We start from the raw sequence: 57,671 nt of genomic DNA, 5'->3' as shown, positions 1-57,671 counted from the left end.
CCGGCGAAAAACTCTTCAACCAGGTATCGCAACAGTTTTCGGTGGCGCTCGGTGCCGTGAAAGCGCGGATCGCTTAGCATGCGATCGAGTTCGGCTCTGGCCGGGCGTTCGGCAACAGGGCAATAAACCGCTCGGTCCGCGTCTTCTCCTGCTTTCATACCGCGCCCCCATCTACCTACAACCCGAAAGAGAGTGCCAATGCGAGGTGAACTCTAGATCACACACCGGGCAGCGGGAAGAGAAATATTGACCCGTCACAAAACATTTTCAAAGAAACGCCGCAGGTTCAAAATGAAACAATGGACAGACTTGAAAACCACTGAGTTTGCAGGGGCAAACCGATAGAAAAGGGCGATGCCGTACGAATGAATAACTAATCACATGGGATTAGATTTGTTATCTGCATTGGCAAGACAGATCGAAATCACTTCCTCTTCGATCTCCAGACAGATCAGTTCGTACTCCGACACCATCGACGCATCCTGCGGATCACGCCGGCGCTGGCGATCGAGCATGGAAGCCGCCTCGTCATAGGCTTCGCAAAGACTGACGAGCGGCATGTTCTTGCCGCTCAGAAGCTGCAACTGGCCGCGCAACGCCGGAAGCTTCAGCATCAGCTTCAAAAGTCCCCGTTGTTTGGCTTCGTTGGGCATTGTGCTCTACCCGATTGAACGATGATCGATGCTTCATGCCACGCCTGCGCGCGAAGACGTCTTTCGCGCGCATCTTGCACAGATCCAGAGGTGCCACCGCCACTCTGACTGCCAGCGTCTCGTTGAGATTTGCCTGTCTGACGGATACACTCTCGGGCAGGCAGATGACCAACTTCCGCCTGCACCTCTCTCCTGCGCTGCAAATTTGCAGGAACCCGGTCCGTGCGGAAGTACGTAACAGTTACATTGGTGCCTACCGCTTGACGGGGGCTGCATGCAGGCGCGGAAATGCACCGCTGGCACACATCGGATCAGGCGTCGCTGACCGGGACAAAGGATTTTCGCCGCGGCCGCGTTTTCATGAACCGCCAGCGCGCGACTGACCGCAACCGGTGCGGCTTGCCCGGCTTGGGCAGTGCGCTACAGTTGGCGCTGCCAGGTGTTACGCTTGGGCTGCGGCGTTCCTCGGCCTTCCGTCGCCGCCGATTGTAACTGTTACGTACTTCAATGCGGAAGGCTGCGGCGGCTAGAATACCCGCTGCGACAGCCGTATTTCGCGCTGAGTACAACGGAGAGAGTTCCATGCGATCCTTGGACAAGATTTCTCGTGACCGACGTGTTGTGGCGTTCCTTTCCGCCGGGATCGCTGCGACCGTTCTGACGCTGCTGAGCACCGAGCTTGCGGCAAGCGACGACAAATTGAGCGGCCTGCCTTCCCTCGTCCTTGGCGGACAGACGGCGACAGCGCAGACGTTCCAGTTCGAAACGCCGTTCAACAACCTCATCAATGCCGGCTCGCTTGCGATAACGCTCGAAAAGACGACACTCGACGAGGTCAAGGCAACGTTCGGCGGCAACATCCGCAGCCGGACGGTGGAGGGCTTGTCAGTCGGCTGGCTGTGCTACGAACTTTCCACCGGCGATCTGCCGCGACGGATATGGTTCGTTGCAAACGGCAGATCAGACGCAACGACGCCCGCCCAGAAGCCGGTGACGTTCATCTCGACCGAGGAAGTGTCCGGCGATGCCGACAAATGCGACACGCCAACCGTGGCGCTTGCGCCGCTGCTGCTCCCGGTTCCGACCTTGAAGGACAGCGCGGCCGATCTGGAGAAGCGCTTCGGCGCGGCACCGATGCAAGAAATGGTGCGCTATGCCCACCAGCAGCAAGGCGAACAGAATATGATGGTCTTGCAATCGCTCGTCTACCGTCTGAAAAACGGTCACATCGACGGCATCGCCTTCACACAGGTTACAACGAAATAGTTGGCAGATAGACGTTGCTCGCCACCGCTCCGGCAGCGAGCAATCTGCCCGTGACGCATTCTACTTATCGAAAGCGTAGACCTTGTTCCAATCTGCCTTCATGTCGACAAGCAGCCACTTTCGCTGCTCTGCCTCGTTCATCGCCTTGTCCAACTTTCCGACATGCGACTGGCGGTCATAGGCCCATTCCCGCTCGCCGTCGGTGTGATGCACGATCATCCCGAAGCTCGGCCCTGAACCGGAAGTAACCCAGCGCAGCATTTCGTAGTCGCCATCGGAGTTTCCGGCGGCAAAGATCGGGCGGCGACCGATGAACTTGTTGATACCCACGGGCTTGCCGGGACCATCGTCAATGAAATCCACCTTCGGCTCGCGCATGAGCACCGGCGTGTCGCCCTGAAGCTCATACTTGGTTGTTATGGTGCTGCCGACCACCTGCTCCGGAGGAATTCCGTACATCTGCTCGGTCATCGGCCGCATGAACTCGATGCCGCCACCCGAAACGATGTAGGTCTTGAAACCGTTTTCCCGGAGATAGTCCAAAACCTCCCTCATCGGTTGAAAGGTAATCTCGTTGTAGGGCCGGTCGAAACGGGGGTGCTTCGCGCTTGCGAACCAATCCTTGACGATCTTCGTGAAATCCTCCGTCGTCATGCCTGCGTGGGTCGCCATGGCAAGCTCGACAAGGCCCTTTTCACCCGCCGCGGCAACGCCGGCCATATCGCCCTTCAGCAGCGATGCAAACGGCTCCTTGTCCTTCCATTCCGGATGGTCTGGGGCCATGGCCTTGATGCGGTCATTGATGAACATGCCCTGGAAATACATCGGCTGCTCTGTCCAGAGCGTACCGTCGTTGTCGAACACGGCGATGCGGTCGACCTCAGCGACATAATCAGGGCCGCCCTCCGTTGTCACCCGCGTCACGAAATCGATGATCGCCGATTTCGCCGCGCCGTCATTCCAGGAGGGAAGGCCGATTGGAGGCGCATCGGCGGCCACCGCAAGCGTGGGAGCCGCCAGCATCATTGCAAGCGATGCTGCCGCCGCCATAAAGGTCCGCCGCCGCCAGCCTTTACCTGGGGATTTCATCTCAGTTGACGCGGATCGTCCTGCCATCGAAATCATCGTTTTTTCTCCTTAGCTGAAACAAGACTGTTCTCGCGAAAACGCTTAAGCCCGCCGGATGCAGCGGAAGCCGATATGGGTCGTTGCCGCATTCTCCTCGTGTGCATGGCGAGCTGCCGGTCGATAGCGACGGCAATAGTTTGGCGCGCAGAGGTGGGACCCACCCTTTACGACCCGCCGCGCTATCAGGATTTCCGGTTGTCTCGGATCGAAGCTCGCCTCAAGCCCGCCGCCGCGCGGGTTGGAGGGGATGCAACAGCTTTTTTGCGCGGGCTCGGGATGATTGCTCGACCAGTAGTCGCTCGTCCATTCCCAGACATTGCCGATCATGTCGTAGAGGCCATAGCCATTGGCAGGAAAGCTGGCGACCGGAGAGGTCCGCTCGAAGCCGTCAGGTCGCAAATTTTCCGTCGGGAAAGCGCCGTGCCAGGTGTTGGCCATGAAGCGGCCATCCGGCACGAGTTCATCGCCCCAGGCAAATTCCGCGCCCTCCAGGCCTCCCTTGGCGGCAAATTCCCACTCCGCCTCCGTCGGCAGGTCCTTGCCGGCCCACTTGGCATAGGCCATGGCATCGACATAGGAGATGTGCACGACGGGATGGTCGAGCTTGCCGCGGATATTGCTTTGCCGGCCATAGGGGCGTCGCCAATCGGCGCCGAACTTGAAGTCCCACCATTGCGAAGAATCCCGGCTGACGACCCGTTTGGGAGGATCGAAAATGACCGAACCCGCCCGCATCATTTCTGGCTTTGCACCTGGATAGTCCTTGGGGTCGGGAGCCTTCTCGGCGACGGTGACATAACCGGTCGCGTCCACGAAAGCGGCGAACTGTCTGTTCGTGACCGGCGTGACATCGATCCAGAAACCGTCGACCTTGACCGGATGGGCCGGCGCCTCTTCGGGGTAATGATTGTTAGACCCCATGACGAAGGTGCCGCCCTCGATCCAGATCGGCTCGTGCGCGCTGATAGCCATCGGCGTTTCGTCAGGGACCTGTCTTGTCGATAAGACTTGCATCAGGCATCAATCTCCCTTTGGGACGTCCCGGTCATCCTAGTCGACTGAAGCCTAAATGCAATTCTGCGGCGTCCAAAGTACGTAACGGTTACGAAGACGGACGATTTTCACGATTGCGGAATTTCTCCTCGCCGGCGCCCGGGGCAACGCAGCAATCGTTGCCTTCGTTACTGTTACGTTCTTTCCTTCTGACCACATGTAACCTTAATCTCTGTCGCGAGTTCACAAGGGCTGGCGCCGCCGGGCCGGCGGGAAGGGCTAAATCTCATGGGTACACGTGACGACATCGAGCAGCTCGGCAAGCGCATCGGCCAAGCCATTGTCGGCCAGGAGGGCATGATCGAGCGCCTGTTGCTCGGCCTCCTGAGCAACGGCCATCTGCTGGTCGAAGGCCTGCCCGGGCTCGCCAAGACGCGAGCGATCAAGAGCATGGCGAAAAACCTCGATGCCGAACTGTCGCGCATCCAGTTCACTCCTGACCTTTTGCCATCTGATATCACCGGCTCCGAAGTCTATTTTACCGAAAGCGGCAAAGGCGAGTTCCGCTTTCAGCAAGGCCCGATCTTCGCCAACCTCATCCTTGCCGACGAAGTGAACCGCGCTCCGGCGAAAGTGCAGTCGGCACTGCTCGAGGCGATGGAGGAGCGACAGGTCACGGTCGGTGGTGACAGTCACGAACTGCCTGACCTCTTCATGGTCATGGCGACGCAAAACCCGATCGAGCAGGAAGGCACCTACCCGCTGCCCGAGGCGCAACTCGACCGTTTCCTCATGCATATCCAGGTCGATTATCCCGACGCCAAGTCGGAGGCCGAGATCATGCGTTTGGTGCGATCGGAAGAAACGGCGACGACATCAAAGGCCAAGTCCGACGAAAAGCTGGCGCAGGACGCCGTGTTTACCGCGCGCAAGGAGATCTCGGCAGTAACCGTATCGAGCGCGATCGAGGACTACATCGTCGCCCTCGTCATGGCGACGCGCTATCCGGACAAGCTCGACAAGGATCTCTCCAAGTGGATCCAGGTGGGCATCAGCCCGCGCGGCGTCATCGGCCTCGACAAGGTTTCTCGCGCCCATGCATGGCTGAAGGGCCGAGATTTCGTGACGCCCGATGACGTGCAGGCCACCGTGCACGATGTCTTCCGCCACCGGCTCGTCCTTTCCTATGAAGCCCATGCCGGCGGCACGACAGCCAGCCAGGTCATCGACAGGATCGTGCAGCAGGTTGCTGTCGCCTGAGAGATGGAGGAGGTCCGATGGCAATATCCCTGTCCGCGTTCGCAAGGTCGAAGGGCATCTCCCGTCCTGGGAAGACGGAGATATCAGGTGCCTACACCTCCGTCGACGAACTGGTCGCCCTCGAGGCGATAGCCTGCGACCTGACCTTCCTGCGCAAGGCGCCGGTCCGGCGATTGATGGCCGGACGTCATGAATCACGCATGCGTGGCCGCGGGCTTTCGTTCGAGGAACTGCGGGAATACCTGCCCGGCGATGACATCCGCACCATCGACTGGAGGGTGACGGCGCGAACCGGCAAGCCGGTCGTGCGGGTCTATGACGAGGAGAAGGATCGACCGGCACTGGTGATCGTCGACCAGCGCATCAACATGTTCTTCGGTAGCCGGCGTGCGATGAAGGCGGTGGCGGCGGCGGAAGTGGCGGCTCTCTGCGCCTGGCGCATCACCGCGCTCGGCGACCGGGTCGGCGGCTTCGTGTTCAGTGACGAGACCGTCGACGAGATCAGGCCCCATCGCAGCCGCGAGGCCGTCATCCGTTTTGCCGACGTCATCGTTCGCCATAACACCGCGCTTACCGCCACCTCTCAGGTTGCAAGGGGCGACGAGCAACTGGATTTGGTGCTTTCGACCGTCGCCAATATTGCCAAGCACGATCATCTGATTATCGTCATCAGCGATTTCGACGGGCACGGCCTGGAGACGCGCGACATGCTGCTCAAGCTGTCTGCCCATAACGATGTGATCGCCATCCTGATCTACGATCCTTTCATGCTGGATCTGCCGCGCAAGGGTGACATCGTCGTCAGCGGCGGTGCTGAGCAGGCCGAACTTCAGTTCGGCCATGGAAATGTTCGCGAAGCGATCGACAGGTTCGCCCGCAAGCGCGGGCGTGCGCTGAAGGCCTGGCAGGAGGACTTGGGCCTGCCGATGCTGCCCATTTCCTCGGCAGAAGAGATAGCACCGCAATTGCGCACCATGCTCGGCCAACTGGCCTGGCGTCAGCGGAGACGGTAGCGATGGAAGGCACCACGCCAGCGGTCGATCCCGGGCTTGCTGCAGCACTCCGCGGCCTCGCCGACATCGCCTTGCCGCCGCACGTCTCGATGCTGCCGCAGACCTGGGCCTGGGCTGTTCTCGGCGCTCTTCTTACGCTGGCACTCGCCTTTGCGCTCTGGCGCTGGTATCGCTACCGTCAGCTCAATCGTTACCGTCGCGAGGCGCTTGGCGAGCTGCGCGAGATCGAAGGGCGCATCGGCGCGGCGCAAACACGTGGCCATGCGCTCGCTGCACTGCCCGCCCTTCTCAAGCGCACCGCGCTCGCCGTCTGGCCGCGTGAGGCAGTTGCCAATCTGAGCGGCAGCGGCTGGATCGACTTCCTCAACGCCCATTCCGGTGGCCCGGTCTTTCCGGCAGCGGCGGCACATTTCTTCGAGGAAGCGGAGTACCGCGGGCCGGCGGCACTGGCCTCCGTGCCGGAAGCCGAGGCGAAGGCCCACCTCGCGGCGGCACGCCATTGGATCGAGGCGCATCATGTACGTCCTTGATCATTCCTGGCTGCTCGTCCTTCTGCCGCTTCCTGTCATCATCTGGTGGCTGTTGCCGGCCTATCGCGAACAATCGGCGGCGGTCCGCATCCCATTCTTCAAGGACATCACCGCGGCGGCAGGCATCGGGGCAACCGAAGGGTCGGTGGTGCCGAAGACCAATCTCGGGCAAAAGCTGATTGCGCCGATCTGCTGGATCCTGATCGTTCTGGCACTGGCACGGCCGCAATATATCGAGCCGCCGATCGAAAAGACGGAACCGCAGCGCGACCTGATGCTGGCAATCGACCTGTCGCAATCGATGGACACGCGCGACTTTCACGATCCGGCCGGCAATCTTCAGGCCCGTGTCGACGCCGTGCACGCGGTCGTCGCCGATTTCATCGACAAGCGTCCGGAAGATCGCCTCGGCCTTATCGCCTTTGGCGACGCGCCCTATCCCCTCGTGCCGTTCACGCTCGACCACAAGACGGTCCAGGCGATGCTTGCCGATAGCCTGCCGGGCATGGCCGGCCCGCGAACGGCGATCGGCGACGCGGTCGGCCTTGCGATCAAGATGTTCGACCAGAGCACGGCGCCGGACAAGGTCCTGATCCTGCTAACCGATGGCAATGACACCGCAAGCAAGATGCCGCCAGACAAGGCCGCTGGCATTGCCGCCGAAAAACATATCGTCATCCACACGGTCGGCATCGGCGACCCCAATGCACAAGGCGAGCAGAAGCTCGACACGGCGGTGCTGCAGGGGATCGCGACCACGACGCACGGACGATATTTCTTCGGCCAGGACCAGGCCTCGTTGCAGAACATCTACGAGCTTCTCGACCAGTTGACGCCGGCCAACCAGAAGACGCTCTCCTGGCGGCCGCGCATCGAACTCTTCCACTATCCGCTCGGCGCCGCGTTGATCCTCGTGCTGGTCTATCACGCGATCATGTGGCTGCTATCGGCGCGCGCCGACCGCAGGCGCGAACAGGAGGCCGGAGCATGATTGCCGACTTCCATTTCCTCAGACCCCTCTGGCTTCTGGCGCTGCTTGCGGCGCCCTTGCTTGTGATGTTGATCGGCCGGCGCACCGACGTGCGCTCGCAATGGCAGGGCATGATCGCGCCGCATCTTCTCGATCACCTTCTGATCGAGAAGGGCGGAGCGCGCCGGTTCCATCCCGTTCATCTGACGGCTGCCCTGATCGCAATCGCCGCGATCGCCGCAGCCGGCCCCACATGGCAGCGCGAAAAGCCGCCCTTTGTCGAGGACACCGCTCCGCTGGCGATCGCCATCGACCTGACAGCGACGATGAATGCCACCGATATCTCGCCCACGCGGCTTGAGCGGACCAAACTGAAGGTGCAGGACATCCTCTCGCTGCGAAAGGGTGCCCGCACGGCGCTCTTTGCCTATGCCGGCACCGCCCACATGGTCCTGCCGCTCACCGACGATGCAAACCTGATCAAAACCTATCTGGCGGCACTTTCGCCAGGCATCATGCCGGTTGAGGGCAGAAATACCGGCAAGGCGCTGCAGCTGGTGGAAGACGCCCTTTCCGGCGAGACCGTGCCGGGCACGATCCTGTTCATGACCGATGGCGTCGAGCGCACAGCGTTCGACGCCTTTGCGCAGTACAAGGGCCGCAACGACCTCATGGTGCTCGGCATCGGCACTGCCGACGGCGGCCCGGTGAAGACGGCAGACGGTCAGTTCCTGACGGATGCAACGGGCGCGCGGGTCCGCGCCAAACTCGACGTCGATGCGCTGAAGGCATTGCAGTCAGCGTCGAAGGCCCAGGTCGCGACGGTCACGCCCGACGACACAGATGTGCGCTGGATCGTCAGGCGAATCCAGACGAGCTTCGCGCAGAAGACGGCGGAAGGTCTGACACGCTGGTACGATGCCGGCTGGTGGCTGACCATCCCGATCGCGATCCTGGCCGCGCTCTGGTTCCGTCGTGGTTGGTCGGTGCGCTGGGCGGTCTATCTGGTTGCCATCGGGACGGTGTTGCCGGGCGCAAAGGCCGAAGCAGCCGATCGAAGCTTTGCCGATCTCTGGTTCACCCCGGATCAGCAGGGACAACGCGCCATCGAGCGCGGTGATTTCCAGGGTGCCGCCGGCGATTTCACCGATCCGGCCTGGCAGGGCGTGGCGCTCTATCGCATCGGTCGTTACCAGGATGCGATTGATGCCTTCGCCCAAGGCGATACCGCCGAAAGCTACTACAATCAGGGCAACGCCCTGATGCACCTCGACAAGGCCGAGGAGGCGATTGCCGCCTACCAGCAGGCGCTCAAGCGGCGACCGGACTGGCCCGAAGCCAAACAGAATCTGGCGGCCGCCGAAAAACGCAAGGCAGACAAGGACAAGCAGGATCAGGACGCCCAGCAGGAAGCCGCCGGGCTCGACCCGGACAAGGTCCAGTTCGACGACAAGGGCAAGAAGGGCGAGCAAGGGACGGTCCAGGGAGCGGCACAGACCGCCGAGATGTGGATGCGCAACATCCAGGTCTCGCCCGCCGACCTGCTGGCGCGCAAATTTGCGATCGAAGCGGAGGATGCGAAGCCATGAACGTTCGCATTTCGCTTATTCTCCTTGCATTGGCCGCCCTCTGGCTGTCGATGACTACCACCGCGCGCGCGGCCGATCCCTTCGCTCGAGCGACGCTCGCCACCAAGGGAACGATCTATGCCGGGCAGCAAGTAGAAATCGACGTCGACGTCTTCGCCCCCAACTACTTTCTGTCGCCGCCGCAGTTTCCGCTGTTCGATCTGCCCGGCACCGTCGTGACGATGCCCGACGATCGCGGCCTGAACCTCAACGAAACCATCGACGGCGTTGACTTTTCCGGGATCCGCAAGACCTACGTCATCACCCCGCAGTCAGCCGGCGACTACACATTGCCGTCGGTCGATATCCCATTCGGCTATGCCGCCGTTCCGGGCGAGACCACGCAGGGCCAAGTGAAAATGCCGTCGCTGCGGCTGACCGTCACGGCGGTGCCCGGCGGCGCTGATGGCAACCCAGGCGTCACCGCGGCGAAAGTGACGATCACCCAGACCTTCGATCGCGATCTGGTGAGCCTCAGCGCCGGCGATGCCCTGGTTCGCACCGTCACCGTCAACGCGCGCGGGCTGGCCGCGATGATGATCCCGGAGCCATCCTTCGATGCGCCCGAAGGCGTGCAAGTCTATGTTCACGACCCCGTTCTCTCCGAGGACAGATCGGACCGGGGCGAGTTCCGCGGTGGTGTTCGCAAGGACACCGCCACCTATGTCTTCGCGAAGGCCGGGGACTTCACGATCCCTGCAATCCCCTTGCAGTGGTTCGATCCGGCACTCGGCAGAACCCAAACGGCCGAGGCGCCAGGCGCCAAGGTGTCGGTTGCCGCAGCGCCTGCCCATGCGACAGATCTTGCTCCACCATCCTCACCGCCAGAGAAAGCCCCGTTCGACTGGCTATGGTGGGTCGCGGCCGCGCTGGCCGTCGCAGCGCTTGCGCTTCTGATCCGGATTGCGGCCGATGTGGCAGGCCGTATCCAGATCTGGTTTGACGAAACGCAGGCGCGCCGCGCGCAATCCGAGCCCTCGGCTTTCCGTCGCGTCGACGAGGGATGTCGCAGCGGCGACGCCCAACGTTTTGAAACGGCGATCGACGCATGGTCGCGTAAGACGGGGAATGTGCCATTGACGCAATGGCTCGATCGCTTCGCCGACCCCGATACGAAGACAGCCTTCGCCGAGCACCAGCAGTCGCTTTACCGGCTTGCCGAAGCGATGCCGACGCCAGATCTCGTGGCGCTAAGGGCCGGCCTCAACACGGCAAGGCGGCGCTGGCTCGAACAGACCTCCGACATCGATATGCCTTCGGGCAACGAACTGCCCGATCTCAATCCGGCCTTTTAAGCTGACGCGCCGAACAATCGCTAGCGCTTGGCCGCCGGGACTTTGCGACGCGATACAGCCCTTCGTAACTGTTACGTACTTGCCGCTAACACCGGCTTCAACTCACAGTTCACCGGTACGATCCAGGACTTTGCCTGCCCGTCCGAAAGCAATCCATCGTGCCTCAGGGAGACATGAGATGCCCATTGATATGAAGAGTGCCTTCGGCCTGCTGGCTGCTTCAGCAGTCCACAGGTCCATCAAGCCGAAAGCGCTTGCGCTTGCCGGCACCGTGCTGATGTCGACGATCTCTGCGTCGGCCTTGCCAGCATTGGCCCAGGATGCGGCCAAGCCCAACATCCTCGTCATCTTCGGCGACGATATCGGCCAGACCAATATCAGCGCCTATTCCTTCGGCGTGATGGGTTACAAAACACCCAATATCGATCGGCTTGCCTCTGAAGGCATGATGTTCACGGACTACTACGCAGAAAACAGCTGCACGGCCGGCCGCTCCACCTTCATTACCGGCCAGTCGGTGCTTCGCACCGGCATGTCCAAGGTCGGGGTTCCCGGAGCGCCCGTCGGCCTGCAGGATCGCGACGTCACGATTGCCCAGGCGCTGAAGCCGCTCGGCTATGCAACAGGCCAGTTCGGCAAGAACCATCTGGGCGACCAGGACCGATTCCTGCCGACAGCCCATGGTTTCGACGAATTCTTTGGAAACCTCTACCATCTCAATGCCGAGGAAGAACCGGAACGGCCCTACTGGCCGAAGGATCCCAACGATCCCTTCGTCAAGGCGGCCACGCCGCGCGGCGTGCTGCATTCGTTTGCCGATGGCAAGATCGAGGATACCGGCGCGCTCAACACCAAGCGCATGGAGACGATCGACGACGAGACGACGGCGGCAGCCATAGGTTTCATGGAAAAGCAGGTCAAGGAAGGCAAGCCCTTCTTCACCTGGATGAACACGACGCGCATGCATCTGTTCACCCACATCCGGCCCGAATACAAGGGCCAGAGCGGCATGCCGGGCAACGATTATGCCGACGGTATGGTCGAACACGACAACGACGTCGGCAAACTTCTGAAGGCGATCGACGACCTGAAGATCGCCGACAACACGATCGTCGTTTACGCCACCGACAATGGCCCCAATCAGTTCTCCTGGCCGGACGCCGCAACGACGCCATTCCGCAGCGAGAAGGACACCAACTGGGAAGGCGCCTTCCGCGTTCCCGCCATCGTGCGGTGGCCGGGCAAGATCAAGCCGGGTGTTTCCAACGAAATGGTCTCCGGCCTCGACTGGTTCCCGACCTTGCTTGCCGCTGCCGGTGACAAGGACGTAAAGGACCGGCTGCTGAAGGGAACCAAGCTCGGCGACAAGGACTTCAAGGTTCACCTCGATGGCTACAACCAGCTCCCCTACCTTCTGGGCGAGCAGCCAAAGGGCGCGCGCAACGAGTTCTTCTACTTCAACGACGACGCCAAGCTGGTCGCCATTCGCTTTGACAACTGGAAGGCGGTTTTCTGCGAAATGCGCAAGCCTGGCGGCTTCGACGTCTGGCAGGACCCTTTCACCTGCCTGCGCGTGCCGAAGATGTTCAATCTGCGCATGGATCCCTATGAGCGGGCCGACATTGTCTCCGACCAGTACAACGACTGGAGGACGAAGAACGTTTATCTCGCCGGCATCGCCACCATGAAGGCCGCGGCGTTCCTCGAAACCTTCATCGAGTACCCGCCGAGCCAGAAGCCCGCGAGCTTCTCGGTCGACCAGGTCGAGGAAGGCGTGCATGCCAAGATCGACGAGATCATGAAGAAGGCCCCGGCGGCCCAATAAGCTGAAGAAGGCGGCGCTCTTGCGAGTGCCGCCTTTTCATTCCTAGCATTTAGAACCTATGGTGACCCGGATTGACCGCAAAGACTTCTGCGCCCGTACGCTCGGTCGATGTCGACGGGCCCGACGAGAGACAGGGCATGCAGCAACAGGCCTATGCCTTCAGCCCCGCAATGGCCGGCTTCATGCTTTTCTTGTCCGGCGCAGCGGCGCTGATCTTTCAGGTCCTCTGGATCAAGCAACTCTCGCTCGTCACCGGTGTCGACGTCCATGCGGTCAGCGCCGGCGTCAGCGCCTTCTTCCTCGGCCTTGCCCTCGGCAGCTTCGCCCTCGGTCGCGCCAGTGACCGTACCGCCCGCCCCTTGCGTCTCTATGCGCTGCTTGAGACCGGCGTCGCGCTGCTTGGCGTTGTTGTTACCTTCGCACTGGCGCGGATTGCGCCGCTCTTCGTCTCGATCGAGATGGACCTGCCCGTTGTCGCCTGGGGGATGCTGATCCTGCTCGTGGCCGCGCCGGCCTTTTTGATGGGCGGCACTCTTCCTGTGCTCTTGCGCTCCCTGCAAGCGGCGCCCGGCGGCATCAGTGCCAAGGGCGGACGCCTTTACGCTGCCAATACGCTCGGCGCGATCGTCGGCTGCCTCGCCGTCTCCTTCGTGATCATTCCCGCACTCGGGGTACAGGCAACCGGTGTTGCTGCCGCCGCTCTCGGCCTGACCGCTGCTGCCACCGCGGTTTCTCGCGGCGCGGCTTCCGCCACCTCAGCTCCCGAGGCATCTCCGACACCATCCATCGGCGAAGGCGGGTCCCGGCTGGCGCTTGCTCTCTACGCGCTCGCCGGCGGCGTCGCGCTCGGCTATGAGGTCGCCTGGTCGCAGGCGATCGTGCAATTCATCTCGACCCGCTCCTTCGCCTTCTCGGTCGTGCTTGCGACTTATCTCGCAGGCCTTGCGCTTGGCGCTGCGATCTTTTCGCGGCGAACCGACAAGCTGACCGATCCCTGGACCACGTTCGGCCTGCTCATTACAGCTGCCGGCCTCGTCGCGCTTTTCGAGCTGGCGGTGCTCGGCACCTGGCTCACCGTTTGGCAGACGAATGCGGAAGCGACGGTCGCAGCGATGACAGGCAGCATCTTCGCCGGCATGTGCGCGCGTTTCCTTGTGGCGGCGCTCACCATCGTCTTCATCCCGACGCTGATCCTCGGCGCCGCCTTTCCCGTCGCCTTGCGCCTTGCGGTCAATCCTGCCCATGTCGGGCGCGATACCGGCCGCGTGCTGGCCTTCAATACGCTCGGCGGCATCGCCGGCACGCTTGCCACAGGCTTTCTACTGATCCCGACGCTCGGCATCGTCCGCAGCTTTGCCATCCTGGCGGTCATCGCCGCCATGATCGGCCTTGTCGCGATCTTCAGGGGCAAGGGCAGCGCGTTGGTTGGCCCTCGTCTTGCCGTGCCCATGCTCGGCGCCCTCACCCTGCTGCTAGCGTTCTTCGTACCGTCGGACCGGCTCGCCAATCTGCTGACGAAGTCGCGTAGCGACGGCACGATCGTCTCTTATGAAGAAGGCCTCGGCGCGACCGTCGCGGTGATCGAACAGGGACAGGCCGACCGTCGCTTCCGCCGGCTTTATATCCAGGGCGTTTCCAACACCGGCGATGCCATGCCGTCGCTGCGTTACATGCGGCTGCAGGCTTTGTTGCCGCTCCTGATCCAAAAGGGCGAACCGAAGTCGGCGCTGGTGATAGGGCTTGGAACCGGCATCACCGCCGGGTCGCTGCTCGCCTATCCAGGGCTGGAGCGCCGCGTCGCTGCTGAACTTTTGCCTTCGGTCGCCCGCGCGTCCGCTCTGTTCAAGGGCAATTACGATGCCCCCCATGATCCCCGACTGGAGGTCCGCCTGCGCGACGGTCGGCGAGAACTGTTGCGAAGCGAGGAGCGCTACGACCTGATCACGCTCGAGCCACCGCCGCCGTCGGCGGCCGGTGTCGTCAATCTCTATTCGTCCGATTTCTACCGGCTGGCGCGCGCGCGTCTGGCAGACAATGGCATGGTGGCCCAATGGCTGCCGATCGCCACCCAGAACGACGAGGACACCCGTTCCCTCGTCAGAAGCTTTCTCGACACTTTCCCTGAGGTCACGCTCTGGTCGACGGAACTGCACGAGATGCTTCTGGTCGGCTCTCTCGCACGCCAAGATATCGACGCCACGCGGATTGCGGAGCGGATGAAGGAACGGCCGCTTGCGACAGCGCTCGGCGAGGTCGGAATTTCCAGCCCGGCCGATCTGCTGGCGACCTGGATGATGGATCGTTCGGGGCTGGAGCGCTACGCCGGCGACGCCCTTCCTGTAACGGACGATCAGCCGCGGATCGAATATGCAAGTTGGGCGCGACCCGACGAGCTGCAGCGCACGCTTCCGGCTCTCATCGCCCTCAGAACAGATCTTCCGCTGGTAACCGCAGACCCCGTAACGAAAACGGCAATCGCCGAAGCGCATAACAGGCTGCTGCTCTTCTACCAGGCCTCGCTCAATGCCTATGCCGGCTACCGTGCCGAATGGGCGCGCGACATGGAAGTGCTGATGCGCGTCGAACCGGCCAATCCCTATTACAAATGGTTCGTTTCAAGCAGTCAGCGATGACGGGTTGACGGATGTCGTTGACACCCGCGCTTTGGCTTCCGAACGAGCTGCTCAAGCCGCGCGGATAACCGCTGCCGACCAAGAATATTTTCGCTGGAAAGGCAGCCAGGCGCGAAATATTTGCGCAACGACCCCTATGAAGGGCACGGGATTGCAACCCGGCATCCGTAATCACGGTGTATCCTGTCGCCATTCAACCCAACCATTTGTTGGGCAGGGAGGTAGAAGATTTCATGACGGACAACGACAATTCAGCGGGCCCTGCGACATCGCGGGCGGCGATGGAAGGCGAGCTGGGCATTCTCGCGCGGCGACGCATTGAGGCCGGCATCATCGCACCGATCTATGAGGCGATGCGCGAAGAGATCGGCGAGGAACGTGCCCAGGCGATCCTCGACAAGGCTGTCAGCCAGGCTGCCATCGAGGCCGGCAAGGCGTTTGCGGCGAAGACCCCCGGTGGCACCAATCTGCGGACATTCCAGGAGCTGCAGGATCTCTGGACGCAGGACGATGCCCTGACGATCGAGGTGACGAAAGCGACCGACGACGAGTTCCACTACAACGTCAAGCGCTGTCGATACGCCGAGACCTATCGCGAGATGGGACTCGGCCATATCGGGCACCTGCTCTCCTGCAACCGTGATGGCGTGTTTTGTACCGGTTACGACCCGCGCATCACGCTTGAGCGCACGCAGACGGTGATGCAGGGCGCGTCCCATTGCGACTTCCGCTACCGCCTGAATGCCGAAGCGGCCGAAGAACAGAAATGACCGCCATGGGACAAGCACGCAAAAACCTGGCCACAGGCACCAACATGCCTGCAATCAACGGCGACCGGCTATGGGCCGATATCGTTTCCACGGCGCGCTTCGGCGGCACCGACAGGGGCGGCGTCACCCGGCTGACGCTGACGGAAGAGGACCGGCAGGTTCGAGACTGGTTCGTCGCCGAATGCCGCTCGCTGGGCTGCGCAATTGAAATCGATCGGATCGGCAACATCTTCGCCACCTATCCCGGCGAAGACCCGTCTCTGCCGCCGATCGCCGTCGGCAGCCATCTCGATACCCAGCCGCAGGGTGGCCGGTTCGACGGCATTCTCGGTGTTTTGGCCGGGGTGGAACTGATCCGCACGCTGAAGGGGAGCGGCACAGTGCTGCGGCATGGCCTGACAGTCGTCAACTGGACGAACGAGGAAGGCTCGCGCTTCTCGCCGGCGATGATGGGTTCAGGCGTCTTTGCCGGCGCATCGCGCCTGGAAGCAATCGAGGCTTTGATCGACCGGGACGGAAAGACCGTATTGGCAGCGCTCGAAGCCATCGGCTATCGCGGCGAAACCGCTCTCGGCCATGTCGGCTTTACCGCCTATGTCGAGCTCCATATCGAGCAAGGCCCATTGCTGGAAGCGGCGGCGACCGAGATCGGTATCGTCACCGGCGTGCAAGGGGTGCGCTGGTTCGATGTGACGATCGCCGGGACGGAAGCCCATGCCGGCAGCACCCCGATGGCGCAGCGTGACGACGCGTTGGTCGCCGCCTCCCAGATCGTGCTTGCCGTGCGCGATATCGCGCGCCGTCACCCACCTGGCGTCGGCACCACAGGGTTTGCCGCAATCGGCCCCAATTCGCGCAATGTCGTGCCGGGCTCGGTGCAGTTGCAGATCGACATGCGCCACCCCTCTGAAGCGGGGCTCGATCAGATGCAGGCGGCGCTTGAGCAGGCGATCGGCGCGATCGACGCCAGGATCGCGCTCAGTCACATCTGGTCGAAGCAACCCGTCATATTCGATCCCGGCATTGTCGATGTCGTGCGCGCCAGCGCCGCCGCACTCGGCTATTCCGCCACCGAGGTCGTCTCCGGCGCCGGTCACGATGCCGCCCACATCGCCGGCAACTGCCCGACGGCCATGATCTTCGTGCCCTCCAAGGACGGGCTGTCGCACAACGAAGCCGAATACTCCTCGCCGGAGGAATGCGCCCGTGGCGCCGACGTCCTGCTGCAGACGGTGCTGCAGATCGACCTGAAATAACGACAAACGTTGCCGGCGGGATTTCCCGCCGGCGACGCCGTTTTCAACAAATGCTGGTTCAGCCGCGGGCCGAATCGAGCGTCTCGTGTTCCTTTTCCACCTGTTGGGCCTTCAGGTAGCTTTCGATCAGCAGCTGATACTCCGGGAAGATCTTGGTGTAGATCTCCGCCCATTGCTGCGCGTCGTCACGATGCCAGGTCCGCTGCAGTTCGGAGGCGACGGCCGCCGTGTCCATCGGGACAACACCCGCCTGGACAACGCGGGCAAGCGTGATCTCCTGCGCCATTTTCGAATAGGTACCCGACGCGTCGACGACGGCGAAGACCTTGTAGCCCTCGTGGACGGCGCTGATGGCCGGAAATGCCATGCAGACGCTGGTGATCGTGCCGGCAATGATCAGCGTCTTGCGGCCCGTCGCCTTGACGGCGGCCACGAAGTCCGGATTGTCCCAGGCGTTGATCTCGCCGCGACGGGCGACATATGTGGCATGCGGCGCATTCGCGTGGATTTCCGGGATCAACGGACCGTTCGGTCCCTGCGGCACCGAAGCCGTTGTGATGACGGGCATCTTTGTCAGCGTCGCCATGCTGGCAAGGGCTGCCGCATGGGCGCGTAGCTTCGGCATCGGCATGTCGTTGACGGTCTGAAACAGGCCGCTCTGATGGTCGATCAGAAGCATGACCGCATCATCGGGATCGATGACCGGGCGGGCGCCGTTGAAGTTGGCGACGTTGTTGACATTCGTCATGGCTCTTCTCCTATGACTGGCCCGTAATTAACGGGAAGCCTTGGTGGTCGTGTAGCTGCTTATCAGGTTGCGGTAGTCGGGGATGTGGTTGGAGAACAGCGTTCCAAGCCCCTCGACGTCGTTGCGCCAATCGCGATGCAGTTCGCAGGCAAGACCGAACCAGGTCATCAGCTGTGCGCCGGACTGCGACATGCGATCCCAGGCCGAATGGCGGGTGATCTCGTTGAAAGTGCCCGACGCGTCAGTAACGACGAAGACTTCAAATCCCTCCTCGAGGGCTGACAGGGCCGGGAATGCCACGCAGACCTCCGTGACGACGCCGGCAATGATCAGTTGCTTCTTGCCGGTGGCCTTGACCGCCTTGACGAAGTCTTCATTGTCCCAGGCGTTGATCTGGCCGGGGCGCGGAATGAACGGCGCATCCGGGAACATTTCCTTCAGTTCCGGCACGATCGGGCCGTTCGGACCATCCTCGAAGCTGGTTGTCAGGATCGTCGGCAGCTTGAAGTATTTCGCGAGGTCCGCGAGTGCCAGAACGTTGTTCTTGAATTTGTCGGGATCGATATCCCGGACCAGCGAGAGCAGACCGGCCTGGTGGTCGACGAGCAGAACCGCAGCCTGATCCTTGTCGAGACGCTTGTAGGTTTTTGCCATAGTGAAGACTCCTTCATCTCTAGTCATATCCGCGTGCTCTGGCCGTTGATCGGCCGTCGTGGGTTCGGCGCGGAGTTCCGAGCCCACGAGAACTCAAAGTGCCGGTGCTGAAACGGCGCCGAAGCTGCCGTTCTGGAAGTCGGCGAAGGCCTGGCGGATTTCGTCCGCCGTGTTCATCACGAAGGGGCCATGCATGACCACGGGTTCGTCGATCGGCTCACCGCTCAAGACGAGGACGGTAGCATCCGAGCTGGCATCGAGCGTAATGGCGCCGCCTTCGCGGCCGAGGAGGCCGAACTGGGCTTCACCGATCAGGTCGCTGCCGTTGACCAGCACGGTGCCGTGCAGCACTGCCAGACCGATCGAATGGCCCTCTGGCAGATCGAGCGCGAGCGAACCTCCCTGTTTCAGCCTGACATCCCAGAGATTGATCGGCGTAAACGTCTTCGCCGGTCCGTTGCGGCCGTCGAACGCGCCGGCGATCACCCTGAGCGTGCCGGCATCCTCCGGCAGCGGCACGGTGGGGATGTCACGGCTAAGGAGTGTCTGGTATCCCGGCTTTGCGGATTTGGCTCTGGCCGGCAGGTTGACCCAGAGCTGGACCATTTCCAGCGTCCCGCCCTGCCTGGTGAAGGCGTCCGAATGGTACTCCTCGTGCAGGATACCGCCGGCTGCCGTCATCCATTGCACGTCGCCCGGGCCGATATGGCCGCCATTGCCGGCCGAATCCCGATGATCCACTTCGCCACGATAGACGATGGTCACCGTCTCGAAGCCGCGATGCGGATGCACACCGACGCCGCGCGGCCGGCTGGTCGGTGCAAATTCGGTCGGCCCCGCATAGTCGAGCAACAGGAACGGGCTTGCATGTTCACCGACGGCGTCATGGGAAAGCAGCGAGCGAACAGGAAAACCGTCGCCGACCCAGTGCTGTCGGGCGTTCCCAAAAATGCCGAGTATCTTGCGCATGTCTGTTTCTCCTTGTGCATCGCCTTGCAAGCGATGACGTTGAGAGGAACATATTCCAGCGACAAATCTGGCAGTAGACAGTCAAATCGGGCTACAGTGTCCCATGGATAGGACAATAATTGACCATGCAGGACTTGAACGATCTTAAGCTTTTCGTCGACGTCGTCGAGCAGAACGGTTTTGCTGCTGCCGCGCGCAAACTCGATATGCCGCGTTCGCGGCTGAGCCGGCGCATCGGCTTGCTGGAGGAGCGGCTCGGCGTCCGGCTTGTCCAGCGTTCGACGCGTCACTTCGTCGTCACCGAGATCGGCAGGGAATATTACCGCCATTGCGTCGCCATGCTGGTGGAGGCGGAGGCAGCACAGGAGGTGATCGATCGCACGCGCTCCGAACCCCAGGGCGTCGTGCATGTCAGTTGCCCCTCCTCGGTGCTCTATTTCCAGGTGGGAGAGATGATTGCCCGCTTCATGTCCGGCTGCCCGAAGGTCGAGGTGGTGCTCGAAAGCACCAACAGACGGGTGGACGTGTTGCGCGAAGGCATCGACATCGCCATCCGCGTCCGCTTCCCGCCGCTCGAGGAGAGCGACCTTGTGATCAAGAGGTTGACAGAAAGCGCGCAGCGCCTGGTCGCCAGCCCTCGACTGCTCGGGCCTGACGCACGGCCGCTGACGCCCGCCGATCTCGCCGCCCTTCCGAGCCTGGCATGGAATTCGAACCGGCAGGAGCATGATTGGTGCCTGGACGGACCGGACGGCGCCAACGCCATCGTGCGCCACAACCCGCGGCTCGTGACCGAAGACATGGTCGCCCTGCGCCTCGCCGCCCTGAAAGGCGTCGGCGTCACACAATTGCCGACCATGGTCGTGAGGCAGGACCTGAAGGATGGAACACTAGTCGACGTTCTGCCCCAATGGGCACCCCGGGCCGGCATCATTCACGCCGCCTTTCCATCACGGCGCGGGCTGCTTCCCTCGGTCAGGGCATTGCTTGATTTCCTCGCGAACGAATATGCCGAACTTGCGAGGCTGGACGAGCCGGGAACGTGATCGGGCAGCATCTCGCTGGCCGCCCACGCCTCAAGAACCGTCGGCGGAGCGTGTCTTCAGGATCGCCGAAAAGCGCGGATCGAAGGTGCGGCTGATCGGCTCGGCGGCGGCGCCGATGGCAACCGCCCAGGGATCAGTGAAGCCGACCTGCAGGCGCGGCAGGCTGCGATCGCGCCGATCGGCGAGTGACGGAAGCAGCGGCTGCATCGTGTCCGTGATCAGCTGTGCCAGGCCCGGCGGCAGTCCGCCACACAGGATCACCGTTTGCGGGTCGAAGATGGTTTCGAGCACCTGGACGGCGCCACGCAATTCATAGACGGCCACATCCAGCCAATTGCGCAACCTGATGTCCCCGTCTGTGACAGCCGCATCGAGGCGGGCATAGAGGTCCGGGTCGGCCGGATCGAGCTCGAGCAGCTTGCAGAGGGAAGCGATCGAGGCGCGGTACTCAAGCGGTGTGCGCTCGTGCTCGGCAGCCCCTCGCGGCAGGCTCAGGATCATGCCGATCTCGCCGCCATTGCCGTTGGCACCACGATAAAGCTCGCCATTGAGGATCAGCCCGGCGCCAAGGCCGTAGCCGAGATAGATGCAGATGGCGTGATCGACGCCATGCGCTGCGCCGACCAGACGCTCGGCCGTGGCGGCCGCCGCCGAATCGTTCTGCAAGGCGACGTCGAGGCCGGTGCCGGCGGCAAGCGTTTCAAGCAGGGGGAAGTTCTGCCAGGCCGCCATCATCCAGGGATCGTCGTCGGCGGCTTCGACACCGAAGGGGCCGGGCATCGCCGCGCCAAGTCCGACCAGGCGTTGCTCCGATTGCGGCGCGATCGACGCCAGGTCACGCCGGGTCTTCTCGATGAGATCCAGAATGGTCTTGACACCGGTCGCCGGTCCTCCCGCCGGAAGGTTGGCCTCTGCGCGCGCCAGAACCGTACCCTCGAGATCCACTGCGATGGTGCGCGTGACGTGCCGATCGATCTGCAGGCCGATGGCAAAGGCACCCTCGGCGACCAGACGATAGGGCGTCGACGGTTGCCCCCGGCCGTTTCGCACCGCCGTCAGCGACTGAACCAGCCCGTCGCGTTCCAAATCCTCGATGATGTTGGAAACCGTCTGCTTCGTCAGCGCGGTCGCACGAGCAAGGTCGGCACGGGACAATTGCCCGTTCAACCGCAATGCGTCGATCATGACGCGCCGGTTGTGGGCGCTCGTCCCTTCCTGGTTGGTGCCGCTCTTTGCCCGGATCGGCCGTAAATCGTTCATCCCGAAAACCCCACTTGACACCGTTAGAATATTGAACAAGAAATAAGTCAAGACAATTGACTTAATTGAGAGCCAGCAAGAGCTCCGGGGGAACGAAGGCCACGGCCACAGGTCGTCGCAAGCGCTCCGATAGATATGTCGACGGCCGCCCGCAAGTGGGCGGATTTCTCATATTCGGCCCACCGGGGAGGTGTGCCGGCAAAACTGAAACGCTCAGTTATTGGAGGCAGGAATGTTGAAATCCATTAAAACCACGTTGCTCAGCGCAACCTTGCTCGGCTCGTCCTTTGCCGGCCACGCCTATGCCGAAACCACGCTCAACGCGCTCTTCATGGCGCAGGCGGCCTATAGCGAAACCGACGTGCGCGCCATGACCGAGGCCTTCACCAAGGCCAATCCGGACGTGAAGGTCAACCTTGAATTCGTCCCCTACGAAGGCCTGCACGACAAGACCGTGCTGGCACAGGGCTCTGGCGGCGGCTACGACGTCGTGCTCTTCGACGTGATCTGGCCGGCCGAATACGCCGCCAACAAGGTGCTGGTCGATGTCTCCGACCGCGTGACCGACGAAATGAAATCCGGCGTCCTGCCGGGCGCCTGGACAACCGTCGAATATGACGCCAAGCGCTACGGGATGCCGTGGATCCTCGACACCAAATATCTGTTCTACAACAAGGAGATCCTTGAAAAGGCAGGCATCAAGGCGCCGCCGAAGACCTGGGACGAACTGACGGAACAGGCCAAGATCATCAAGGACAAGGGACTGGCCGCAGCCCCGATCGCGTGGAGCTGGTCGCAGGCGGAAGCCGCGATCTGCGACTACACCACGCTCGTCAGCGCCTATGGCGGCAAGTTCATCGACGGCGGCAAGCCCGCTTTCACTTCGGGCGGCGGTCTCGACGCGCTCAACTATATGGTCACGAGCTATTCATCGGGGCTCACCAATCCGAACTCGAAGGAATTCCTCGAAGAGGACGTTCGCAAGGTCTTCCAGAACGGCGAAGCGGCCTTCGCGCTCAACTGGACCTACATGTACAACCTCGCCAACGACCCCAAGGAAAGCAAGGTCGCCGGCAAGGTCGGCGTCGTGCCGGCACCGGGTGTTGCGGGCAAGAGCGAGGTTTCGGCCGTCAATGGTTCGATGGGCCTCGGCATCACCTCGACCAGCAAGCATCCGGACGAAGCCTGGAAGTACATCGTCCACATGACCTCGCAGCAGACGCAGAATGCCTATGCCAAGCTGAGCCTGCCGATCTGGGCGTCTTCCTATGAAGATGCCAATGTCACCAAGGGCCAGGAAGAGCTGATCGCCGCTGCTAAGCTCGGCCTTGCCGCCATGTATCCGCGCCCGACGACGCCGAAGTACCAGGAGCTTTCGACAGCCCTGCAACAGGCAATCCAAGAGGCGCTGCTTGGTCAGGCCTCCGCCGAGGACGCGCTGAAGACCGCCGCCGAAAACAGCGGTCTCTGATCCCCACGGTCTTCGACCTCCCGGGTGGCTCTGCCGCCCGGGACTTGCCGGGACGGTTTGACCGGCAATAGCACCCTGGCCAAAATGGCCTAAAAGGTTTCCATCCCATGTCCGGTACCTGGATAACAACGCGCGCGTGGCTTCTGATGCTGCCGCTGCTCGTAGTCATGATCTCTGTCATTGGCTGGCCGCTGATCGACACGGTCAGGCTTTCGTTCACCGACGCAAAGCTCGTCGGCACCGAAGGCACGTTCGTCGGCCTCGCCAACTATGCTAAGGTGCTCGGCGGCTCGAATTTCCAGCGCGCCCTGGTCACAACCACATGGTTCGCAGTTGTTTCCGTAACTGCCGAAATGGTGATCGGGGTGCTGGCCGCTCTGTTGCTCAACCGCAATTCCGTGGACGCACGGCGCTGCGCGCCCTGATGATCCTGCCCTGGGCTCTGCCGACCGTCGTCAACGCAACGCTGTGGCGGTTGATCTACAATCCGGAATATGGCGCACTGAACGCGGCCCTGACGCAGATCGGACTGATCGACAGCTATCGCTCCTGGCTCGGCGAACCCGGCTCGGCGCTGACCGCGCTGATCGTCGCCGACTGCTGGAAGAACTTTCCGCTTGTCGCCCTGATCGCGCTTGCCGCCCTTCAGGCCGTGCCGCGCGACATCACGGCCGCCTCGCTCGTCGACGGCGCCGGGCCGTTCAACCGCTTCCGTTATGTCATTATGCCCTACCTCGCAGGCCCGCTGCTGGTGGCACTGGTGCTGCGCACGATCGAGGCCTTCAAGGTGTTCGACCTTGTCTGGGTGATGACACGCGGCGGCCCGGCCAACAGCACGCGCACGCTGTCGATCCTCGTCTATCAGGAAGCCTTCTCGTTTCAGCGGGCGGGATCCGGCGCCTCTCTCGCGTTGATCGTCACCTTGCTGGTGACGGTGCTCGCGGTCGCCTATGCTGCGCTCGTACGCAAAGCAGCGGGAGCCACCTGATGGAACGCCAGAGCCCGCTCTTTACCGCCTTCATCTACGCTTCAGCCCTGTTGCTCGCCGCCGTCATCCTTGCGCCCGTGCTCTGGCTCTTCATCATGAGCATCTCGTCTACCGCCGACCTCTCAGCAAAGCCGCTCAACTGGTGGCCCGATGAGATCGACCTGTCCCGTTACGGCGTGCTCATGACCACGCTGGAAAACAGCGCCGGTGCGGCCTTCGTCGCCTCGCTCCTCAACAGCCTGAAGGTGGCCGGCATGGCGACGCTTGCAGCCATCGCCGTTGCCATACCCTCGGCCTGGGCCGTGTCGCGAACGCCTGCAGTCTCCTGGTCGCTCTACGCGGTGATCGCCACCTACATGCTGCCGCCGGTGGCGTTGGCTGTGCCGCTCTACATGGGTCTTGCCACACTCGGCCTGTTGAATTCCGTCTTCGGCCTTGCGCTGGTGTATCTCACCATCCTTGCGCCCTTCACCACTTGGCTACTGAAATCCGGCTTCGATTCCATTCCGAAGGAAATCGAGAGCGCTGCGATGATCGACGGCGCCAGGCTCGACCAGATCCTGAGGATCATCACCCTGCCGCTTGCAGCCCCCGTCATGGCGACCTCGGCGCTCTTTGCCTTCCTGCTTGCCTGGGACGAATTCTTCTATGCGCTGCTGTTCACATCGGACCTGCGCGCAAAAACCCTGACGGTCGCCATCGCCGATCTCGCCGGCGGCCGGGTTTCCGATTACGGACTGATCGCAACCGCCGGCGTGCTTGCCGCCCTGCCGCCGGTGCTGATCGGCCTTATCATGCAAAAAGCCCTGATTTCCGGGCTCACCAGCGGCGGCGTCAAGGGATGACCATGAGCGACACACCCCCCCGCCCGGCCGGGCTCATTGCAATCGACCGCGAGATGGCCCGCCAGGCCGCGGACGCCGTCGCTTCATTCCAGGCGGCACAGGCGTTGGCCGGCAAGATCGCCGCATCGCTCAGATCGACCGGCAAACTGCTGCTGCTCGGCATGGGCGGCTCGCATGCGGTTGGCCGCGCACTCGAACCGCTCTACCGGGCCCATGGCATCGATGCGATCGCGCTGCCGTTGTCGGAACAGTTGGGGCAGCCCCTGTCGATCTCGGGCAAGACGATCCTCGTCACCTCCCAATCCGGGGAAAGTGCGGAGGTATTGCGCTGGTTTGCGGAAACGAACGGCGCGACTGGCGACACCTTCGGGCTGACCCTCGAGGGGAGTTCCTTTCTCGCCCGAAGCGCCCTCTCCCTGGTCGGCGTTGGCGGTACGGAGAAAGCATTCGCCGCCACGCGCAGCCTGACGATCAGCTTTGCCCTGCACCTGTCGATCCTCGCCGCCCTTGGTGACGACCCGTCATCGGCACTACAGGCGATCGAGAGCCCGCAAGCACCCCACACGACGCCCGCGCTCGCAGCACTGGCAGACGTCCGCTCCGTCGTCACCTCGGGCCGCCGACTTCAGGGATTGTCCGAAGCAATCGGGCTCGGGTTGACCGAGCTGTCGCGGCTGCCCTGCTTCTCCCTCGAAGGCGGGCAGTTGCGGCATGGGCCGATGGAGATGCTCGGCCCGTCGGTCGGCGTCGTCCTGTTTCGCGCCGCGGATGCCACCGCCGGTCTCGTCAGCGCCATGGCGGTTTCGGCAGCAGAAGCCGGCTCGCCTGTTGTCGTCTTCGATGCGTCCGGCGAGACACCGATCCCCGGCGTGACTACCCTTTCCTTCGAACCTGCTGCCGGCCTGGCGGCGATCTTTGCGATGCTGCCGGTGGCGCAATCCTTCATGATCGCCTTTGCCGCGGCGCGCGTCGCCGATGCCGGAACCCCGGTCCGGTCGACCAAGATTACCCGGAGCGAATGAAGCATGCGTCCTCTTGTCGTCATCGGCAACGTCAACGTCGATCTGATCCTCGGGCCGGCCGCCCCCTGGCCGAAGGCCGGCACCGAAATCATCGTCGATCATGACGAACTGCGCGTCGGCGGTTGTGCCGGCAACAGCGCGCTGGCCTGGGACTCGCTTGGCGTCGACTATGCGATTGCCGCGAACATCGGCAACGACCAGTTCGGCACCTGGCTGAAGGGCGCCTTTGCCGAGCGGGCCAGCGGCTGGCCGGTAGAAAACGTCGGCACGACACTGTCGGTCGGCATCACCCATCCGGACGGCGAACGCACCTTCTTCACCACCCGCGGGCACCTACCGCTCTTCAGCTTCGAAGAAGTCCGCGGCATGCTCGACGGTGAGCGCCTGCGTGGCGGCCTTGCGCTGCTTGCCGGTTCGTTCCTGACCGATGCGTTGACCGCTGCCTATGACGATGTCTTCGACTGGGCCGAGGCGCACGACATTGCCGTCGCGCTCGACACCGGCTGGCCGCTCGATGGCTGGACGGACGCCAACTGTACCGCGACGATCGGCTGGCTGAAACGCTGCCGGCTTGCGCTCTTCAACGAGGTCGAAACGACGACGCTGACCGGCCTTGCCGATCCAGCGGACGCCGCCCGCGCGCTGAAGACACATATGCCCGACGACGCGATCGTCGTCGTCAAGCGCGGGCCAAACGGGGCACTGGCACTTGGCTCGACAGGAGACATCGTCTCCGTCGCCGCGCCTGCGGTCAAAGTCATCGACACGATCGGCGCGGGCGACGTGTTCAACGCCGGCTTTCTCGCAGCCCTTGCCGCCGGCGTGCCGCTCAAGGACTGCCTGCGAACCGGCGTCACCATTGCTTCCGAGGCGATCTCGACGCTGCCGCGCGCTTATGGAAACCCCTTATCCGCCTTTCTTCAGGAGACGACCGCATGAGCGCGCTTGAGATCCGCAACATTCACAAGCGCTACGGCGAAGTCGAGACGCTGAAGGGCATCGACATCGCGCTGGAAAGCGGCGAATTCCTGGTGCTGCTCGGCTCGTCGGGTTGCGGCAAGTCCACCCTGCTCAACATCATCGCCGGCCTTGCCGAGCCGAGTGGCGGCGACATCCGCATTGGAACCCGCTCCATCGTCGGGGTGCACCCCAAGGATCGCGACATCGCCATGGTGTTTCAATCCTACGCCCTCTACCCGAACATGAGCGTCGCCCGCAACATCGGCTTTGGCCTGGAAATGCGCAAGGTTCCGGCGCCCGAGCGCGAAAAGGCGGTCAGCGAAACGGCAAAGCTGCTGCAGATCGAAAACCTGCTTCAGCGCAAGCCGAGCCAGCTCTCCGGCGGCCAGCGCCAGCGTGTCGCCATCGGGCGGGCGCTGGTGCGCAACCCGCAGGTTTTCCTGTTCGACGAACCGCTGTCGAACCTCGACGCCAAGCTGCGCATGGAGATGCGCACGGAACTGAAGCGGCTGCACCAATTGCTGAAGACGACCGTGGTCTATGTCACCCACGACCAGATCGAGGCGATGACGCTCGCCACCCGCATCGCCGTCATGCGCGATGGCCGCATCGAACAGCTCGGGACGCCGGAAGAGATCTATGACCGACCGACGACACTCTACGTCGCCGGTTTTGTCGGCTCGCCGCCCATGAACATTTTCGATGCGGACGTCGCGGAAGGCGGCTTGCGCGTGGGAGACGGCAATGCACCGATCGCAATTCCCGCGCGCTTTCACGGCAAGGTATCGAATGGCCAGCAGGTCAAGGTTGGCATCCGCCCGGAAGCGCTGCGTCTTTCAACCGACGAGGCAAATGCGCCGCGGCTGACGGCGCGCGTGGAAGTGGTCGAGCTGACCGGCCCGGAACTGGTGGTGACGGCGCGCATCGGCGGCGAGCGCATCACCGCATGCCTGCCGCCGCGCACCCAGCTTGCAATCGATGCCGAGCGGACATTTGCCTTCGACGAAGGCGCCTTGCATCTGTTCGATCCGGAAACCGGGAGATCGCTGCTCGCCTCGTGACACCGAGAGCAACCATATCTTCCGGGCGATCGGCGAAGTCGGCCCCACACCCGCGGCCTCCCCTGCCAAGGCCGGCGCTTAGCAAAAGAGGGCGGAGGCTCCTCGCCGACACTCCCGCGAGTTCATGAAGATCAGCCGGGAGGAAACCTCTTGGCGTAAACCATCTCGTGCGTGGCAATCAGCATGCTTTTTCCGACGTCCGCCAGCCGCCTGATCACCTGTATTCTCCCATTTTTTCCTCTAAAAATATTCCATTATACTGTACCTAAGTCCCGAATAGCGGATTGACGTTCGGAAAGTCGACGGTCATAACTTGTCAAGGGCGAATGATGTAGCTTCGTCTTATGGAGCGCCCGACAGAAGGAATTGGTGAGCGATGACCGTGCCGATCGAAACCCCCGCCGTGCTGGTGGATATCGAGATTGCCAAGCGGAACATCCGCACGTTCCAAGCCTATGCGGATGCGCACGGCATCCGCGTCCGACCGCATATCAAGACGCACAAGCTGCCACAGATGGCCGAGCTACAGCTGGACGCCGGCGCTGTTGGCATCACCTGCCAGAAGGTGACCGAGGCCGAGGCGATGGTGGACGGCAGTGAGCGGATCGCCGATGTGCTCATCACCTACAACATCCTGGGCAAACCCAAGCTTGCCCGGCTGGAACGTCTCAACCAGCGCATTGCGCTTGCGGTCGTCGCCGACAACGTGACCGTCATCGACGGGCTTTCCGGGCATTTCGCTGGCAAGGAGAAGCCGCTCAGGGTCTTCGTCGAATGCAACACCGGTGCGGACCGTTGTGGGGTGGCGTCGCCCGTGGAGGCCGCGCGTCTGGCCCGCCGGATCAACGATGGCGAGGGCATCGACTTCGCCGGCCTGATGACCTATCCGCCGATTGCCGGCGAGGCAAAAGTCCAAGCTTTCATGAGCGAAGCCAAGTGCCTGATCGAGGCGGACGGCATCGCCGTACCCGCAATCACTTCCGGTGGCACGCCCAGCATGATGCATGCCGCCGGCGCGCCGGTCGCGACCGAATACCGGCCCGGCACCTACATCTACAACGACCGCTCCCTCGTTTCGCGCGGGGTCGCCACCTGGGACGACTGTGCCCTCACGGTGCTTGCCACCGTCGTCTCGGTGCCATCGGAACACCGCGCGATCATCGATGCCGGGAGCAAGGTGCTGACCGCCGACCTCCTGGGTCTGACGGGCTATGGCAATGTGCTTGGCCGCGACGACATCCGGATAGACCAGCTTTCGGAAGAACACGGCCGGCTGGTGAGCGACGGGCCGATCGGTCTGACCGTTGGGCAGCAGTTGCGCATCGTTCCCAACCACGCCTGCGTCGTCACCAACATGGTCGACGCCGTGCATATCGTCGAAGGCGATGAGCCGAAGGCCATTTGGCCGATCGTCGCCCGCGGCCACGTGCTCTAGGATGTTGCCTTAACCGTCGCAACCGCTGTCCAGCTGACCTTTCCAAGGCTCACCGCGCGTCTGCGGGATCGTCGTCTCTGTCGATCGCGTCGTCGAAGCCGCGAGCGGACGGCAGGCCTTCAATCATCAACCCGCAATTTTGATGCCCGCGTCAGAAAGCGCCATGCTATTCTCCGGCCGGCTCTCCAAGCAGGAGATCGGGGCGTCAAACAGGCCTCGGGCAAACCGTTCCTAAAAAACGCTAAATTACGATAGGACATTTCCCGATAGTCACTTCCGGCATGATCAGTTTGCGTTGCTGCAGTCGATTAAATTGATAGTTTATCTGGTAACCGATGGAGGTCGAGATGGGCTTTGGACGAATTACCGGAATTGTGGGACTGGCAATTGTAGTCGGAGGCCTGCAGCTTGGTGCTGCAAGTGTGGCTTTTGCCGACACGACGATCCTGAACGTGTCCTATGACCCGACACGTGAACTTTACAAGGACTTCAACGCCGCTTTCGCTGAAAAGTGGAAGGCGGACACCGGCGAAACCGTGACGATCCAGACATCGCATGGCGGCTCCGGCAAGCAGGCCCGCTCCGTGATCGACGGTCTGCAGGCTGATGTCGTAACCCTCGCGCTTGAGGCAGATATCGACGCGATCGTCAAGGAAACCGGAAAGATCCCGGCGGACTGGAAGACCAAGTTCGAAAACAACAGCGCACCCTATACGTCGACGATCGTCTTCCTGGTGCGCAAGGGCAATCCGAAAGGCATCAAGGACTGGGGCGATCTCGTCAAGGATGATATCCAGGTGATCACGCCGAACCCGAAGACCTCGGGTGGCGCGCGCTGGAACTTCCTGGCAGCCTGGGCCTACGCTCGTGCTGCCAATGGCGGCGACGACGGCAAGGCACAGGAATTCGTCACCGAGCTGTTCAAGCATGTGCCGGTGCTCGATACCGGTGCGCGTGGCTCGACCACGACATTCGTGCAGCGCGGCCTTGGCGACGTGTTGCTCGCCTGGGAAAACGAAGCCTATCTTTCGCTGGAGGAGCTGGGCCCGGATAATTTCGATATCGTCACGCCGTCGATCTCGATCAAGGCCGAGCCGCCGGTGGCACTTGTCGATGGCAATGTCGATGCCAAGGGCACACGCAAGGTCGCCGAGGCCTATCTCGGTTACCTCTACAGCGATGCCGGCCAGAAGATCGCGGCCAAGCACTACTATCGCCCGTTCAAGCCGGCAGCTGCCGACCCCAAGGACGTCGCGCGATTCGGTGACCTCAAGCTCGTGACCATCGAGGACTTTGGCGGCTGGAAGGAAGCGCAACCGAAGTTCTTCGGCGACGGTGGTCTGTTCGACCAGATCTACAAGCCGGGCCAATAATCGACCCTGTTGAAGCAATGATGCAATCGGCCGGACCATCCGATCCGGCCGATTGTTTTGTCAGGCCCGCATGGGGATTGCGGGTATAATGGGAGCGCCTGGGTTTTCCTCAGGCGCATGGAAGAGGTGAGCTGGATTTGATAATGGGAGCGCCTGGGTTTTCCTCAGGCGCATGGAAGAGGTGAGCTGGATTTGAGAGAGCATGGCCACAACAGGCGCTGGCGGTTTCGCCAACCGAGTGTGCTTCCCGGGTTCGGTCTGGCGCTCGGCGTCACGCTTTTCTGGCTGGTGCTGATCATCCTCATCCCGCTGTCGGGATTGATCTGGCGCTCGAGCAGCCTCGGCTGGTCGCAGTTCATGACGTTGGCGCTCGATACCCGCACGTTGAACGCGCTGAAGATCAGTTTCGGCACGGCCTTTATCGCAGCGATCGTCAATCTGATCTTCGGCGTCATCCTCGCCTGGGTGCTGGTGCGCTATCGTTTCCCCGGCAAGCGGGTGATCGACGCCATGGTCGACCTGCCGTTTGCGCTGCCGACGGCGGTCGCCGGCATTGCGCTCGCCACGCTTTATGCCCCCAACGGCTGGATCGGCTCGCTCTTGGCCCCGCTCGGCATCAAGATCGCCTTCACGCCGGCCGGCATCGTCATCGCCCTGATCTTCGTCGGCCTGCCCTTCGTCGTCAGGACCGTGCAGCCGATCATGGAAGAGATCGACAAGGAAGTGGAAGAGGCCGCAGCCACGCTCGGCGCCAGCCGTTTCCAGACGATCAGCCGGGTCTTGTTGCCGGGTTTGCTGCCGGCCGGCCTCACCGGCTTTGCGCTGGCCTTTGCCCGCGGCGTCGGCGAATACGGCTCGGTGATCTTCATCGCCGGCAACCTGCCCTACGTTTCCGAGATCGCCCCGCTTCTGATCGTCATCAGGCTGGAGGAGTTCAACTATCCCGCCGCCACCGCCATTGCCGCGGTGATGCTGATCATCTCCTTTGCCATGCTGCTCGTCATCAACTCGATCCAGGCCTGGAGCCGGCGGAGATATGTCTATGTCGCCTGATCTCGCAGCCAACTCCCAGCACGTACGCGCCGCCACCTCGGAAAGCCGCTTTGCTCGGCTGAGCCTGATTGTCGCAGCGCTCGCCTTCGTCGGCCTGTTTCTGCTTCTGCCGCTGGCCGCCGTCTTTACCGAGGCGCTGCGCAAGGGGCCGGCCGAGTTCTTCTCGGCCCTTGGCGATGCCGAGACCTTTTCCGCCATCCGCCTGACGCTGATCGTCGCTGCCATCGCCGTGCCGCTCAATCTCGTCTTCGGTGTTGCCGCCGCCTGGGCGATCGCCAAGTTCGAGTTCAAGGGCAAGGCTTTTTTGACGACGCTGATCGACCTGCCGTTCTCGGTCTCGCCCGTCATCTCCGGCCTCGTCTTCGTGCTGCTGTTCGGCTCGCACAGTCTCATCGGCCCCTGGCTGCAGAGCCATGGCATCCAGATCCTGTTTGCCGTGCCGGGCCTGGTGCTGGCGACCGTCTTCGTCACCTTTCCCTTCGTTGCCCGCGAGCTGATCCCGCTGATGCAGGAACAAGGCACCAGCGACGAGGAGGCGGCCTTGTCTCTGGGGGCATCGGGCTGGCAGACCTTCTGGCATGTGACGCTGCCCAACATCAAATGGGGGCTGCTTTACGGCGTGCTGCTGTGCAACGCCCGTGCCATGGGCGAGTTCGGCGCGGTGTCGGTGGTATCAGGCCATATTCGCGGCCAGACCAACACCATGCCGTTGCAGGTGGAAATCCTCTATAATGAATATAACTTCGTCGCCGCCTTTGCGGTTGCGACGTTGCTGGCGCTGCTGGCGCTGGTCACCCTCGTCTTGAAATCGGCGCTCGAGCTTCGCTACAGCGCCGAGATCGCCGCCAGCCGCAGGCATTGAAAGGTCCGGATCGTCATGGAAGTCCGCGTTCAGAACATACGCAAGGAATTCGGCCGCTTTCCGGCGCTCGACAACGTCTCGCTCGACATCCGCTCGGGCGAGCTGATCGCCCTGCTCGGTCCCTCCGGCTCGGGCAAGACGACGCTGCTCAGGCTGGTTGCCGGTCTCGAAAGCCCGACCGACGGCATGATCTTCTTCGGCGACGAGGATGCCTCGCAAAAGACGGTGCAGCAGCGCAACATCGGCTTCGTCTTCCAGCACTATGCCCTGTTCCGTCACATGACGGTGCTCGACAATGTCTCCTTCGGCCTGAAGGTTCGCCCGGCCAATCGCCGGCCGCCGGCTGCCGAGATCCGAAAGCGCGCGCTCGATCTGCTCGATCTCGTCCAGCTCTCAGGGCTTGAGAAGCGCTATCCGGCGCAGCTGTCGGGCGGCCAGCGCCAGCGCGTGGCGCTCGCCCGCGCCATGGCGGTCGAGCCCAACGTGCTTCTGCTCGACGAACCTTTTGGCGCGCTCGATGCGCAGGTCAGAAAAGAACTACGGCGCTGGCTGCGCGAGATCCACGACCGCACCGGCCACACCACCATCTTCGTCACCCACGACCAGGAAGAGGCACTCGAACTGGCCGACCGGGTCGTGGTGATGAGCAAGGGCGCGATCGAGCAGGTCGGCACCCCCGACGAGATCTACGATCATCCGGTCTCGCCCTTCGTCTAAGCAGGTCGGCACCCCCGACGAGATCTACGATCATCCGGTCTCGCCCTTCGTCTACGGCTTCATCGGCCAGTCGAACGCGCTCTCCGTCACCCTTCAAAACGGCGAAATCTGGTTCGAGGACCGGCCGATCGGCTTGCGTGCCCCGACCGAGCCCGACGGTGCGGCCACGCTCTACTTCCGCCCGCATGACATCGAACTGATCGACGGCTGCGGCGGCTGTCTTGCCGGCCTCGTCACCGCCAGCCGCCGCGTCGCTGGCACCCGCCATCTCGAACTCGACCTCGGCCGCAACCACCCGCATGCCGAAATCGAACTGCCGCCCGAACGCACCACCACACAGGACCGCGCAAGGGTCGCATTCCGTCCGACAAAGTGGAAACTGTTCAGGGATCACGCCGCCGTCGCCCAAGTGGAAGGACCGGGGGCCGAGGTCGACGCGCAGGCGCAGCCATTTGAACTGGCACGCACGGGGACCTGATCGCTTCTCCACGGCCCGGTCCAGCCAATTCCCGTTTCTGCCGAGATGCGCTACAGCGTCATATGCGGTGAGATAAGCGGGAGACCAGGCACATGTCCGTCATTGACGATCTGAAACAGGCACTCGGCGATGCCGTGCTGACGGGCACAGAGATCGGCGAGCGTTATCGCAGCGACGCCAGCCTCACCGGCCGCGCCCTGCCCAAGGCCGTCATTCGCCCCGCGAATACGGACGAGGTCTCAACCGTGCTTCGCATCTGCGACGCCCATGGACAGGCGGTCGTGGTCCAGGGCGGCCTGACCGGCCTTGCTGGCGGCGCCAACCCGGATGACGACGCTATTTCCCTCTCGCTTGAGCTTCTCGTGGGCATCGAGGAAACCGACCCGCTTTCCGCCACCATGACCGTCCTTGCCGGCACGCCGCTCGAAGTCGCCCAGCGCGCCGCCGACGATGCAGGCTTCCTGCTGCCGATCGATCTCGGTGCGCGCGGCTCCTGCCAGATCGGCGGCAATCTCGCCACCAATGCCGGCGGCATCCGCGTCATCGCTCACGGCGTCACCCGCGACAATGTGCTTGGGCTGGAAGCCGTGCTTGCCGACGGCACGATCCTCTCGTCGCTCAGCAAGATGATCAAGAACAACACCGGCTACGACCTGCGCCAGTATTTCATCGGCTCCGAAGGCACGCTCGGTGTCATCACCCGCGCCGTCCTGCGATTGAAACCGCGCCCTGCAGGCCGCTTGACGGCGCTTTGTGCGCTCGACAGTTATGATCAGGTCGTCGCTTTCCTGGCGCGGACGCAAAGGGGACTGCCCGGCCTCTCGGCCTTCGAGGCCATGTGGGATGGCTACTTCCGCTTCAATTGCGAAGCGGAAGGACAGCGCTTCTTCGAGACGCCCCCCGCCTTTGCAGTGATCGTCGAGCAGGATGTGCAGGGCCATGACGAAGAAGGCGAGGATTTCGAGAATTTTCTCGGCGCCGCTCTCGAAGACGATGTGATCGCCAACGCGTTGATCGCGCAGTCGGAGAAGGAAAGCCGGCTGTTCTGGCAGGTGCGCGAGGGACATGCGATGGACCGCCTGCTGCCGGGACTGATCAATCTCGACGTCAGCCTGCCGATCGGCGAAATCGGACGTTTCGCGGCGGAGTGCGGCGTGGCGCTCGCCGCGCGTTTCCCGCAGGCGCACATCTCCTTCTTCGGCCATGTTGCCGACAGCAATCTGCACATCGCCTTTTCAACGCCGGGAAGCGACCAACACACCCAGCATGTGGTCGATGACATCGTCTATGACATCGTTCGCCGCTATCGCGGCTCGATCTCCGCCGAACACGGCATCGGCACCTTGAAGCGGGAGTTCCTCGGCCACTCCCGAAGTGCTGCCGAACTTGATGTAATGCGCCGGATCAAGCACGCGCTCGACCCCAAGGGTATCCTCAACCCCGGCAAGGTGATCTGACGCCGGCATCCCGGCCAACAATCCGGTGTATTCTGCCGGGCGGCTTTCGCGATCGGCTACCGTCAGCTCCATTTCGCCGGCATTCCATCGTTGAACCACGACGCAGCTTGCCGCGGGGCAAGAAGGACCGATGGACCAGGCCACGGAAACTGCCGCCGACTGCCTCCGCCTCCAGATGGGAGCAACGGGCACCGGGTTCTAAATTCGCTCCGATCAAGGAAGCGGTTGATGTCGCCAGGAGGGTTCGCGGCGCTCGAAGAAGGCGGCAACGCCTTCGCGCGCCTCGTCGCTTTCCCAGCAATCGGCGAGCTGCTCGATGGTCGCGGCGATAGTTGCCTCCGTGATCGGCTGGCCGAGCGAACGGGCAAGTCGCTTCGCCCGTCCTGTCGCGCCCGGCGCCGCCTGGAGATAGGGCTCGATTTCGTCCGCTATCGCCGCGTCCAGCGCATCGGGCGCGGCAATTGCCGTCACCAGGCCGGCATCCCTTGCCTCTTCGGCGCCAAAAAGGCGCGCCGACATGAACAGAGGTCGCGCCCTGCCCTCACCGATGCGGGCCACGACATAGGGGCTGATGGTCGCCGGAATGAGACCCAGCCGGGTTTCGGTGAGGCCGAAGCGCGCATCGGACGATGCAATGACGGCATCGCAGACGCTCATGAGGCCGACGCCACCACCGAAGGCATTGCCGTGCACACGGGCAATGACCGGTTTGGCTATTTCGTTCAGCGCCTTGAACATCAGCGCCAGCCGCGTCGCTTCGGCAATACGCGTCGGCCGATCCGCATCGAACTGCTCGCGCATCCAACCCAGATCGCCGCCAGCGCAGAAGCTGCGGCCTTCGGCATCGAGAACCACGACGCGCACCGCGGCATCGGCTGACAATCGTTCCGCCGCCTCGGTCAGTTCGCCGATCATCACCGCAGAAAGGGCATTGTGTTTCTGCGGCTGCGCCAGCGTCAGGCCGGCGACGCCTTTCGCATCGACGGCGTATCGGATCGTCTCGAACATCAGCCGGTACTCCTCAACGATCTCGCGAAGGCGGCGGCCTCTTCAAGCCTTTCCGCATTCAGCCCCGTCGAAAACCCACGGCCGGTGACAAAGGCGTTGACCGCAAGCGTATCGACATTGCCGGCAGCACCCGGCGCATAGGGGCACCCCCCAAGACCGCCAGCCGAGGCGTCGAAGACGCGCAAGCCACGATCGAGCGCGACGCCGATATTGCAGAGTGCCCGTCCGGATGTGTCGTGAAAATGGCCAGCCAATTGTCCGGCCGACACATCCGCCAGCACGCTTACAAGCATCGCGTCGACCGCATCCGGCGTGCCGCGTCCGATCGTATCGCCAAGGCTAATCTCGTAACAGCCAAGCGCCATCAAGGCGGCGGCGACTTGAGCAACACTCTCCGGGGCAATCGCGCCCTCAAAGGGGCACTCGACAACGCAGCTGACATAGCCCCGCAGCGGCACCGCGTTCGTGCGGCAGGCTTCGGCGACCGGACGAAAACGTTTGATGCTTTCAGCAATCGAGCAATTGATGTTCTTCTGCGAAAACGTCTCCGATGCCGAGGCGAAGATCGCCATCTCGTCGGCCTTCGCCGCAAGGGCCGCCACGAAGCCCTGCATGTTCGGTGTCAGTACTGTGTAGCGCGTGCCCGCCCGACGCCGGATTCCGGCCATGACAGCCGCGGCGTCCGCCATCTGCGGCACCCATTTCGGGCTGACGAAGCTCGTGACCTCGATGCGCTGATAGCCGCAGTCCGACAGGAGATCGACAAGGCGGACCTTGTCGGTCGTATCGACAAGCTGCTTTTCGTTCTGGAGGCCGTCGCGCGGCGCCATTTCGACAAGCGTCACATGCTCGGGCGCCGACTGGCTCATTCGCCGCTCTCCGGCTTCAGCGCGACGAGGATCGCCCCGGCGCTGACTTGCTCGCCAGACGTGATCAGCACAGTCTCGATGATGCCATCGCGCGACGCTGCCAACGTCAGCTCCATCTTCATCGCCTCCATCACCACGAGCGGCTGGCCTTTTGCGACCGTGTCGCCGACGCGAACATGGATGAGTTTGACGATACCCGGCATCGGGGCCGCGAGTTCGTCCGCCGCCGCCTCGCCCGAATGGGCCGCGGCGAGTGGATCGGGAAGGCGAAGAACGAACGTCTCACCTCCGACAAAAAGGGTAATGGTTTCCCCTTCGCGCAGAAAGCGGAAGACCCGTTGCTCGCCTGAGATCTCCACTCGGGCGCCATCATCAAACCGATCAAGCACCAGCACCGGAAAGGTGCTTTCGCCCGCCCGCACCGCAAACTGATCGCGCCCGCGGGCAGCAAGCGTGACGATCGATCGCCCGCCGGCATGCTCGACGGCGACGCTTCTATGCGCATCCCCCCAGATCTGCCAATGACCGAGCGCCGACCAGGGATCGTCGGATTTCATCGGTCGCAGCACGCCGGTGGCGGCGATGGCGGCCAGCGCCAATGCCTCGTCTCCCGGCACGGCGGGCGTGGTCAGTTGGTCGATCGCCCGGTCGATAAGTCCGGTATCCGGCCGGCCGGCGCGAAACTCCGGCTCGGCGGCGAGCCGGGCGAGGAAATCGAGGTTGGTGATCGTGCCGCCGATGCGGCAGGCCTTGAGCGCACTCTCCAGCCGCGCCAGCGCTGACGAGCGGCTTGGCCCATGCACGATCAGCTTGGCGATCAGTGGATCGTAGTAGGGAACGATGACATCGCCCTGCCGGACGCCGGCATCGACGCGCACGCCTTCGGTTGGAAAATCGAGTGTCACGAGCCGCCCGGTTGCCGGCAGAAAACCGCGCGCCGGATCCTCCGCATAGATGCGCGCCTCGAACGCCCAGCCGTCGATGGCGATTTCATTCTGTCGTTTGGGCAGTGCCTCGCCGACGGCGGCGCGCAATTGCCATTCGACGAGGTCGATGCCGGTGATCGCTTCGGTCACCGGATGCTCCACCTGAAGCCGGGTGTTCATCTCCATGAAATAGAACTGGTCCGGCCAGAGCCCGTTGGTGACATCGGCAATGAACTCGACCGTGCCGGCACCGACATAGCCGATGGCGCGCGCCGCCTTGACGGCGGCATCGCCCATCGCGCGGCGAACCTCTGCCGTCATGCCTGGGGCCGGCGCCTCTTCGATCACCTTCTGGTGACGGCGCTGCAGCGAGCAGTCGCGTTCGAACAGATGCAGGATGTTGCCGTGGCGGTCGCCGAAGACCTGGACTTCGATATGACGCGGCTTGGTCAGGTATTTCTCGATCAGCACCGCGCCGTCGCCGAAGGCCGCTTCGGCTTCACGGCGCGCCGCTTCAAGGGCAGCGCCGAATTCGTGCGGTTGCTCGACCTTGCGCATGCCCTTGCCGCCACCGCCGGCGCGCGCCTTGATCAGTACGGGAAAGCCGACCTCCGCTGCCCGTTCCGCCAGAAAGGTCGGCTCCTGCTCATCGCCGTGATAACCGGGCACGACGGGAACGCCCGCCTGTTCCATCAGCGCCTTGGCCGCATCCTTCAGCCCCATGGCGCGAATGGCCGTCGGCGACGGACCGATGAAGGTCATGCCGGCCGCTTCGACAGCCTCGGCAAAATTGGCGTTTTCCGACAGGAAGCCGTAGCCCGGGTGAATAGCATCGGCGCCGACGCTTCTCGCCGCGGCGATGATCCGCTCGATCGACAGATAGCTTTCGGATGCCGTCGCCGGTCCGATGCGGATCGCCTCGTCGGCCAACGTCACATGCAAGGCATCGACATCGGCGTCGGAGTAAACGGCGACGGTGCGGACGCCGAGGCGTCGGGCCGTGCGGATAACACGGCAGGCGATTTCACCGCGATTGGCAATCAGAATCTTGGAAAACATCGGCATATGGCCCGCCCTATTGCGCTGCTATGACTTCGACTTCGAGCAACCAACCGGCGTCGAAGATACCGGCGATCACCACCGTCATCGCCGGCGCAAGCGGACCGAGATATTCCGCCCGGGCAGCACGATTGGCCATGGTGTGATTGCGATCGGCGAGAAAGGCCGTCACCTTGACGATATCCGCCTTGCTCATGCCGGCCGCCTTCAATTGCGCGTCGATGTTCAGCCAGACCTGGCGGGCCTGCGCCTCGAAACTGTCTGGCAGTTCGTCGTCCGAATTCAGCGGCACCTGGCCGCTGACAAAGACCAGACGCTCGAAATTTTCGAGCCTCACGGCTTGCGAGTAGCCACCGCGCGGTTGCGGCGCATTCTTGGCGTTGACGTTTTCGCGCTTCATCGCGATCTCCTACATTCTGAACAGGCCGAAACGCGTCTCTTCGATCGGCGCATTGAGCGCCGCCGATAGCGATAATGCCAGCACGTCGCGGCTCTTGCGCGGGTCGACCACGCCGTCGTCCCAGAGCCGGGCCGAGGCATAGAGCGGATGGCTCTGACGCTCGAAGAGATCGAGAACCGGCTGCCGGAACTTGGCCTCCTCCTCCTCGTTCCAGGGCGTGCCCGCGCGCTTCAGCGCCTCGCCGCGCACCGTCGAAAGCACGCCTGCCGCCTGTTCGCCGCCCATCACCGAAATCCGGCTGTTGGGCCAGGTCCACAGGAACCGTGGCGAAAAAGCCCGGCCGCACATGCCATAGTTGCCGGCACCGAACGATCCGCCGACGAGCATGGTGATCTTCGGCACCTGCGCCGTCGCCACCGCTGTCACCAGCTTGGCGCCGTGCTTGGCGATACCTTCGGTTTCATATTTGCGGCCGACCATGAAGCCGGTGATGTTTTGCAGGAACACCAGCGGGATCTTGCGCTGGGCGCAAAGCTCGACAAAGTGCGCTCCCTTCAAGGCCGATTCCGAAAACAGCACACCATTGTTGGCGATGATGCCGACGGGGACGCCGTAGACATGCGCGAAACCGCAGACGAGCGTGGTGCCGTAGCGCGCCTTGAACTCGTCGAAGCGCGAGCCGTCGACCAGGCGCGCGATGACTTCGCGGATATCGTAAGGCGTGCGCAGGTCGGCCGGGACAATGCCGGCGATCTCCTGCGGGTCGTAAAGCGGCGGCTCCGGGCTCTGCAATTCCACCGACGCCGGTTTGCGACGGTTAAGGGCAGCGACCGCACGACGGGCAAGCGCCAGCGCGTGGGCATCGTCGCGCGCCATATGGTCAGCGACACCGGAGAGGCGCGTGTGCACATCGGCGCCGCCAAGATCCTCCGCCGAGACCACTTCGCCGGTCGCAGCACGCACCAGCGGTGGGCCGGCCAGGAAAATCGTGCCCTGGCCTTCGACGATGATGGTTTCATCCGACATTGCCGGCACATAGGCGCCGCCCGCCGTGCATGATCCCATGACCACGGCGATCTGCGGAATTCCGGCCGCCGACATGTTGGCCTGGTTGTAGAAGATCCGGCCGAAATGCTCCCTGTCGGGAAAGACCTCGTCCTGGTTCGGCAGGTTGGCACCGCCGGAATCAACCAGGTAGATACACGGCAGCTGGTTTTCGGCGGCGATCTCCTGCGCACGCAGATGCTTCTTGACCGTCATCGGATAGTAGGTCCCGCCTTTGACGGTCGGGTCGTTGCAGACGATCATGCATTCACGGCCGGACACCCGGCCGATGCCAGTGATCAACCCTGCTGACGGCGCATCGCCGTTGTACATTCCGTGGGCGGCCGTCGAGCCGATTTCGAGGAAGGGCGTCGCCGTGTCTATCAGCGTCGCGACCCGGTCGCGCGGCAGAAGCTTGCCGCGGCTGACGTGGCGCTCACGGGCCGTGTCGCCACCACCACCGGCCGCAATCTTGACGGCCTCTTCCACGGTCGCAATCGCCTCCGCCATTGCAACCTGATTGGCCTTGAACACGTCGGACGAGGGGGAGATGTGGGATTTCAGAACAGTCATGAAGTCCTCATTGGATCGAGGCTGATTGCGGCTTCGTCAGTCCGTATGGGGCGTCTATCTGGTCTCGGTGAACAGCTCTCGGCCGATCAGCATGCGGCGGATTTCGCTGGTTCCCGCGCCGATCTCGTAGAGTTTGGCGTCACGCAGCAGCCGCCCCGCCGGATAGTCGTTGGTGTAGCCATTGCCGCCAAGCGCCTGGATCGCCTCCAGCGCCAGCACCGTTGCCTTCTCGGCAGCATAGAGAATGCAGCCGGCCGCATCCTTGCGGGTGGTCTCGCCGCGGTCGCAGGCCGCCGCCACCGCATAGACATAGGCGCGCGCCGCGTTCGCCGTCACATACATGTCGGCAAGCTTGCCCTGCATCAGCTGGAACTCGCCGATCGCCTGACCGAACTGCTTGCGCTCGTGGAGATAGGGGACGACGACATCAAGGCAAGCTGACATGATGCCGAGCGGTCCGGCGGACAAGACGACACGTTCATAGTCGAGACCGGACATCAGCACACGCACGCCGCCGCCCTCGTTGCCAAGAATGTTTTCCGCCGGCACCTCGCAATCGCGAAAAATCAGCTCGCAGGTGTTGGAGCCGCGCATACCAAGCTTGTCGAGCTTCTGACCGGTGGAAAAGCCGGCGAAACCCTTTTCGACCAGGAAGGCGGTAATCCCGCGCGGACCGGCACTCGGGTCTGTCTTGGCGTAGACCACCAGCACATCCGCATCCGGCCCGTTGGTGATCCACATCTTGCCGCCGTTGAGGACATAAGCGTCGCCGCGTTTTTCGGCCCGAAGTGTCATGGAAACGACATCGGAGCCAGCACCCGGTTCGGACATGGCGAGTGCGCCCACATGTTCGCCGGAGATCAGCTTCGGCAGGTAGCGCGCTTTCTGCGCTTCGCTGCCATTGCGGCTGATCTGGTTGACGCAGAGATTGGAATGGGCGCCGTAGCTCAGGCCGACGGAAGCGGATGCACGGCTGATTTCTTCCATGGCGACGCAATGAGCGACATAGCCCATGCCCGCACCGCCATAGGCCTCGTCGGCGGTAATGCCGAGCAGGCCGAGATCGCCCATCTCGCGCCAGAGCGGCGTCGGGAAAGCGTTGCTGCGATCGGTTTCTGCCGCCAGCGGCGCGATACGCTCGGCCGCGAAACGGCGCACGCTGTCGCGTAGCGCGTCAATGTCCTCGCCGAGCGCGAAGCTCAATCCGCCCTGAAACATCTCTCGTCTCCTCCCCTCGGCCCTGTCGGCGATCTCCTCACCACCAAAAGGGTCGTCTGCGCTCCATCCTCTACGCGCAACGCGGCGATTGCAATGATATCAACGCCGCGATGTCGAGCGACGATAACACCGCGTCCCGCTAATTTCCTTCCAAAGAGGAAATCCGCGAAGCACGATCTGCAAAGTTTAGGAGCGTTTGGCGATGCATCCGCTGCGCGAAGCGCGCTTCAGCCAATCAGGCTGGCGACAACAGTGGCGTCGCCATGGAATCGCTTTCGAAACGTTTACTTGTTCGGCCAGATTTCCTGCGCCTTGCCGACATCGGCGAGGCCGCGCTGCGCGTCACGATTGCCGGTGGCAGCAACCGCCTCAAAGATACGCCGTGCATCGGCGTAGCGCTTGAGATTGAGATAGGCGTAGCCGCGCAGCACCATCAGGTCTGATCGCTGCGTCGAGATCTGCCCAAGCTGATCGAGGAAAAGCAACGCCTCGCGATACCGTTTCGCATCGAAGGCGGCAATCGCCCTGTCGGAGAGAATGGCGCTCTGCAATTCTTCGGCGCGGCGACGGCTCTGGGTTGATTGCGTCGCGGCCACCGCAGCCCTGTTGGTCAGCCCTGCCCTGAGATAGGCTAGGCTTTGGCCATAGGCAGCATCTTCGCGCATCTGCGATGCCGGTGCCCGCAAGGCAACCTCGAAGGCCTCGGCTGCTTCAAGTGGACGGTTGAGGTCCATCAGGCACCAGCCGCGCGTCAGCGCCGCCTGCGGCGAAAGCCGCACCGGGTTGATGGTTGTCCGGCATCCCGTTGCATTCCTTCCGGCCGTTTGTGTTTGCCGCGCAACCGCAACAGGCTGCTCGACCACATAGCGCGTCGCCGTTCGCGGCGCTGCCTGTGTCACGACCGCAGGTGACCTTTGTTGCCCAGCGGATATGGGTGCCTGCTCTCGCGCCAGCGGCTGTTGTTGCCGGGCAACGGCGTCGCGCCGTTCCTCCTCGGTCTCACCCAGCCGCGCGACGCGCTCGGAGCGCCCCGCCCAAAGCCTCTGGATCTCCGCGACGCCGGCGGTATCACCGAGCTGGTTGCGGCTCAGCGCCAGGCCATAGGCCGAAGGCTCATCATCCGGCTTCCAGCGAAGCGCTGTTGTGAACCATTGTGCAGCCGTCGCCGGCTGTTCCATGGCACGGGCATACCAGCCGAACTGCTGGGCGGTGGCCGGATCACGCCCCTTTGTCGTCTCCTGCGCGATGCGGCTCAGGACTTCTTCGCTGAGCGTCACCGGTGGCTCGATCGCCAGCAGGTTTGCCGTTGCGGCAAAATAGGTGGCCTTGGCATCCTCCGACGCGTCGCGCCAGGGATAGAGCACCTTCTCCGCGTCTTCGTGCGCCTTGCGCGCAATCAACGTCAGCGCCAGTCCTTGCGAAGCAGAAGCGGAATTCTCCTTGTCATGGGCACGACGGAACCATTGCTCGGCCGCGCTCATGTTGTCGCGGCGCAGCTGGTACCAGCCGAGCAGGAGGGCGTCGCTCGCCAAGCCATCGGTTTCAACCAGACGTTCGAGGCGCAGGATATATTTCGGGTCGACGGCCAGCTTACCATCCGCATCGCCTTCGGCGACGAAGCGTCGGGCCAGATCGTCGCCAATGCTTTCAAACTCGGCAACGCCGCCGGGTGCGGTTCGCTCAAAAGACAGCAGTTCCTGGGCAATGTCGTAGGGCAGTCCGGATACCGCCTTCTGCACGGTCGCCAGCCGTTCCGGGGCGCTGTCGCAATTCTTCAGCACGTAGAGATAGGCGTCTCGAGCCCGATCCGGCCGCTTGGTTTGCGCGAACGCGTCAGCCACCCGCCAGAGCACGTCCACTTCAGAACACGTCAGCAGGCTCGGCGTACTCGCCGCCACTTCGATGACGGTCTCGTACTGCTTGAGATCGGAGGCGTTCACCAACCGCGCTCGGGCTTCGGCAACATTCAGCCGCTCGAGCAGATCCGCCGGCGGCTTCCACGCGGCCTCGCCTGCCTGTCGCTCGGCGATCGCCTTTCGAACCTCCGCATAGCGCCCCTCCGAATAGAGCTGCCACATCGTTTCGAGCTGGATGTCCTTGTTGCGCGGAACGGCAAGTGGATCCTCGGGAGGCGTCCAATCGGGATAAAGCGCCCTCAGCCGTGATATCTCGGCCTGCAGCCGGGCCGTATCGCCCTTGCTTGCGAAATAGCGCAGCGCCGACTCGTCGACCACCGGCGCCGTCGCCTGTGGCCGCGTTGCCTCCGCGACAGGCTGCGTGTTCTGCGCCACCTGACGAAACTCAGGCGCGGCCCGTCTCGACGCTTTGTCGACTACGCCGAACGACGCCTCGTCGGGAAGCCCGCTTCCCTGCTCGCCGTTGATCGGCGCACCGGCGACGCCGCTCCAATTCTTACGCAGAAGCCCGTCGTCGGCAAAACCGGCAATCCCGGCCGCCGTGAACATAATGCCGGCGATGACAACGGTTGAGGACTTCATAGACACTCCGGACGCTTCTCCTTCGCATAAGACAACCCGAGAAGGTGCAGTGTCGAAGGATAGTATTGCGTCGGGCTGAACACCTTGACGCTGTCGGGCAACGGTACCCGCTCCAAGACACAGGCCAGAATATGGTTAACAAATTGATAACCAGGGTCCGTCAAGGCCGACCGGACGGTCCCCGTAGCGACGTCACTGATGAGTAAATCACCATTGTCGCCAGCCATGCCCCGCCGCAATCTTGAAAGCAGTTCGGCATCATCGCTGCCTGCGCGAACGAGATAGAGAGGGATGCGCAGCGCGTTGTAGCCGAACTCCGCCGGAAAGCCCTGCGCCGCCTTGAGGCGCGTCCTGGCACTGACCCAATCGGCCGGCAACTTGCGCGGCCCGAGCTGCAATGCGTCGAGCATGCTCTCACCATCGTCTCGCAGGGATTCCCATTTCGGCGAAGGTGCCACACGGTTGAGGACGGGGAAAGCCTCGAAGATCCAATAGGAGGGGTTTATGACAGGGCCATCGTCTCGATCGGCGGCAGAAAACCCGGCAACGCCCGGCAGCAACAACGTCCGACCGCCATAGTCGATCACGGCCCTGTCGAGGACTGCCTGGGCGATCTTGGCCGCCGCCGCGAGATAGTCCTGCCGTTTCCAGCGTTCGCCGGCCAGTGTCAGCGCATAGGCGATCAGGATATCGCCATCGGTCGCATTGTTGACATCGATCACATGGGGTTTTTCAGCCGGGCTCCATTTCCAGGCGGCAAGTCCGTCGTCGCGAAGGAGCAGTTCCCGTAGCGTGAAGGACCAGATCAGCTCGAAATCGGCAGCGTTGTCCGCAAGCACCGCCAGCAAAAGGCCGTAGCCTTGACCCTCGCTGTGGCTGATGCCGCCGTTGCCGTCGTCGATGATGCGCCCGCCGGTGTCGACGAACTTGGTCTTGTACGTCTGCCAATCCTCGGCACTCACGGTTCCGCTCCGGCCCTGGGCTATCGCGGGCGCCTGCGGTAGAGCGGCGACAAGAGCCAGGGCGAGCATGAGAACCGTGCGCAAGCTCATGGTCGGCGCCCGAGCCGACTGAGCATGGATGACGTGGCAAGCCCGAGCAGCACCGACAATGCAACCAGCGCCACGGCATAAAAGAGGATGTTGCTCGAAAGCCAGTTGGCGATGATCAGTCGATAGTTGCCGATCGATGCGGGCCTTGTCTCCACGAACTCGAAATTGGTCACCGGCACCACGTTGATGGCGCTACTGGCCGGCTCGTAGGTCGAGATGTGCCCAGCAATCCGTTGCCATTGATGGATGTCGGAAACCGCCGACACGCCATCGTTCAACAGCTTGGCAGTCGGCGCGGCGACCAATGTCCATGTGGCGTCATCCGTCGGATTTGCCCCCTGGGCGATGAGCAACGTTGCCGTTTCCGGCGGCGCGAACTCGGCCTGTTCCTGTGGCAGGATACGCAGCGAACTGAGTGAGATGTCGAACTCCTGCTTCACCCAGTTCTGAAGCGCCGTGATCTGGGTGCGCCAGGCGCCACCGCTCAAGCGCGTCTGCCATTCATCGATCGCCTTCTGCGTATCCTCGCTGCGACCGGTGGTCTGTGCACTGCCCCAGGACATCTGGCGGCCTGGATCGATGCCGACCTGGGTGAGTACCGTCTTCGGCAATTCAGGCAAGGTACCAACGAAGAGTGCGTTGCGCGTGCCCGCGGCCAACGGCGAAGCGATCATCTCCACGGCGATCGGCCGCCCGCCGGCAACCGCAAGCCGTGCAAGGAACGTCGCTGCGGCCGACAGCGTGTCGGCGTCCGACCGGTCGATGAAGAGCGGGATCGTTCCGGCACTGTTGCGATAGGGTGCCGCCGCGCCGGACAACGCAGCAAGATTGGGCCGAAGACCGATCCGTGCAAAGTTGGGCATATGGAGCTCGGACGTATCGAACAGTGCAAAACGCGAATCCGTCGACGCTGGTGCGCCCGGTGCGCAAACCTTGTCCTGTTCCGTCAAGAGCACTGCCTCAAGCTCGATCAGGTTCGGTCCGGGCCGGAAATGGCGCATCGTCACGTTGATCGGCAGATGGCGCAGAATGCCGCCGGTCGCCGAATCGAACGGTACGGTCGATGCGATGTTGCCGTTGACGTAAATGTCGATCCGGCTGCCTGGGAGAACCGTCTCGGTATAGGCGGCGTCCAGCAGGATCGTCGCCTCGCCATAGGCGTCCGCATAGAAGTCCGACGGCACAGCCACCGAAAACTTCGACCGGAAACGGCGCCCGGTAAATTCACTTGTTGCGACACCCAGTTCCGAGAAACGCAGGCGCGTGTTGCCTGCGACCACCGGCGTTTCGGGCAAGAGCCAGCGCTCCGTATTGATGACGTCGCGGGGAACATCGCTCGGTCGGTCCATCGGTTCGGCAACAGCCTCGATAGCGGCCCGCACGGCCGGCCAGTCAGGACCACTCAGAACCAGAACCGGTGCATTTGTCTTATCGTCGCGGACAAAAGCGGCGACCGATCCGCCGGCGGCGCCATCGGGCAGCGCGGCAAGCAGCGGTGACACCTCGTCGACGGTACCCGCAACCACGGTCAATTCGCCGGGCTTTCCCAACGCCGGCAGGCCCTGGCTGAGGATGACCCTCTGCGCCGGCATGTGACCGCGCAGCGCCAACCCCTGGGCAAGCCGCATCATATCGGCAGCCCGGCTCGGCTGCGCCATTCCCGGAACGACGAGATTGAACCGCGTGCGACCCTTGCCGTCGACGCCAACGGCACGGATGTCGTCGACGCTCGCAAAGACAGCGCTCTCGGCATCGGCAAAACTGATGAAAGCCGTGTCCGGCGCAATTTCGGTCCACAATTCATAGGTGGATTCGATGGTACAGTCGGTGCGGTGGCGTTGTTGCACCCGGAACCGGATGTCATTGGAACCGGGGCGCAGCAAACCGGCACGCAGCTCGTAGCTCCGTTGCTCGGGGGTATCCGACGCCTTGATCGGCCCTTCGCCAACCAGCTCTCCATTGACAAAAACCGAAAGGGACGAGACCTCCGGTGCAATCACGATCGCATTCTGATAACCGAAATTCAGCGTTGCGGGCGATTGCGCCTGGGCCGGCGTCAAGTACATCGACCAGGTGCGTTCATCGACTTCGCCGCTGAGCGACAGCGCGTCAAAGGGCACGATATACCGCCTGAAATCGTCGCGCTCGCCGCCACCGAGCGTGTCTGCGCCGGCGTCTGGCTGGCTGGCCGGCTGGCCCCCACCCTCCTCTTGCTTTGGCATGTCGACCGGCGGCTCCGTCGCCGGACGTTCGCCCGACATGTCGAACGGGTTCGATTGAGCGAAGGTTTGCGTGGTCGCGGCAAGAAGCACGACAAGAAGGGCGGCAAGCGTCCGGTTCATCGCGTCGCCTCCGCTTGGTCGGACGAGCGTAAGCTGCGGGCGAAATAGATCAGGCCGCGGCTCATCTGATAGAGAGCCAGCCACAGGAACCAGACCGTGCCGCCGACCAGACCCGGATTTCCGCGCCGCGCCTTCTGGAATTCGCTCCATTGCTGGGAGTTCGCAAAGATCAGATCCGCCACCAGGCTGTGGTGGCGCGCCACCTCCGGCAGATAGCGGCAACCGAGCGTGGTGATGTCGCCGGCGATTTCCTTGTTCTTGACCGCGACCGGCAAGGTCTCGGAGGTGCCGTCGCCGCTATAGGGCTCGAAGCGGATGAGACCGTCCGTGTCAACGGGAAGCGTCGCTGCATCGACGCCATAGACCTGAACGCGGGCGCCGTTGGCCGATACGTCTTCGATGGTCGCCGGGTACCATTGGTCCGCGACGCCGAATTCGCAACGCCGGCTGACCTTTACGCGCCGTGAGGCCGCCTTTTCCCCACGCTCGGAAACGACGCCGAGCGCGCAGCCTGCCATGATCAGGTTGAGCAGGTTCCATCCCCCCACGACCAGGGTGACGTCGGCCTTGTAGGGCTCGGTATAGACCCGGTAGACCGTCATCAGAAGCGCGACAAAAAGCACCGCGAAGATGACGAAGAACGGTCGGCTGATTTCCGACAGGCGGCTTTCCTGGATCGACTCGTCCTTGGCAGTCACCTTGAACGTCGGCCGGCTCGGGCGCATCAGCACCGAGATGACCGCCGGCAGCAGGTGCACGGTCTGGGCATATTCGTACAGCTCCGATATCCACGGCCAGCGGAAGGCGCCGTAGAGATAGTTCTGCATCATCAGGTTCACCATCATATAGGCGAGCGTATAGGCGAGGAACTCGCCGCCGGATGCGGTGAAAATTTCCAGATCGAAGAACAGGTAGAAAAGCGGCGCAAACAGGAAGATCGTGCGCGACACCGGAAAGAGCCAGAACAGCGTCGATGACATGTAGCAAAGCCGCTGCGGGATCGACAGTCCGCGCTTGAACAGCGGAAACCGGAACAGGAGGATCTGCATCATGCCCTGGGCCCAGCGGCTGCGCTGGCCGATGAAGCTGGCAAAGGTTGCCGGCTGCAGTCCGGCAATCAATGGCCGGTCGACATAGATGCTGTTCCAGCCGCGGCCGTGCAGCGCGAGTGCCGTTTCACAGTCCTCGGTGATGCTCATGCCGCTGAAGCCTTCGGTATCCTCAAGCGCCTTGCGCCGCAGCACCGCTGCCGAACCACAGAAAAAGGCCGCGTTCCATTTGTCGAGGCCGCGCTGGATGATGCCGTAGAACATCTCGTTCTCGCTCGGCATCTTCTCGAAGGTCCGCAGGTTGCGCTCAAGCGGATCGGGGTTGAGGAAGAAGTGCGGTGTCTGCACCAGGAAAAGCTTCGGGTCGCTCTCGAAATAGCCGACCGTTTCCAGCAGGAAATCGCGCGCCGGCGCGTGGTCGGCGTCAAAGACCGCGATCAGTTCGCCATCCGAATGCAGCATGCCGTTGTTGAGGTTGCCGGCCTTGGCGTGCTCATTGCGCTCTCGGGTCAGATAGCGCACGCCAAGATCGTCGCAGAGCGCCTGCAGCTCGACATGCCGGGCAGAGGCACGCTGCGCCTCAACCAGATTCATCGAGTAGCGCTTTTGCTGCGTGCCGCCATCATCGAGCAGCCAGACCGTCAACTTGTCAGCCGGGTAGTCCATGCCCTTGGCCGCGGCAAGCGTGTTGGCCAGCAGCCCCGCATCCTCGTTGTAGGATGGCACGAAGACGTCGACCTTCGGAAACGCGCCGGGTGAAACGGCCTTTGCCTTGCGCGGCGGCAGCGGCATCGCAACGACGAACAAGCTCAGCGACAGCATCATGACGCTGTACATTTCGGCGAGATAGAGCAGGAAGCCGGGGATGAAGTTCTCAAGCTGGTTCAGCGGCGGCAGCGTGCTGGTGGTGCGCCAATAGACATAGCGCAGCACGATGGCCGTACCGAAGGCGAGCGCGATCAGGCGCCAGCGACCTTCGGCCTTGATGAGCTTCAGGATCGCCATGAATGTGACGACCAGCACGCTCACGATCAGCTGGGTCTGAAGATTGACCGGCAACGTGATGACTGCGATGACGCAAAGGGAGAAAAACGCCCATGCCGCAACGGGACCGATCTTGCTCATTCATTCTGCCTTCCAGCATTCGGCATCATGCCACTGGTATCGCTTGACCTGATTTCACCTGGGCTTCTGCAAGCCCGATATCAGCCCATACCAAATGATGGTTAGGAGCTGATTAAGGGCAATTGCCCCCCGCCTGCCCGTCACAAGCCGGCAATGGCACAATCACGGTCGCTCCAGCCTTTGCCGCTCCACCCGGTTCCGGCAGCCGGACCGAGTTCGCCGTCGCCGGCACGGCGACTGGCTGCTGAAGCACCGGTTGCTCGACGCGGACCGCGCGCCTGACCGGCGCAGGTGCCGTCATCACGCTTGCAGGCCGAGTGTCGGATGGCGCCGGTTCCCTGCGGTAAATCGGGTTTCCAACCCTGCCGATGCCTGCCTCCAGCGGCGGCGGCGCGCCGAAAGGATTCCAGGCGGGATCGCCGAACGTACCGGTAATCGTATATCCATAGACGGGCGCCAGGAGCTCGCTTTCGCTCGCGCCGACAGCGCAATAGCGCAGGCGGATCTGAATGGTGCCGTAGCCCCTGAGCGGCGAGCGATGGTTCTCTGCCCCACGGATCTGCTGCCAGGCGAAGATACAGGCATCGCCGCCGCGACCCGGACCAAAGGCGTAGCCGAACGGGCCGTAGTTGTTCTGCAGAAAATCCGACGACTGTGCCAATGACACGCCAGGGAGAGCGCGTCGCGCCTGCCGCATCATCTCGGAGCTTCTGACCGCGACATAGCCGCTGGACTTCTGCTGGTCGAACCTAGTCTCCATCGGCCCGAAGAATTGCGCGCGCAGGAAATTCTGACCCGGCGTCGAAGCGGATGTGTAGAGGTAGATATCCTGCTCGATGGCGTTGGTCCTTCGGCGTTCGACCACATTCAGAACGGCAGGGCCGCCGGGCGGCGGAAGGATCAGTGCATTCTCGGCTGGAACTATCGTTGCATTGGTCGGCGTGCCGACGTCGTTATGCGTCGCGCAGCCGGAAACCAGGGCGCCTGCGGCGAACGCAGCCGCGATCGAGACCATGCCTCGCAGCCATACAGCGGCCGCGGGACGTTCGCTCTGTGCGCCGAATCGCTTGCTGAAAAATCGTCCTGCCATACCGGAGCATTAGTTGATTCAGGTAAATTCGCAAACCCGTGAAGGATAGGGGATAACATTTCGACGTTCACCCCGGGGACAGATCTGATGCCGGACGCTATCGCACGTGGCTGAACCGGATCGCCATTGCGCATCCGGCCAATGGTCGTCGGACCGCCAGCGGCGCCTGGACCGAAAAACAGGCCGCCAGAGGTATCGCTACTCCCTTTGCTCCTTGATGTACGCCATTTTTGCAGATCGACGGACGATGAAGCTGCCACTTAGACTTTCCCTTTTACACCAGTCGAGTGGAAGAGGGACGAAATGGCGCTGCCTGCTGTCACATCGAAACCGGAGGATCGCGTCGCGATTGCGCACTTGGGTCAGGCCTTGAAGACCGCGCTCGCAGACGAGAAGAGCCCATTGAGATCGTTTCTGAATGGCGACCCGCAGCCTCGCCGGGCAATCGAGCGAGACCTGGAACCGACTGAGGTCGATGACCTCTTGCGCTTCGGCGTTGCCGAGCAGACGGAGGACCTTCTACGCCCACGATTTCAGGCGCAACTTATAGGTCCGCATCTCGTCTTCTCGGACCTGCGCCAGTCCATGCGCGTGGTGCGCAAGACGGAGGAGCGGAACGCCTACGTCGATCCGATGTGGGAGGGGCCAACCCTTTCCAACCTGCTCGTGAGGGAACCCGCGGAAAGTGGCCTGGACATGGGATGTGGCTGCGGCGTCATCGCCCTGGCGATGTCCACCTATTGCAGGAGGGTCGTGGCGCTGGACATGAACCCGCGGGCGCTCATGCTCGCGCGTTTCAACATGGCGCTGAACGGTGTCGACAATGTCGAAGTCCTGGAGTCCGACCTCTTCTCGGCTGTGGAGGGAGCGACCTTCGATCGGATCGTTTTCAATGCGCCGGTTGGCATGGAACTCCTGCCGCGCAACGCGCTGGAGTCCGGGGAGCAGATCTTGATCCGGTTCTTCAGCGCGCTGAGCAAGCACCTCAAAAGCGGCGGCATACTTCACATGAATGTGTGCGTGAAGGAATGGAGCAGGGCGAGCTTCGCCACGAACCTGCGCGCATGGCTCGGAGAAAACCAAAGAGATTTTCAAAGCCTCTTCATCGAGTTGTGGCGTGTCGAAAGGGGCTTCAAGTTCAAGGTTCGCAGATGGCTTGCCCCCTTCGTGCTGCCGCGCCAATACGGGCGCTTGCTTCACATTCGCCGCGGCCTGCTCATTGCCGAAAGGAACGGCGTGGCACGACACGCAGAGACAGCCTCTGCTTACGACACATGGGCGACATCTCTCGGGCCTCGGTTTGGCGCATCATTGGTGAAGTCCCTGATGGGTGCCGATCCTGGCAAGGCGCGCGCCGGCCCTGCCACGGCAGTGCTCAATACCTTGGATGACGACCACCGCCCCTTGGGTGGCTCCGTGACGACGGCAATTTTCAACAAGCTGCAAAACGTGCCGGCGGCCGCCCTGCCTTGACCGGTTGCCTTCATCGTCCGACAGGACTTGGACGGTACGAACACGACAACGCCAGGGCCGGTCTGGCTGGGATACCGCCACGTCCGACCATCCGCGTTCTCATGGCTCATCGAGAACGCAAGAGGAGGCGTTGCAATCACGCTTCGGCATCCACCTGCTGCCTATCGCGGGTCATGCAGGGGGCTGGCTAGACATCTGGCGCAGCGACGAAAGCGCCAGTAAGCGTCGCGACCCGTTGGAAGAATTCCTGCCCGTCCTGGCACCAGGTGGCGCTTTCGTCGTTGGATGCGAGGCAGTTCTGCTGCGACCACCACCGAGGCACCAACGGAAGCCGCGACTCCATCAGATAGAGAACAAATTCGGTCACAGGAAATATGTCTGCCCTATACGACTTCGGCATGCTAATATTTCATGCCGTCTCCATGATTAACGGTTAAATGTTTTCACCAAGATAGATTTATCTTGTCTGTGCATTTACTTCTCAAAATCCGGCGCGCAGAATAGAAAAACTTTCTAGCCAAAGAATTTTTACGACCTTTTTCGCAGAAGAGCGGGCCGCATTGAGCTTTAGGCTGGAGATAGATTCGATCTGCCTGATCGAATTCTTGAACGAGCCAAAGCCTCTGCCAGCGGGTTCCTTTGAGACCGTCTCGTCATCGCAGCGTACTGTCAGCCATGGTTGGCTGCCGTCGCAAGCAGAGTGAAATTGGAGCTCGTTATGAGAAGCCTACTTCCTGCCCGTTTCCAGGATTACGATTTCAGCCCCTTTTTCGTGGGCGCCGGGTTCACGCTTGCGATCGCCATCATCGCCTATGGCTCCTTGTTCGGCCGCATTCTTTAGATCGCGGCCCGTTCAGAAGCACGCACCAAGGACGCTCCGGCGTTGGCCGCGATGTCCGTGAGCTTCCCGAGGGCGCAAGCAGGAGCTTTGCTTATGCGACCTGCGTCTGCAGCCAGGTCTTGAACAGCAAGGCATGCGGCGTCTCGGGTTTCAACGCCGATTGGATGAGGCCGTATTCGGAGCCGTCGGGCGCGAACCCCATCGGAGCGACCAGCCGTTGGTTGCGGATATCATCCAAAGCGATGATCCTTGGGCACATCGCCACACCGAGGCCAGCGGCAGCGGCTTCGGCCATGAGGAAATGATGATCCATGTAGCGCGTGGCGCGTGGCATTGGCGCGCCTGGGTTTGTCCGCTGCCAGTTATCCCAGGCATCGGGCCTCGTCTTTGACGCCAATGCGACATAATCACCGGCCCAAAACCTCTGGACCATACAGGCCTGCATCACAGGCCCCATCTCCTCCCTCGTGAGGGTCGTGATCGCACAACGCGAGTCGATGGCAAAATCCAGCCGCCGGATGGCAAGGGTCACGCGGTCACGGGTGAAGTCGAATGCTCCGCCACCGACAGCAAGGTGCAGATCGACGTCGGGATACCGGTCCTGAAACGCTGCCAACCGCGGGATCAGCCAGCGCATCGCCAGCGATCGTTCGCAGGAGACCAGAACCGGCTGCGCCGACGTTGCGCTACGCAGTTCATCAAGGGTCGTGGAAACGACGGCCAACGCCCTGGTCGTCGCCTGGGCCAGCTTCTCGCCATCTGCGGTCAGGCGCAATCCTCGGCCATGCGCTTCGAGAAGCTCAAGACCAATATCACCGGCAAGCTTGGACACACGGCGACTGACAGCGCCGTGGGTAAGGTTCAGCTCTGTGGCGGCCGCGCGCACCGAGCCCAGCCTCGCCACGACTTCGAACGCGCGCAGGTCGTCAAGAGAGGGAATATCCGAACGTCTCATTGGTGATTACATATCACCAATATAGGGCAGATCATATCGCTTTTTGTCGACTTCTCCGGGCGGTATTTTCACTGTCATGGAAAACATTGGTGACATATTCAATCGCATCGGCATCGTTGCCGACGACCTTACGAGTGCGGCGGACGGGGCTGGCCCCTTCCTGGCACGGGGCCACAGACCCTGCATCCATCGCCGGACTGTGGCGGATGCCGAAACGGCGATCGTATCGGTCGATACCGGCAGCCGCGGCATGCCGGAGACGGACGCGGTGGAGGCGGCGAGGACAGCCGTCTCGGCGTTCGCCAGAGATCATACCCTCTACAAAACCATGGACTCGACCTTGCGCGGCCATGTCAGGGCAGAGATTCTTGCAGCATTCCAGGCAAGCCGACGACAGCGTCTGGTGATCGCACCGGCCTTCCCCGCTGCAGGGCGCACGACGATCAACGCTATCCAGTGGCTTGATGGAAGGCCTGTTGCCGACACTCTCTACGCGCAGGATCCGGTTCACGCTACACGCACATCCGACATCCGTGACCTCGTCGATCCGAGCCTAGGCGTCCCTGCGCTCGTCACGATCGCGATGAGCGACGCTGAGGTTCGCACGGTTGCCTCAAGCAACCGCATCGTCATTGTCGATGCGGACAGCCAGGAAAAGCTGAACGACAGAGTGGCATGTCTTGCGCAGATGGGGCCGGCGCTGTGGGTCGGCTCACCCGGCATGGCCCAGGCGCTCGCCACGCTGACGGCGCCCGCCACTTGCAGCGGACCCGCAACGCCGGCGCTTTCGGTCCGACGCGTTCTTGTCGTCGTGGGCAGCGCCAACAGGGTCAGCCACGAGCAAAGCCGAGCGCTTTGTTCGGCTGGCGCCGCCGTCGCCAATCGAGCCTCCGACATAACCGATGAAACTCAGATCGCCTGCCTCAGTGCGCCAGCATCACGCGAGCCCGATGCCACGAACGTGCTTTCGACGCTCGTCGACGAGGCCTGTGCGGTGCTCCAGCAACAACGCTTCGACGCCGTGATCGCAACCGGCGGAGAAACCATGGACGCTCTGTTACAGCGGCTTTCGGTCAAAAGCTTCGCTCTGATCGGGGAACTCGAACCCGGATTTCCCATGGGATACGCCACGCGCGAAACGGGGCAATCACTCGTCATCGCATTGAAAGCCGGAGGCTTCGGTGCACCGACGACGCTCCTGAACGCTACGCGGCACCTTGTTTCGGCACAGAACGGATAAACCACCCATGATTGACCCAGAGCGCCCCATCGCCATCACCATGGGCGACCCTTCAGGCATCGGCCCGGAAATCGTTGCCAAGGCAATGCTCGACAGGCAGATCCGTCGACGATGCGTCGTCATCGGCGACCCGGTCGTCGTGCAGCACGCCTTCTCGCAGATCGACGCCGCGGTCCGCGTCAATACGATCCGGGACATCAAGGCATCCCGATTGGCGGGCGGATCCGTAAACCTGATCGCATCGTCTTCACTCGACGTTCTGCCACCGGTCGGGGTCATCGACCCAGCCAGCGGCAAGGCCGGCTTTGACGCGATCACGACGGCAATTGATCTTGCCCTTGTGGGCGCAGTGGCTGGCATCGTCACGGCGCCGATCCACAAGGAGGCTCTTGCAGCCGCCGGCGTTTGCCATCCCGGGCATACGGAAATCCTCGCAGAGCGAACGGGAGTGTCGCGTGTCGCGATGATGCTTGCCAACGAGGATATTCGAACGGTTCTCGTCACCATCCATTGCTCCCTGCTGGAAGCGATACGACGTGTGGATTTCGATGCCGAGCTATCGGCCATCCGGCTCGCACATGCAGGTGGCCGCGCGCTCGGCATAGAAGCGCCGCGGATCGCGGTCGCTGGCCTCAACCCGCATGCCGGCGAAGGTGGCCTGTTCGGCGTCGAGGAGATCACCGTCATTGCACCGGCAATCGAGGCGGCGCGGCGAGAGGGCATCGATGCCAGCGGCCCATGGCCGGGCGATACCGTTTTCATGCAGGCGCGACACGGTCGGTTCGATGTGGTGGTGGCGCAATATCACGACCAGGGGCTCATCCCCGTGAAGTACCTGGGACTGGAGAAAGGCGTGAACATTACGTTGGGTCTGCCGTTCGTCCGCACGAGCCCCGACCATGGAACCGCGTTCGACATTGCCGGGCGCGGGATCGCAGACCCGGCAAGCCTCGAAACCGCAATCGACTATGCCCTCCGCCTTGCGGACGCTGCACCCGAACAGGAAAGATAACATGTCCGAACCCGACTTCATCTTCATGCTGACGCGCAATGATCGCACCGTTCCGGATGCCGCCGTCCACGTGCAGACGGCGCTTGCAGCAGGCGTGAGGCACATCGGCTTCAAGGATATCGGGCTGCCCTTTGCCGAACTCGCCGCGCTCAACCGAACGATCAAGGACGGTGGCGCCCGCAGTTACCTCGAAGTGGTGTCGCTTGATGGCGACAGCGAAATCGTCTCCGTCCGGGCAGCGGTCAAGTTGGGCGTCGATTATCTGTTGGGCGGCACCC

At 62.7% G+C, this 57,671-nt stretch carries 47 protein-coding genes and 2 pseudogenes (2 of these 49 cut by a window edge); 29 read left to right on the top strand and 20 right to left on the bottom strand.

Translation table 11 applies throughout. The features are described 5' to 3' along the window. Both BLJAPNOD_RS22835 and BLJAPNOD_RS22830 read right to left on the bottom strand, forming a co-directional pair. A protein-coding gene (locus tag BLJAPNOD_RS22835; protein WP_147294569.1) for a hypothetical protein crosses the window boundary here: on the bottom strand, window positions 1-158 show its 5' end (the start). 1,615 nt of this gene lie to the left of the window's left edge; only the first 158 of its 1,773 coding nucleotides appear in the window; its start codon is at window positions 156-158; its stop codon lies off the left edge, out of view. A gap of 219 nt (window positions 159-377) precedes the next feature. Continuing rightward, window positions 378-653, bottom strand: a complete 276-nt coding sequence (locus BLJAPNOD_RS22830; RefSeq protein WP_077502040.1) for a hypothetical protein — start codon at window positions 651-653, stop codon at window positions 378-380. A 582-nt stretch (window positions 654-1,235) separates the two neighbouring features. On the opposite strand from BLJAPNOD_RS22830, the gene BLJAPNOD_RS22825 reads away from it, so the two are divergent. Further along, on the top strand, window positions 1,236-1,919 hold the full coding sequence (locus BLJAPNOD_RS22825) for a hypothetical protein (protein WP_077502041.1): 684 nt from the start codon (window positions 1,236-1,238) through the stop codon (window positions 1,917-1,919). 60 nt (window positions 1,920-1,979) lie between these two features. Here the strand turns inward: BLJAPNOD_RS22825 and BLJAPNOD_RS22820 are convergent, their stop codons facing one another. Both BLJAPNOD_RS22820 and BLJAPNOD_RS22815 read right to left on the bottom strand, forming a co-directional pair. Next, entirely contained in the window at window positions 1,980-2,945 is a 966-nt protein-coding gene (locus BLJAPNOD_RS22820; RefSeq protein WP_115421874.1) for an HAD family hydrolase, read from the bottom strand. A gap of 144 nt (window positions 2,946-3,089) precedes the next feature. After that, window positions 3,090-4,019 (bottom strand): formylglycine-generating enzyme family protein, encoded by a 930-nt coding sequence (locus BLJAPNOD_RS22815; protein ID WP_115421590.1) that lies wholly within the window; start codon window positions 4,017-4,019, stop codon window positions 3,090-3,092. 309 nt (window positions 4,020-4,328) lie between these two features. Here BLJAPNOD_RS22815 and BLJAPNOD_RS22810 point away from each other — a divergent pair, with 309 nt between their 5' ends. The 10 genes from BLJAPNOD_RS22810 to BLJAPNOD_RS22765 all read left to right on the top strand — a co-directional run bounded on the left by BLJAPNOD_RS22810 (window position 4,329) and on the right by BLJAPNOD_RS22765 (window position 17,220). Beyond that, window positions 4,329-5,300, top strand: a complete 972-nt coding sequence (locus BLJAPNOD_RS22810; protein WP_115421589.1) for a MoxR family ATPase — start codon at window positions 4,329-4,331, stop codon at window positions 5,298-5,300. A 17-nt stretch (window positions 5,301-5,317) separates the two neighbouring features. Continuing rightward, window positions 5,318-6,313 (top strand): DUF58 domain-containing protein, encoded by a 996-nt coding sequence (locus BLJAPNOD_RS22805; RefSeq protein WP_115421588.1) that lies wholly within the window; start codon window positions 5,318-5,320, stop codon window positions 6,311-6,313. Between the two features lie 2 nt (window positions 6,314-6,315). After that, complete coding sequence (locus BLJAPNOD_RS22800) at window positions 6,316-6,843, top strand: DUF4381 domain-containing protein (protein ID WP_115421587.1); 528 nt, start codon at window positions 6,316-6,318, stop codon at window positions 6,841-6,843. After that, window positions 6,830-7,834 carry a VWA domain-containing protein gene (locus BLJAPNOD_RS22795; RefSeq protein WP_115421586.1) on the top strand — a complete coding sequence of 335 codons (1,005 nt, stop codon included), beginning with the start codon at window positions 6,830-6,832 and terminating at the stop codon, window positions 7,832-7,834. Before BLJAPNOD_RS22800 ends, BLJAPNOD_RS22795 begins: the two co-directional genes overlap by 14 nt. Next, the gene (locus BLJAPNOD_RS22790; protein ID WP_115421585.1) at window positions 7,831-9,402 is read left to right on the top strand and encodes a VWA domain-containing protein; all 1,572 of its coding nucleotides are present in this window, start codon (window positions 7,831-7,833) and stop codon (window positions 9,400-9,402) included. The genes BLJAPNOD_RS22795 and BLJAPNOD_RS22790 overlap by 4 nt, the downstream gene beginning before the upstream one ends. Next, window positions 9,399-10,736 carry a BatD family protein gene (locus tag BLJAPNOD_RS22785; RefSeq protein ID WP_115421584.1) on the top strand — a complete coding sequence of 446 codons (1,338 nt, stop codon included), beginning with the start codon at window positions 9,399-9,401 and terminating at the stop codon, window positions 10,734-10,736. The genes BLJAPNOD_RS22790 and BLJAPNOD_RS22785 overlap by 4 nt, the downstream gene beginning before the upstream one ends. Before the next feature lie 277 nt (window positions 10,737-11,013). Beyond that, window positions 11,014-12,561: an arylsulfatase gene (locus BLJAPNOD_RS22780; protein ID WP_115421873.1), complete on the top strand. Its 1,548-nt coding sequence runs from the start codon at window positions 11,014-11,016 to the stop codon at window positions 12,559-12,561. Window positions 12,562-12,632: 71 nt separating this feature from the next. After that, a complete protein-coding gene (locus BLJAPNOD_RS22775; protein WP_244611055.1) occupies window positions 12,633-15,194 on the top strand; it encodes a fused MFS/spermidine synthase in 2,562 nt (853 codons plus the stop codon). 233 nt (window positions 15,195-15,427) lie between these two features. After that, on the top strand, window positions 15,428-15,964 hold the full coding sequence (locus BLJAPNOD_RS22770) for an L-2-amino-thiazoline-4-carboxylic acid hydrolase (protein WP_115421583.1): 537 nt from the start codon (window positions 15,428-15,430) through the stop codon (window positions 15,962-15,964). A 44-nt stretch (window positions 15,965-16,008) separates the two neighbouring features. Then, a complete protein-coding gene (locus tag BLJAPNOD_RS22765; protein WP_244611054.1) occupies window positions 16,009-17,220 on the top strand; it encodes a Zn-dependent hydrolase in 1,212 nt (403 codons plus the stop codon). Window positions 17,221-17,278: 58 nt separating this feature from the next. On the opposite strand, the gene BLJAPNOD_RS22760 is transcribed toward BLJAPNOD_RS22765, so the two are convergent. The 3 genes from BLJAPNOD_RS22760 to BLJAPNOD_RS22750 all read right to left on the bottom strand — a co-directional run bounded on the left by BLJAPNOD_RS22760 (window position 17,279) and on the right by BLJAPNOD_RS22750 (window position 19,591). Next, complete coding sequence (locus BLJAPNOD_RS22760) at window positions 17,279-17,968, bottom strand: isochorismatase family protein (RefSeq protein WP_077502056.1); 690 nt, start codon at window positions 17,966-17,968, stop codon at window positions 17,279-17,281. A 27-nt stretch (window positions 17,969-17,995) separates the two neighbouring features. Further along, window positions 17,996-18,622 carry an isochorismate family cysteine hydrolase YcaC gene (ycaC, locus tag BLJAPNOD_RS22755; protein WP_077502058.1) on the bottom strand — a complete coding sequence of 209 codons (627 nt, stop codon included), beginning with the start codon at window positions 18,620-18,622 and terminating at the stop codon, window positions 17,996-17,998. A gap of 93 nt (window positions 18,623-18,715) precedes the next feature. Then, window positions 18,716-19,591: a pirin family protein gene (locus BLJAPNOD_RS22750; protein ID WP_115421581.1), complete on the bottom strand. Its 876-nt coding sequence runs from the start codon at window positions 19,589-19,591 to the stop codon at window positions 18,716-18,718. Window positions 19,592-19,716: 125 nt separating this feature from the next. Between BLJAPNOD_RS22750 and BLJAPNOD_RS22745 the strand changes: the two genes are divergently transcribed. Continuing rightward, the gene (locus BLJAPNOD_RS22745; protein ID WP_115421580.1) at window positions 19,717-20,637 is read left to right on the top strand and encodes a LysR family transcriptional regulator; all 921 of its coding nucleotides are present in this window, start codon (window positions 19,717-19,719) and stop codon (window positions 20,635-20,637) included. 30 nt (window positions 20,638-20,667) lie between these two features. On the opposite strand, the gene BLJAPNOD_RS22740 is transcribed toward BLJAPNOD_RS22745, so the two are convergent. Beyond that, window positions 20,668-21,897 (bottom strand): ROK family transcriptional regulator, encoded by a 1,230-nt coding sequence (locus BLJAPNOD_RS22740; protein WP_115421579.1) that lies wholly within the window; start codon window positions 21,895-21,897, stop codon window positions 20,668-20,670. Window positions 21,898-22,129: 232 nt separating this feature from the next. Between BLJAPNOD_RS22740 and BLJAPNOD_RS22735 the strand changes: the two genes are divergently transcribed. The 12 genes and pseudogenes from BLJAPNOD_RS22735 to BLJAPNOD_RS22680 all read left to right on the top strand — a co-directional run bounded on the left by BLJAPNOD_RS22735 (window position 22,130) and on the right by BLJAPNOD_RS22680 (window position 35,619). Beyond that, window positions 22,130-23,368, top strand: coding sequence for an extracellular solute-binding protein (locus tag BLJAPNOD_RS22735; protein ID WP_115421578.1), 1,239 nt, complete (start codon window positions 22,130-22,132; stop codon window positions 23,366-23,368). A 107-nt stretch (window positions 23,369-23,475) separates the two neighbouring features. Beyond that, a pseudogene (locus BLJAPNOD_RS22730) lies at window positions 23,476-24,356 on the top strand (sugar ABC transporter permease). Continuing rightward, window positions 24,356-25,201, top strand: a complete 846-nt coding sequence (locus tag BLJAPNOD_RS22725) for a carbohydrate ABC transporter permease (RefSeq protein WP_115421577.1) — start codon at window positions 24,356-24,358, stop codon at window positions 25,199-25,201. The pseudogene BLJAPNOD_RS22730 and the gene BLJAPNOD_RS22725 overlap by 1 nt, the downstream one beginning before the upstream one ends. After that, window positions 25,198-26,223, top strand: a complete 1,026-nt coding sequence (locus tag BLJAPNOD_RS22720) for an aminotransferase (protein ID WP_199566015.1) — start codon at window positions 25,198-25,200, stop codon at window positions 26,221-26,223. Before BLJAPNOD_RS22725 ends, BLJAPNOD_RS22720 begins: the two co-directional genes overlap by 4 nt. Window positions 26,224-26,226: 3 nt before the next feature. Then, complete coding sequence (locus tag BLJAPNOD_RS22715; RefSeq protein WP_115421575.1) at window positions 26,227-27,162, top strand: PfkB family carbohydrate kinase; 936 nt, start codon at window positions 26,227-26,229, stop codon at window positions 27,160-27,162. Next, entirely contained in the window at window positions 27,159-28,244 is a 1,086-nt protein-coding gene (ugpC, locus tag BLJAPNOD_RS22710) for a sn-glycerol-3-phosphate ABC transporter ATP-binding protein UgpC (protein ID WP_077502072.1), read from the top strand. The genes BLJAPNOD_RS22715 and ugpC overlap by 4 nt, the downstream gene beginning before the upstream one ends. Window positions 28,245-28,620: 376 nt before the next feature. Further along, window positions 28,621-29,679 (top strand): D-TA family PLP-dependent enzyme, encoded by a 1,059-nt coding sequence (locus tag BLJAPNOD_RS22705; RefSeq protein ID WP_115421574.1) that lies wholly within the window; start codon window positions 28,621-28,623, stop codon window positions 29,677-29,679. Between the two features lie 347 nt (window positions 29,680-30,026). Continuing rightward, window positions 30,027-31,052, top strand: a complete 1,026-nt coding sequence (locus BLJAPNOD_RS22700; RefSeq protein ID WP_077502104.1) for a sulfate ABC transporter substrate-binding protein — start codon at window positions 30,027-30,029, stop codon at window positions 31,050-31,052. A 192-nt stretch (window positions 31,053-31,244) separates the two neighbouring features. Next, window positions 31,245-32,105: a sulfate ABC transporter permease subunit CysT gene (cysT, locus tag BLJAPNOD_RS22695; protein WP_115421573.1), complete on the top strand. Its 861-nt coding sequence runs from the start codon at window positions 31,245-31,247 to the stop codon at window positions 32,103-32,105. Beyond that, window positions 32,095-32,967: a sulfate ABC transporter permease subunit CysW gene (gene cysW, locus BLJAPNOD_RS22690; RefSeq protein ID WP_077498026.1), complete on the top strand. Its 873-nt coding sequence runs from the start codon at window positions 32,095-32,097 to the stop codon at window positions 32,965-32,967. The genes cysT and cysW overlap by 11 nt, the downstream gene beginning before the upstream one ends. A 15-nt stretch (window positions 32,968-32,982) precedes the next feature. Next, window positions 32,983-34,162: pseudogene (locus tag BLJAPNOD_RS22685) on the top strand (sulfate/molybdate ABC transporter ATP-binding protein). Window positions 34,163-34,254: 92 nt separating this feature from the next. Next, window positions 34,255-35,619 (top strand): FAD-binding oxidoreductase, encoded by a 1,365-nt coding sequence (locus BLJAPNOD_RS22680; RefSeq protein WP_115421572.1) that lies wholly within the window; start codon window positions 34,255-34,257, stop codon window positions 35,617-35,619. A gap of 213 nt (window positions 35,620-35,832) precedes the next feature. Here the strand turns inward: BLJAPNOD_RS22680 and BLJAPNOD_RS22675 are convergent, their stop codons facing one another. The 11 genes from BLJAPNOD_RS22675 to bcsN form a co-directional block, all read right to left on the bottom strand. Continuing rightward, window positions 35,833-36,630 carry a crotonase/enoyl-CoA hydratase family protein gene (locus BLJAPNOD_RS22675; RefSeq protein WP_115421571.1) on the bottom strand — a complete coding sequence of 266 codons (798 nt, stop codon included), beginning with the start codon at window positions 36,628-36,630 and terminating at the stop codon, window positions 35,833-35,835. Continuing rightward, entirely contained in the window at window positions 36,627-37,496 is an 870-nt protein-coding gene (locus tag BLJAPNOD_RS22670; protein ID WP_115421570.1) for a hydroxymethylglutaryl-CoA lyase, read from the bottom strand. The genes BLJAPNOD_RS22675 and BLJAPNOD_RS22670 overlap by 4 nt, the downstream gene beginning before the upstream one ends. Next, window positions 37,493-39,481, bottom strand: a complete 1,989-nt coding sequence (locus BLJAPNOD_RS22665) for an acetyl/propionyl/methylcrotonyl-CoA carboxylase subunit alpha (RefSeq protein ID WP_115421872.1) — start codon at window positions 39,479-39,481, stop codon at window positions 37,493-37,495. Before BLJAPNOD_RS22665 ends, BLJAPNOD_RS22670 begins: the two co-directional genes overlap by 4 nt. A gap of 16 nt (window positions 39,482-39,497) precedes the next feature. Continuing rightward, complete coding sequence (locus tag BLJAPNOD_RS22660) at window positions 39,498-39,881, bottom strand: RidA family protein (protein WP_077502463.1); 384 nt, start codon at window positions 39,879-39,881, stop codon at window positions 39,498-39,500. 9 nt (window positions 39,882-39,890) lie between these two features. Beyond that, window positions 39,891-41,498 (bottom strand): carboxyl transferase domain-containing protein, encoded by a 1,608-nt coding sequence (locus BLJAPNOD_RS22655; protein WP_077502464.1) that lies wholly within the window; start codon window positions 41,496-41,498, stop codon window positions 39,891-39,893. A 54-nt stretch (window positions 41,499-41,552) separates the two neighbouring features. Beyond that, window positions 41,553-42,716 carry an isovaleryl-CoA dehydrogenase gene (locus BLJAPNOD_RS22650; RefSeq protein ID WP_077502465.1) on the bottom strand — a complete coding sequence of 388 codons (1,164 nt, stop codon included), beginning with the start codon at window positions 42,714-42,716 and terminating at the stop codon, window positions 41,553-41,555. 284 nt (window positions 42,717-43,000) lie between these two features. Beyond that, a complete protein-coding gene (locus BLJAPNOD_RS22645) occupies window positions 43,001-45,214 on the bottom strand; it encodes a tetratricopeptide repeat protein (RefSeq protein ID WP_115421569.1) in 2,214 nt (737 codons plus the stop codon). Further along, window positions 45,211-46,266: a glycosyl hydrolase family 8 gene (locus tag BLJAPNOD_RS22640; protein ID WP_244611053.1), complete on the bottom strand. Its 1,056-nt coding sequence runs from the start codon at window positions 46,264-46,266 to the stop codon at window positions 45,211-45,213. Before BLJAPNOD_RS22640 ends, BLJAPNOD_RS22645 begins: the two co-directional genes overlap by 4 nt. Continuing rightward, window positions 46,263-48,608 carry a cellulose biosynthesis cyclic di-GMP-binding regulatory protein BcsB gene (locus BLJAPNOD_RS22635; protein WP_115421568.1) on the bottom strand — a complete coding sequence of 782 codons (2,346 nt, stop codon included), beginning with the start codon at window positions 48,606-48,608 and terminating at the stop codon, window positions 46,263-46,265. The genes BLJAPNOD_RS22640 and BLJAPNOD_RS22635 overlap by 4 nt, the downstream gene beginning before the upstream one ends. After that, the gene (gene bcsA, locus BLJAPNOD_RS22630; RefSeq protein WP_077502468.1) at window positions 48,605-50,782 is read right to left on the bottom strand and encodes a UDP-forming cellulose synthase catalytic subunit; all 2,178 of its coding nucleotides are present in this window, start codon (window positions 50,780-50,782) and stop codon (window positions 48,605-48,607) included. The genes BLJAPNOD_RS22635 and bcsA overlap by 4 nt, the downstream gene beginning before the upstream one ends. A 112-nt stretch (window positions 50,783-50,894) precedes the next feature. After that, window positions 50,895-51,797: a cellulose biosynthesis protein BcsN gene (gene bcsN, locus BLJAPNOD_RS22625; RefSeq protein WP_115421870.1), complete on the bottom strand. Its 903-nt coding sequence runs from the start codon at window positions 51,795-51,797 to the stop codon at window positions 50,895-50,897. A 378-nt stretch (window positions 51,798-52,175) separates the two neighbouring features. Between bcsN and BLJAPNOD_RS22620 the strand changes: the two genes are divergently transcribed. Together BLJAPNOD_RS22620 and BLJAPNOD_RS36400 are read left to right on the top strand one after the other, a co-directional pair. Continuing rightward, window positions 52,176-53,345 carry a methyltransferase gene (locus tag BLJAPNOD_RS22620; RefSeq protein WP_115421567.1) on the top strand — a complete coding sequence of 390 codons (1,170 nt, stop codon included), beginning with the start codon at window positions 52,176-52,178 and terminating at the stop codon, window positions 53,343-53,345. 718 nt (window positions 53,346-54,063) lie between these two features. Then, window positions 54,064-54,186, top strand: a complete 123-nt coding sequence (locus BLJAPNOD_RS36400) for a hypothetical protein (RefSeq protein WP_256372333.1) — start codon at window positions 54,064-54,066, stop codon at window positions 54,184-54,186. A gap of 91 nt (window positions 54,187-54,277) precedes the next feature. Here the strand turns inward: BLJAPNOD_RS36400 and BLJAPNOD_RS22610 are convergent, their stop codons facing one another. Further along, a complete protein-coding gene (locus BLJAPNOD_RS22610; protein WP_115421565.1) occupies window positions 54,278-55,141 on the bottom strand; it encodes a LysR family transcriptional regulator in 864 nt (287 codons plus the stop codon). Between the two features lie 76 nt (window positions 55,142-55,217). On the opposite strand from BLJAPNOD_RS22610, the gene BLJAPNOD_RS22605 reads away from it, so the two are divergent. The 3 genes in view from BLJAPNOD_RS22605 to BLJAPNOD_RS22595 are tightly spaced (at most 7 nt apart) and all read left to right on the top strand, a layout consistent with a single transcriptional unit that may run on beyond the window. Continuing rightward, window positions 55,218-56,381, top strand: a complete 1,164-nt coding sequence (locus tag BLJAPNOD_RS22605) for a four-carbon acid sugar kinase family protein (RefSeq protein WP_115421564.1) — start codon at window positions 55,218-55,220, stop codon at window positions 56,379-56,381. Between the two features lie 7 nt (window positions 56,382-56,388). Further along, window positions 56,389-57,393: a 4-hydroxythreonine-4-phosphate dehydrogenase PdxA gene (pdxA, locus tag BLJAPNOD_RS22600; RefSeq protein WP_115421563.1), complete on the top strand. Its 1,005-nt coding sequence runs from the start codon at window positions 56,389-56,391 to the stop codon at window positions 57,391-57,393. A gap of 1 nt (window position 57,394) precedes the next feature. Then, window positions 57,395-57,671, top strand: partial view of a 4-hydroxythreonine-4-phosphate dehydrogenase gene (locus BLJAPNOD_RS22595; protein ID WP_115421562.1) — the start only. It continues 407 nt past the right edge of the window; 277 of the gene's 684 nt are visible here — the first part of the coding sequence; it begins with the start codon at window positions 57,395-57,397; its stop codon lies off the right edge, out of view.

Source organism: Ensifer sp. M14 (assembly GCF_003355565.1).
Taxonomy (GTDB): Bacteria; Pseudomonadota; Alphaproteobacteria; order Rhizobiales; family Rhizobiaceae; genus Ensifer.
Note: the sequence above shows the minus strand (reverse complement) of the source record. Positions and strands in the feature narration are given on the sequence as shown.

Coding starts and splice junctions, on each gene's coding strand:
- BLJAPNOD_RS22830 (WP_077502040.1), bottom strand. CDS start 653: ATGCCCAACGAAGCCAAACAACGGGGACTTTTGAAGCTGATGCTGAAG.
- BLJAPNOD_RS22825 (WP_077502041.1), top strand. CDS start 1,236: ATGCGATCCTTGGACAAGATTTCTCGTGACCGACGTGTTGTGGCGTTC.
- BLJAPNOD_RS22820 (WP_115421874.1), bottom strand. CDS start 2,945: ATGATGCTGGCGGCTCCCACGCTTGCGGTGGCCGCCGATGCGCCTCCA.
- BLJAPNOD_RS22815 (WP_115421590.1), bottom strand. CDS start 4,019: ATGGCTATCAGCGCGCACGAGCCGATCTGGATCGAGGGCGGCACCTTC.
- BLJAPNOD_RS22810 (WP_115421589.1), top strand. CDS start 4,329: ATGGGTACACGTGACGACATCGAGCAGCTCGGCAAGCGCATCGGCCAA.
- BLJAPNOD_RS22805 (WP_115421588.1), top strand. CDS start 5,318: ATGGCAATATCCCTGTCCGCGTTCGCAAGGTCGAAGGGCATCTCCCGT.
- BLJAPNOD_RS22800 (WP_115421587.1), top strand. CDS start 6,316: ATGGAAGGCACCACGCCAGCGGTCGATCCCGGGCTTGCTGCAGCACTC.
- BLJAPNOD_RS22795 (WP_115421586.1), top strand. CDS start 6,830: ATGTACGTCCTTGATCATTCCTGGCTGCTCGTCCTTCTGCCGCTTCCT.
- BLJAPNOD_RS22790 (WP_115421585.1), top strand. CDS start 7,831: ATGATTGCCGACTTCCATTTCCTCAGACCCCTCTGGCTTCTGGCGCTG.
- BLJAPNOD_RS22785 (WP_115421584.1), top strand. CDS start 9,399: ATGAACGTTCGCATTTCGCTTATTCTCCTTGCATTGGCCGCCCTCTGG.
- BLJAPNOD_RS22780 (WP_115421873.1), top strand. CDS start 11,014: ATGTCGACGATCTCTGCGTCGGCCTTGCCAGCATTGGCCCAGGATGCG.
- BLJAPNOD_RS22770 (WP_115421583.1), top strand. CDS start 15,428: ATGACGGACAACGACAATTCAGCGGGCCCTGCGACATCGCGGGCGGCG.
- BLJAPNOD_RS22765 (WP_244611054.1), top strand. CDS start 16,009: ATGCCTGCAATCAACGGCGACCGGCTATGGGCCGATATCGTTTCCACG.
- BLJAPNOD_RS22760 (WP_077502056.1), bottom strand. CDS start 17,968: ATGACGAATGTCAACAACGTCGCCAACTTCAACGGCGCCCGCCCGGTC.
- ycaC (WP_077502058.1), bottom strand. CDS start 18,622: ATGGCAAAAACCTACAAGCGTCTCGACAAGGATCAGGCTGCGGTTCTG.
- BLJAPNOD_RS22750 (WP_115421581.1), bottom strand. CDS start 19,591: ATGCGCAAGATACTCGGCATTTTTGGGAACGCCCGACAGCACTGGGTC.
- BLJAPNOD_RS22745 (WP_115421580.1), top strand. CDS start 19,717: ATGCAGGACTTGAACGATCTTAAGCTTTTCGTCGACGTCGTCGAGCAG.
- BLJAPNOD_RS22740 (WP_115421579.1), bottom strand. CDS start 21,897: ATGAACGATTTACGGCCGATCCGGGCAAAGAGCGGCACCAACCAGGAA.
- BLJAPNOD_RS22735 (WP_115421578.1), top strand. CDS start 22,130: ATGTTGAAATCCATTAAAACCACGTTGCTCAGCGCAACCTTGCTCGGC.
- BLJAPNOD_RS22725 (WP_115421577.1), top strand. CDS start 24,356: ATGGAACGCCAGAGCCCGCTCTTTACCGCCTTCATCTACGCTTCAGCC.
- BLJAPNOD_RS22720 (WP_199566015.1), top strand. CDS start 25,198: ATGACCATGAGCGACACACCCCCCCGCCCGGCCGGGCTCATTGCAATC.
- BLJAPNOD_RS22715 (WP_115421575.1), top strand. CDS start 26,227: ATGCGTCCTCTTGTCGTCATCGGCAACGTCAACGTCGATCTGATCCTC.
- ugpC (WP_077502072.1), top strand. CDS start 27,159: ATGAGCGCGCTTGAGATCCGCAACATTCACAAGCGCTACGGCGAAGTC.
- BLJAPNOD_RS22705 (WP_115421574.1), top strand. CDS start 28,621: ATGACCGTGCCGATCGAAACCCCCGCCGTGCTGGTGGATATCGAGATT.
- BLJAPNOD_RS22700 (WP_077502104.1), top strand. CDS start 30,027: ATGGGCTTTGGACGAATTACCGGAATTGTGGGACTGGCAATTGTAGTC.
- cysW (WP_077498026.1), top strand. CDS start 32,095: ATGTCGCCTGATCTCGCAGCCAACTCCCAGCACGTACGCGCCGCCACC.
- BLJAPNOD_RS22680 (WP_115421572.1), top strand. CDS start 34,255: ATGTCCGTCATTGACGATCTGAAACAGGCACTCGGCGATGCCGTGCTG.
- BLJAPNOD_RS22670 (WP_115421570.1), bottom strand. CDS start 37,496: ATGAGCCAGTCGGCGCCCGAGCATGTGACGCTTGTCGAAATGGCGCCG.
- BLJAPNOD_RS22665 (WP_115421872.1), bottom strand. CDS start 39,481: ATGTTTTCCAAGATTCTGATTGCCAATCGCGGTGAAATCGCCTGCCGT.
- BLJAPNOD_RS22660 (WP_077502463.1), bottom strand. CDS start 39,881: ATGAAGCGCGAAAACGTCAACGCCAAGAATGCGCCGCAACCGCGCGGT.
- BLJAPNOD_RS22655 (WP_077502464.1), bottom strand. CDS start 41,498: ATGACTGTTCTGAAATCCCACATCTCCCCCTCGTCCGACGTGTTCAAG.
- BLJAPNOD_RS22650 (WP_077502465.1), bottom strand. CDS start 42,716: ATGTTTCAGGGCGGATTGAGCTTCGCGCTCGGCGAGGACATTGACGCG.
- BLJAPNOD_RS22645 (WP_115421569.1), bottom strand. CDS start 45,214: ATGAAGTCCTCAACCGTTGTCATCGCCGGCATTATGTTCACGGCGGCC.
- BLJAPNOD_RS22640 (WP_244611053.1), bottom strand. CDS start 46,266: ATGAGCTTGCGCACGGTTCTCATGCTCGCCCTGGCTCTTGTCGCCGCT.
- BLJAPNOD_RS22635 (WP_115421568.1), bottom strand. CDS start 48,608: ATGAACCGGACGCTTGCCGCCCTTCTTGTCGTGCTTCTTGCCGCGACC.
- bcsA (WP_077502468.1), bottom strand. CDS start 50,782: ATGAGCAAGATCGGTCCCGTTGCGGCATGGGCGTTTTTCTCCCTTTGC.
- bcsN (WP_115421870.1), bottom strand. CDS start 51,797: ATGGTCTCGATCGCGGCTGCGTTCGCCGCAGGCGCCCTGGTTTCCGGC.
- BLJAPNOD_RS22620 (WP_115421567.1), top strand. CDS start 52,176: ATGGCGCTGCCTGCTGTCACATCGAAACCGGAGGATCGCGTCGCGATT.
- BLJAPNOD_RS36400 (WP_256372333.1), top strand. CDS start 54,064: ATGAGAAGCCTACTTCCTGCCCGTTTCCAGGATTACGATTTCAGCCCC.
- BLJAPNOD_RS22610 (WP_115421565.1), bottom strand. CDS start 55,141: ATGAGACGTTCGGATATTCCCTCTCTTGACGACCTGCGCGCGTTCGAA.
- BLJAPNOD_RS22605 (WP_115421564.1), top strand. CDS start 55,218: ATGGAAAACATTGGTGACATATTCAATCGCATCGGCATCGTTGCCGAC.
- pdxA (WP_115421563.1), top strand. CDS start 56,389: ATGATTGACCCAGAGCGCCCCATCGCCATCACCATGGGCGACCCTTCA.